We start from the raw sequence: 54,790 nt of genomic DNA, 5'->3' as shown, positions 1-54,790 counted from the left end.
CGGGAGCCGTCCGCGGGGAGGCCGGCGGCGCCGTCGAAGTCGTCGGAGAACGTGACGGCGGCGGCCTCGGCGGCGGGCTGGAGGGCGGCGGTGCCGGCCGGACCGGCGGCGCCGGACGGGCCGAGGGCGCCGGCGGCTCCCGGGGTGCCGGTGGGGCCGAGCGCGGCCGTGGCCAGGGCCAGGGCCAGGGCTGTCACGGCGGTGAACAGCGGGCGCCGGGTGGAGCGGGAGGAGGGCATGACTCTCTCTTCCGTCGGGTGTGGGGGGACGCGCGCGCCCACGGCATGCCATGGGCATGACATGAACGCGCGCACTTCGTCGCCTCCATGATTTAAGAAGTGAAGTAAGGGGGCGTCAAGAGGCGGGAGCTCCCCCGTCCCCGTCCGGTCAGCGGGAGTTGCCGGCGTGGGTGAGGGTCTCCCAGGCGACGAAGAGGTTGTCTGTGCCCGCCGGACGCCTGGCCTGGGTGAGGTTCTGCGTGTTGGTCATCGCGTAACCCATACGGTTGCCGAGCGCGTTGAAGCCCACCTCGGTGACCGGACCCAGGTGATCCTTGAGGGCGCCGCCGCAGAGCCAGCCCGGGACCGCCGTGCCGAGTTCGTACTTGGCGTGCAGGCCGAGGGCGTGCCGCAGCCGGTCGGCGACCTCGGGATAGAGGTCCTGCCCCTGGATGCGGCTGGTCTCCGCGATGTGCGAGATGGCGGAGAGTCCGTACCCGGTGTGGGTGAGGTCGCGGCAGGTCTCCTGGCTGAGGCCGTCGACGAAGGTGGTCTGCCCCTGCCAGTAGCGGACGATCTCGTCCCGGGTGTCGAGGCCGCTGCCGGGCGCGGCCTTCGGCAGGGCGCCGTCGCTCGCGAGGTAGATGTACGCGGGGACGCGGCCGCGGAACTTGGTCACGGCCTTGTCGTAGGCGGCGCGGTCCTCCAGGAAGACGGCGATGCCGATCGCGGCCTCGGTCATGCTGAGCTCCCAGTTGCCGTTGGAGTGGGAGCCGCCCGCGACCTCGGGGAGGTAGACCGTGCGCAGCATGGTCTTGAACCGGTCGATCCTGGCCTGGGGCCAGCCGGTGTAGGTGTAGCGGATGATCTCGGCGGCGCGCGGCCAGGAGGAGCCGGCCCAGCCCGTCTGGAGGGGCGCGTTGGAGTTGGTGTGGTCGGTGATCACAGCGGACCAGGCGTCCATGATCTCGATCGCCTTCTGGGCGTACCGGCTGTCCCGGGTCACGTACCAGGCGAGGGAGAGCGTGTACGCGGCGATGGCGTCCTCGCGCTCGTCGGTGCAGCCGTTGTTCGGGTTGGAGTAGGAGCCGCACTCCACGACCGAGCGGGGCTTGGGGACCCGGGAGAGCGAGGCGTACCTGCTCGCCATCATCTGGTCGTAGGCGCCCTTCCAGGGCTGCGCCCCGGCGTTGACCTGCTCGCGGGTGAAGTCGAGCTGGCCGCGGGAGACCAGCACACCGGGGTGGACGAACGTCGTGGGGGCGGCCTCGGCCCGCCCGCCGGCCGGGCCGGCGACGAGGGTGGCCAGCAGGGCCGCGGCGAGCAGGGGGACCGCGAGCAGTGCGCCCCTCCTTCTCCGCCGGGAATCGGAAGCATCGCGCCATGGGGACATGAGAGTGCCCTTCCTTCACATACATGAACGAGCGATCGCTGTCGAGGGTGGAACCTAAAGGTCTGAACCAGAGGCGTCAAGGCACTGAGTTGGGTGCGGGATGAACGATTCCGGCTACCTGCGCGACCGTCGAGGCCCACCGCCCGTTCACGTTCCTGAACAGCCTTTGAGGATCCCTCTCCCCCACGCCCGCACGGCCTCGCACGAGGGGCCGGGCCGCACGCCGTACGATTCCCCTCGTTGTCATTTACCTCGTCCGAAGGAGAACCCCATGGCCCAGGTCACGCTGAAGGGCAACCCCGTCCAGGTCAACGGCACCCTGCCGACCCCGGGAAGCCAGGCGCCTGACTTCACGCTCGTCGCCGAGGGCCTCGCGGACAAGTCCCTGAAGGACTACGCCGGTCAGCGCAAGGTGCTCAACATCTTCCCGAGCATCGACACCCCGACCTGCGCGTCCTCCGTCCGCGCGTTCAACGAGAAGGCCGGCGACCTGGAGAACACGGTGGTGCTCTGCATCTCCGCCGACCTGCCCTTCGCCCAGGCCCGCTTCTGCGGCGCCGAGGGCCTGGAGAACGTCAAGAACCTCTCCACCCTCCGCGGCCGCGAGTTCCACACCAACTACGGCGTGGAGATCGCGGACGGCCCGCTGGCCGGCCTGACCGCCCGCGCCGTCGTCGTCCTCGACGAGAACGACGCGGTCCTGCACGCCCAGCTCGTCGGCGAGATCGGCGAGGAGCCCGACTACGCCGAGGCGCTCGCCGCCCTGAAGTAACACCGCCTGAAGCGGCACCGCCGCCGGATTCACGGCGCCACGCGGAAGAGCCCCTCCACCGACTCGGTGGAGGGGCTCTTCGCCGTGCCGGGCCCTCAGGCGCAGGCGGGGCAGAGCCCCCGGTAGGTCACGTCGGCCTTCGAGACGGTGAAGCCGAAGCGCTCCCCGTGAGGGAGCACGGCCAGCGGGTCCCCCGTCGGCCGGACGTCGCGGATGATGCCGCAGTTCGAGCAGACCAGGTGCTGGTGCGGCTGGTGCGCGTTCGGGTCGTAGCGCTTGGCCCGGCCGTCGGTGGACAGCTCCACCACCTCGCCCAGGGCGACCAGCTCGCCCAGGGTGTTGTAGACCGTCGCCCGGGCGATCTCCGGCAGCCGCGCCACGGCGCGGGCGTGCACCTCGTCGGCCGTGAGGTGCACGTGCTCGCCGGCGAGGACCTCCGCGACGACACGCCGCTGGGACGTCATCCGCCAGCCACGCGCGCGCAGGCGCTCCAGCAGGTCGCTCATTTTCGGCTCACCTCTTCGGATGGTTGGCGTGGTTCTTGACTTGGACTCTGTCCATCGTAGGATCACTTCCGGCACTAGCCAAGGCACACCACGGCTCCGTTCGGGCGAAACCCACCGGAGCCCGCCCCGGCTGAGCACGCGATCCGCCCCGTCCGGAAGGATTTCCATGTCCGAGAACCACGACGCAATCGTCACCGACCCCGCACCCCAGGAGTCGGGCGGCTGCCCGGTCGCGCACGGCCGTGCCGCGCACCCGACCCAGGGCGGCGGCAACCGCCAGTGGTGGCCGGAGCGGCTCAACCTCAAGATCCTCGCCTCCAACCCGGTCGTGGGAAACCCGCTGGGTGAGGACTTCGACTACGCCGAGGCGTTCAACGCCCTCGACCTGGCGGCCGTCAAGCGCGACATCGCCGAGGTGCTCACCACCTCGCAGGACTGGTGGCCCGCCGACTTCGGCCACTACGGCCCGCTCATGATCCGCATGGCCTGGCACAGCGCCGGCACGTACCGCATCAGCGACGGCCGCGGCGGCGCCGGCGCCGGCCAGCAGCGCTTCGCGCCGCTCAACAGCTGGCCGGACAACGGCAACCTGGACAAGGCCCGCCGTCTGCTGTGGCCGGTGAAGAAGAAGTACGGCCAGAACATCTCCTGGGCCGACCTCATGATCCTCACCGGCAACGTCGCCCTGGAGACGATGGGCTTCAAGACCTTCGGCTTCGCCGGCGGCCGCGCCGACGTCTGGGAGGCCGACGAGGACGTGTACTGGGGCCCCGAGACCACCTGGCTCGGCGACGAGCGCTACACCGGTGACCGCGAGCTGGAGAGCCCGCTCGGCGCGGTCCAGATGGGCCTCATCTACGTCAACCCCGAGGGCCCCAACGGCAACCCGGACCCGGTCGCCGCCGCGCGTGACATCCGGGAGACCTTCCGCCGGATGGCGATGAACGACGAGGAGACCGTCGCCCTCATCGCCGGCGGCCACACCTTCGGCAAGACGCACGGCGCCGGTCCCGCGGACAACGTGGGCGCCGACCCCGAGGCCGCTCCCCTGGAGGCGCAGGGCTTCGGCTGGGCCAACTCGTACGGCACCGGCAAGGGCGCCGACGCGATCACCAGTGGTCTCGAGGTCACGTGGACCACCACGCCCGCGCAGTGGGGTCACGACTTCTTCAAGCACCTCTTCGAGTACGAGTACGAGCTCACGCAGAGCCCGGCCGGTGCGCACCAGTGGGTGGCGAAGAACGCCGAGGCGATCATCCCCGACGCCCACGACGCGTCGAAGAAGCACCTGCCGACGATGCTCACCACCGACCTCTCGCTGCGCTTCGACCCGGCGTACGAGCAGATCTCGCGGCGCTTCTACGAGAACCCCGAGGAGTTCGCGGACGCCTTCGCCCGCGCCTGGTACAAGCTGACGCACCGTGACATGGGTCCGGTCGTCCGCTACCTCGGCCCGGAGGTTCCCTCCGAGGTCCTCCTGTGGCAGGACCCGCTGCCGGCCCGCGAGGGTGAGCTCATCGACGCGGCGGACATCGCCTCCCTCAAGGAGCAGATCCTCGGTTCGGACCTGACGGTCGCGCAGCTGGTCTCGGCCGCCTGGGCCGCCGCCTCCTCCTTCCGCGGCAGCGACAAGCGCGGCGGCGCCAACGGCGGCCGCATCCGCCTGGAGCCGCAGCGCAACTGGGAGGTCAACAACCCGGACGAGCTGGCGCAGGTGCTGCGGACGCTCGAAGGCGTCAAGGCCTCCTTCGACGCCGCGGGCGCCAAGAAGGTCTCGATCGCCGACCTGGTCGTGCTCGGTGGCGTCGCGGCCGTCGAGAAGGCGGCCAAGGACGCCGGCTTCGACGTCGAGGTGCCGTTCACGCCGGGCCGGGTGGACGCCTCCCAGGAGCAGACGGACGTGGAGTCCTTCGCCGCCCTGGAGCCGCAGGCGGACGGCTTCCGCAACTACCTCGGCAAGGGCAACCGCCTCCCGGCCGAGTACCTGCTCGTCGACCGCGCGAACCTGCTGACCCTGAGCGCGCCCGAGCTGACGGTCCTCGTCGGTGGCCTCCGGGTGCTCGGCGCGAACCACCAGCAGTCCGCGCACGGCGTCCTCACCGAGACGCCGGGCCTGCTGACGAACGACTTCTTCGTCAACCTGCTCGACATGGGCACGACGTGGTCGGCGACCTCCGAGGACGCGAACACGTTCGAGGGCCGCGACTCCGCCACGGGCGAGGTCAAGTGGACCGGCACGCGTGCGGACCTGGTCTTCGGCTCGAACTCCGAGCTGCGCGCGCTGGCCGAGGTCTACGCGAGCGACGACGCGAAGGAGAAGTTCGTGACCGACTTCGTCGCCGCGTGGGACCGGGTCATGAACCTGGACCGGTTCGACCTCGTCTGATCCCGCTCAACCCCCGCTGTCCCGGGCCCGGTCGACTCACGTCGGCCGGGCCCGGCTCGTACGGCCGGAAGGACGGGGAGCGGGAGGGGAACCGGGCGATCCACAACCCGCCTCCCGTGTCAGGAACCGAATCAGGGCGTTGGGACTCATGATCCATGGGTACCGGGCCGGGCCGCACGGTCCGGCGTGCCGGTGCCCGCGGCGCACCTCTGCCGTGCGCCGTACCGAACGATTCGGAAGAAGTCGAGGAATCACCGTGCCCCTGTCGTCGCACCGACGCCTGGCCGTGAGCGCCACCCTGATCGCCGCGCTCGCCGCGGGCGTCGTCCCCGCCACCAGCGCGTTCGCCGCTCCCGGTACCCCCGTCTCGCCCACCGCCGCCACGACGCCCGCCGTCCCCGCGCCCGACATGGACGGCGTGGTCGCCGCGCTGAACTCGGCCATGGCCAACGGCGCGCCGGGCGCGATGGCCCGCTTCGTCGGCCCCGACGGGGTCCGCAGCCGGACCGTCGGCGTCCAGGACCGCGTCTCGGGCGCGCGGATGGACATCGACTCGCGCTTCCGGATCGGCAGCGTCAGCAAGACGTTCTCCGCCGTCGTGCTCCTCCAGCTGGTCCAGGAGGGCAAGCTGGGACTCGACGAGCCGGTGAACACCTACCTTCCGGGTCTGCTGCCCGACGACCGCATCACGGTCCGTCACCTGCTGACCCACCGTAGCGGTCTCGCCGACTACACCAACGCGATGTTCGAGCACACCGTCCCCGGCTTCGAGTCGGTGCGCAACCGGGTCTTCAGCTACCAGGAGCTGGTGGACCTCTCGCTGAGCGAGCCGCGGACCACCCAGCCCGGCGTCTCCTACCAGTACTCGAACGCCAACTTCGTGGTGGTCGGCATGCTGATCGAGAAGCTCACGGGCCGGCCCGTGGCCGACGCGTACGAGCGCCGCATCTTCAAGCCGCTGAAGCTCCGCAAGACCTCGTACGTGCACCCCGACGTCCGGATCAAGGGCGGGCACGTCCGCGGCTACCTGCACCCGGACGAGGAGGGCGGCGCGCTCGTGGACTCCACCGAGCAGACGGTGTCCTGGGCGCAGTCCGCCGGTGCGGTCATCTCCAGCCCCGCCGACCTGAACACCTTCACGAGCGCGCTGACGCGCGGCCGGCTGCTGTCCCCGGCGATGATGGAGGCCATGACGACGGTCACGCCGACCGACGCCACGAACACCCGGTTCTACGGTCTTGGCCTGCGCCGCTACAACCTGTCGTGCGGGACGCAGGTGTACGGCCACACCGGCACCGTGCAGGGCTTCTACACGTACGCCTTCTCGACCCGTGACGGGCGGCGCAGCCTCTCGGCCATGGCGAACACCTCGAACCACGGGGCCGCGAACACGGCGCTCGGCGGGACCCTCGAGGCGGCGTTCTGCGGGAAGAAGCCCGCGCCCGCGGCCTCTTCGCGCGCCGCCGCCTCGCCCACGGCACGTGACCTCGGCTCGCTCCCGGCGGAGCGGGACCTGCCCGAGCGCCACTGAGCGGGTGAGACCCCGGGCGATCAGGCCTGGTATTCGGTGAGGTCGATGGCGTAGACCCGCAGGGGTACGCCGAAGGCCGGGTGGGCCGTCTCGCGCTCCTCGGTCATGCCGAGCTTGCCGATGACGTTCTCGGAGGCCTGGTTGCTGATGTGGGTGATGGCGATCACCCGGTCGAGGCCGCGGTCCTGGAGTGCGAACTCCAGGACCGCGTGCGCGGCCTCGGAGGCGTAACCCTGTCCCCAGAAGGGCCGGCCGAGGCGCCAGCCGATCTCCACGTCGGGCATGACCTCGGGCAGGAACTCCGGCAGCGACAGACCGGCGAAACCGATCAGCTCGCCGGAGGCGAGGAGCTCGACGGCGAAGATCCCGAAGCCCTCCTCGTCCCACTCCTCCTCGTACCGCTCGATGTCCTCGGCGGTCTGCTCCAGGTCCCGGACCGAGCCGTCGCCGATCCAGCGCATCACCTCGGGGTCGGCGTTGATCTCGGACAGCGGGACGAGGTCGTCGTCGGTCCAGCGCCGGAGGATGAGACGGGGGGTACGAATTTCGGTCATGCCCCCATCCTGACGCACGCCGCACCCCCTCCACACCACCGGCCGCGCTACACCGTGGCCGCGGTGCGGGTCAGATCCGCGGGGTCCGTGTTGGCACCGCAGAGCACGACACAGACCTTCTCGCCCGGCGCCGGGACGTAGCCGTGGTCCGCGCCCCTCGGGTCCGGGGTCGTGAGGGCGGCCAGGGCGGTGGCGGCCGCGTGCTCGACGGCGAGTCGCCGGTCGTCCCACAGGGCGCGGCGGGCGCGGGTGATCGCGGCGTCGGGGACGAGGACGGTGCGGACCCCGTCCTGCCGGGCGGCCGCGAGGGCCGTGGCGGAGGCCCGGCGGGCGCCGAGCGAGTCGGCGGCGACGGAGTCGACGGTGACGTCGACGGGGTGTCCGGCGCGCACGGCGGCGTCGAGGGCGCGGCAGTTCTCGGGTTCGACGGCGACGGTCCGGATGCCGTGGTGCCGGGCGGCGGTGGCGACGCCCGCGAAGAGACCGCCCCCGCCGACCGCGACGACGACGGTGTCCAGGTCGGGGAGGCGCTCGTGGATCTCGTCGAGCAGGGTGCCGGCCCCGGCGGCGATCAGCGGATGGTCGTACGCGTGGGAGGCGAGCGCCCCCGTCTCGGCCGCGAACGCCTCGCACGCGGCGAGCGCTTCGGCGTACTCCGTGCCGACGAGCCGGACGTCGGCCCCGTACCCGACGAGCTTGTCGGCCTTCACCTTCGGGGCGGTGGTCGGCAGGAAGACGGTGGCAGGGACGCCCTGTCGCCGGGCTGCCCAGGCGCAGGCCAGACCCGCGTTCCCTCCGGAGGCGATGGTGACGCCGGCAGCGGGGAGGGTGCCCGCCTCCCGGTGGGCGAGCAGGAAGTTCTGCGCGCCGCGGGCCTTGAACGAGCCGGTGTGCTGCAGCTGTTCCAGCGCGAGGTGGAGCCGGTACGGCTCGGCGCCCGGGTCGGCCCCCGCGACGGTGACGGGGCGGACGTGGCCGCCGATCCGGTCGGCGGCGGTCTTGATGTCGGCGTAGCTGAGGGGGCTGTGCACTCAGAGCTCCTGGTGGGCGGGGGACGCGGGGACGGGGTGCGGGGCCGGGGCGGCCGTGAGGGCACGGGCGAGCGCGGTGGCGAAGTCGTCGGCGTTGTCCAGCATCAGGTTGTGTCCCGCGCGGGGGATCTCGACCACGGGGACGCCGGCCGCCGCCATCTGCTCGACCTGGGGGTCCGGCAGGCTGAACTCTCCCACCAGGAAGGTCCGGGGGACGGTGAGCGCGGCGAGGAGGTCGCCGGGCTCGGGGGTGCTCCCCTCGACGAGGGCGACCGCGCTGCGGTGGACGGCCAGCGGGTCGGCGAGGCGCAGCCGGGCCGCGTAGTCGGCGCGGTCCGCGCCGGCCACCATCCGGGCGAACCCCTCCGCCACGAACGCGTCCTCCTCCTGCGCGGCCACCGGCGAGCTGAAGGCGCCCCCTCCCCCGTACAGGTTCGGCTCCGCCACCACGAGTCTCGCCACGAGCTCGGGTCGCGCCGCCGCCAGATGGATCGTCACCGCCCCGCCCATCGAGTGACCGACGAGGTCGACGCCGCTGAGCCCGAGGTGGTCGAGGAGGGCGGCCACCGCGGCCGCCTGGGACTCCATGCGGTAGTCGAAGTCCGCGGGCCGGTCGCTCAGCCCGAATCCGAGCAGATCCACCAGCAGCGCCCGGCCTCCGCCGAGCGCGGGGTGGGCGGCGATGTGGGCGAAGTCCGATGCCGAGGTGCACCCGAGACCGTGGACGAACACCCGCACGGGGCCCTCACCCGGAAGGTCGATCCACCGGATGTACGCCCGCTGGTCGGCCAGGAACAATTCCCGCATGCCCGATGCTCTCCCTGTGTCACGCCTGTTCGTCACGTCGGGAACCAGCCTAGGAGCCGGCACCGACAACGCCGGGGCGGGGCAGCCGAGCCGGAACCACCGAAAGGACCCCCATGCCACTCGAAGGTGAGTACGAGCCCAGCCCGACCGCGTGGGTGCGCGACCAGGTCGAGCTGTACGAGTCGTCCGGCGGCACCAAGGGCACCACGATGCGGGGCATGCCCGTCGTCCTGGTCACGAACGTCGGCGTGAAGAGCGGCAAGCTCCGCAAGACCCCGCTGATGCGGGTCGAACACGAGGGGGCGTACGCGCTCGTCGCGTCGAACGGCGGGGCGGTCAAGCACCCCGTCTGGTACCACAACCTCATCGCCCAGCCGCTGGTCGAGGTGCGCGACGGCACCCAGGTGTGGGACATGAAGGCCCGTGTGGTCAGCGGCGACGAGCGCGCGGCCTGGTGGGACCGGGCGGTCGCGGCCTTCCCCGACTACGCCGACTACCAGCGCAAGACCGACCGCGAGATCCCGGTGTTCGTCGTGGAGCGCGTGGAGTAGGACCTCCCGGACGGCCGGCGGACCGGTCGAGGGGACGCCCGGCGGGGACGACGGGCGGGCGCGTGAACCTGGTGGGAAAATGGGGGTGTCCCCCCAACTCCTCCTTCCCATGGTCACTGCCGCGCGGCTGGTGCGTCGACTGCTGATGGCTGTGCTTCTGAGCGTAGCGATCGGCGTGGGGCCGGTCGCCGTCCCGGCCTCGGCGGAACCGACGCCGACGCCGACGACGTCGGAGCCGACGGACACGTCGGAACCGTCACCGCCGACCCCCGAGCCGCCGGGCACTCCGGAGCCGTCACCCCCTACGGTCTCCGAACCGCCACCTGCCGAGGCCTCCCTCACCCTGGGTCCGGACCACGGCTCCATCGGGGACCCGATCGACGTGCGGGGCACCGGCTTCGACGGGTGCCCCGCCGGCACGGTCTACCTCCACGTGGTCGACGGGCCCGAGATCGCGTCCGGGATCCCCGTGGAGGAGGGCGGCGACTTCTCGTACACGGAGGTCATCCCGGCGGACTCGGAACCGGACACGTACACCTTCCGAGCAGAGTGCACCGATGACCCGTCCCTCTACGCGGACGCCGATCTGGTCGTCGAGAGCCCCGGGGAACCGCTCCTCACCCTCGCCGAGGAGACGGGCGCGACGGGGACCGCCGTACAGGCCGAGGGGACGGGCTTCCGGTGCTCGAACGTCGACCTTCTCTGGGACGGCGACGGGCCGCCGCTGGCCACCGCCCCCGTCACGGAGCAGGCCACCTTCGCCACGGAGATCCCCGTACCGAGCGACGCCGAGCCGGGCGCGCACTCGGTGTGGGCGGTCTGCCAGGAGTATCCCGAGCAATACGACGAGGCTTCGTACGAGGTCACGGGCGAGCCGGGTACGAATCCGAATCAGACCGACCCGAACCAGACCGACCCGAACCAGACCGATCCCAACCAGACGGACCCGAACCAGACCGATCCCAACCAGACGGACCCCAACCAGACGGACCCGAATCAGACCGTCCCGCCCGGCACCGCCGGACGCTCCACCCCTGTCGGGTGGGTCGTCGGCCCCGCCTCCCTCGGCGGCGCGCTTGCCCTCGCGGCCGCCGCGGCCGTCTACTTCGGGCGGCTGCACCGGGGCCCCCGCTGGGTGCGCAACCACGTACGGGCCGCCTTGCGGCCGGCCGTCGGCGCCACGGCCCTGATCGACGACCGGGCGTCCGGCGAACCGCCCAGCCACTCCACCCGGCTCGACCCGCACCCGGACCCCGGCCGGCAGACCCTGGAGGAGGACCGATGACCACGACCGCGTCCAGGACCACGACCCCGACGACCGTCCGCTCGTTCCTGCTCGACGACGGGGAGGGCCTCGACGGCCCGCTGCGTGCCCATGGCACCGCCGGGCCGCTGCTCGCACCCGTACGGGGCCGCACGCCCGCCGCCGACCGGGCCGTCGAGCACGAGTTGGCCACGGTCGTGGACGACTTCCTCGGCATGGACGTGCTCGACCTGGCCACCGCCGGCTGGCGCGGCCACTCCGCACTGCGGTCCGCCGCGCGCCGCACCCGGGACCTGCCGGGCAGCGAGGAGGTGGTCGCGCTCGCGACCCACCGGGTCACCTCCGCGCACCGGCCCTACGTCGACGTCTACGTGGACGGCGTCAAGATCGGCACACTGGACGTGCAGCTGAACGTGGTCTTCTGGATCTCCGGGCTGGTCTGTGTGGTCCGTGACGCCTGTCTGACCGGCGTGCGGTCCGGGGAGTGCGCCGTCGATGCGAGCCTGGGGGTACAGGGGGCCGTGATCGCCGAGCGCCGGGGCGGGCGGCTGGACCTCCCCGGCGGATTCGCGCCGCGGGGCCCGGTGCCGCTGCTGCGCGACGAGCCGAACCCGCACGAGGCCCGGACCGTCCCGGGCGCCGGCAGGGCCTAGGCAGGCGACAGGACCGTCAGCAGGTGGGCGACCTCCCGGGCCACGGCCGTGCGTGCCGGGGTGAGGTAGTGGCGGGGGTCGACCGCTTCCGGGTGCTCGGCGAGATGGGTGCGGACGGCGCGGGTGAAGGCCTTGTTGAGGTGGGTGGAGACGTTCACCTTGGTCATGCCCGCGGTGACGGCGGTGGTGAGGTCGTCGTCGGACACGCCCGAGGAGCCGTGGAGCACGAGCGGGGTGTCGACGGCGGCGCGCAGGCGGGCGATGAGGTCGAAGTCGAGGACCGCGTCCCTGGTCAGCATCTGGTGGGAGCTGCCGACCGCGACGGCCAGGGCGTCGACGCCGGTGGCCTCGACGAAGGCGCGGGCCTCGGCAGGGTCCGTTCGGACGCCCGGGGTGTGGGCGCCGCCCTTGCCGCCGACCTCGCCGAGTTCGGCCTCGACCCAGACGCCGTGCTCGTGGCAGTACTCCACGACGTCGCGGGTGGCGGCGACGTTCTCGGCGTAGGGGAGCTTCGAGGCGTCGAACATGACGGAGCCCAGTCCGAGTCCGACGGCCTCGCGGACGAGGTCGGGGTTCTCGGCGTGGTCGAGGTGGACGGCGACGGGGCTCTTGGCGGCGCGGGCGACGGCCAGCGAGGCGAGCGCGACCGGTTCCAGGGCTCCGTGGTAGCGGACGGTGTTCTCGCTGATCTGGAGGACGACGGGGCGGTCGGCGGCCTCGGCTCCGGCCACGATGGCCTGGGCGTGTTCCAGCTGGAGGACGTTGAACGCCCCCACGCCGGTGCCCGCCGCGCGGGCGCGGCGGACGATCTCATCGGTCGGCGTCAACGGCATGGTGCTTCTCCGGGGATGTGGGCGGGCGCGGGGGCGGTCAGGCGGGGGCGTCGGTGAGGATCACCGAGCGGGTGAGGTTGCGGGGGGTGTCCGGGTTCAGGCCCTGCGCCTCGGCGACGGCCACCGCGAGCCGCTGGGCCCTGATCAGGTCCGCGAGCGGGTCGAGGTCGCTCTCGGAGAGGGTGCCGCCGACCTTGCGCACCTCGTCGGCGAGTCCGGCGGGCAGGGCGCCGAAGCCCCAGGTGACGCGGCCGGGTCCGGTGATGCTGATGGGGCCGTGGCGGTACTCCATGGCCGGGTAGGCCTCGGTCCACGCGCCGGCCGCCTCACGCATCTTGAGGCCGGCCTCCAGGGCGAGTCCGTAGGTCCAGCCGCTGCCGAGGAAGGTGATCTGCTCGGCCGTGCGGACGTTCTCGTCGAGGGGTGCGGTGAGGGCCTGTTCGGCGTCGCGGGCGGCCTCCTCGACGGGGGCCACGCCCTCGGGCAGGGCGTCCTCGGATTCCAGGTGGGCGCGGAACAGGGCGAGTGCCGTGGTGGCGAAGCGGGTCTGGACGACGGACTCCTCGTCCGCGAAGTCGAGGACGGCGACCGCGTCGGCGAGGTCCATGACCGGGGTCGTCGGGTCGGCCGTGACGGCGCCGGTGGGGACCGTGCCGCGCAGCCGGGACAGGACGGCCAGCACCTCGCTCGTGGTGCCGGAGCGGGTGATCGCCACGACCCGGTCGTAGCGGCGGCCGTAGGGGAACTCCGAGGCGGCGAAGGCGTCGGTCTCGCCGTGCCCGCCGGACTCGCGCAGCTCGGCGTAGGCGAGGGCCATGAACCAGGAGGTGCCGCAGCCGATCACCGCGACCCGCTCGCCGCGGCGGGGCAGCGCGGAGGTGTGCTGGGGCAGGGTGCGGGCAGCCTGACGCCAGGTCGTGGGCTGGGAGGCGATCTCCACGGCGGTGCGGGTGGTGCTCATGCCGGTCTCCTTGCAAGAAGAGTGCGCAGGAATGATGGAAGATGCTCGAAGTCGATGTCATTCAAGCAGAAACATGCATCCGCTTTCCAGATCCCGCGCACGTCGGCGGATAGAATCGGACGCGCGCACGAGCCCGAGGGAGGGACCCATGTCCAAGCACGAGCGGTGGAACACGCTCCTTGAACTACTGGCGGCCTCGGGGAAGCTGGAGGTCGAGGAGGCGGCGACCGCCCTCGACGTCTCCGCCGCCACGATCCGCCGGGACCTCGACGAGCTCGCCGAGCAGCAGTTGTTGATACGAACCCGGGGCGGGGCCGTCGCGCACGGCGTCTCGTACGAGCTGCCGCTGCGCTACAAGTCGACCCGGCACGCGGCGGAGAAGCGGCGGATCGCGGAGACGGTCGCCGATCTGATCGCGCCGGGCGAGGTCGTGGGGCTCAACGGCGGCACGACGACCACCGAGGTCGCACGGGCCCTCGCCCTGCGGTTCGCCGGTGGCCGCGCCGATACGGCGGGGACGGCCGGGGTGACGGGCGCGGCGTCCGCCGGCCCCGCGCTCACCGTCGTCACGAACGCGCTGAACATCGCGGGCGAGCTCGCGGTGCGCCCGCAGATCAAGATCGTCACCACCGGCGGGGTCGCCCGGCCCCAGACCTACGAGCTGGTGGGCCCCCTGACGGTGGGAGTGCTCAACGAGGTCGTTCTCGACGTGGTGGTGCTCGGGGTGGACGGCGTCGAGCCCGGGCTCGGCGTGATGGCGCATCAGGAGGACGAGGCGAGCATCAGCCGGCTGTTCGCGGAGCGGGCCAGCCGGGTCGTCGTGGTGACCGACTCCTCGAAGATGGGCCGCCGCGCCTTCGCCCGGATCTGTGGTCTGGACCGGATCGACCTGCTCGTGACCGACACGGGCATCGACGCGGAGGCGGTCGCCCAGCTCACCGAGGCCGGGGTGAAGGTCCTCACCGTCTGAACCTTCGAAGCTCATTGGTATGCAGTCGGACCAATCCAGAGCCCCATCTCACGAGGAGACGCCACATCTTGGGTTGTTCAGGCATTGATTACCGCACGGATGTATACCTTTGAGCTCGGCTCCCCCATCATGTCAGCGACGTGCCGCCGGGGCACTGCGTGACAGGAGAGGCGGAGCATGATTCCCATCAGCCGCAGAGGATTCGTCGGCATCGGGGCGGGGCTCGTGGCGGGCGCGGCGCTCCCGACGGCGCCGGCGTCCGCCGCCGCGAAGTCGGCCACCGGCACCCTCACCGACGTCAAGCACGTGGTGATCCTCATGCAGGAGAACCGCAGCTTCGACCACTACTTCGGCACCCTACGCGGAGTGCGCGGTTTCGCCGACCGCGCCGCCGGCAACCTGCCGGGCGGCTGGGGGATGTTCAACCAGCCCAACTGGGGCGGCCGCCACTACCCGTGGAAGCTCAGCGACACCCCGCCCGCCGGCGGGGTCGACGGCGAGACCCTCGCCCAGTGCAACGGCGACCTGCCGCACAGCTGGACCTCGCAGCACGCCGCCTGGAACAAGGGCCGCCTCGACAACTGGGTCACCGGCGTCGGCAACACCCGCACGCTGGGCCACCTCGACCGCGAGGACATCCCCTTCCACCACGCGCTCGCCGACCACTACACGATCTGCGACGCCTACTTCTGTTCGGCGCTGAGCGCGACCGGACCCAACCGCACCTTCCTGTGGAGCGGGAAGATCGACGGCTCCAGCAAGGACGGCGGTGACGAGTCGGGCCTCACCTGGGAGACGTACGCCGAGGCGCTCCAACGCGCCGGGGTGAGCTGGAAGGTCTACCAGAACGCGCAGGACAACTACGGCGACAACGGCCTCGCCTACTTCAAGAAGTTCACCGACGCGCGGCCCGGCGACCCGCTGTACGACCGCGGCATGGGCTCGGTTCCCCAGGTGACCGGGTCGACCCCGGACGACATCGCCGCGGCGATCCGCGCGGACGTCGTCGCGGGCACCCTGCCCCAGGTGTCCTGGGTGGTCGCGAGCGAGGCCTTCTCCGAGCACCCGTACGCACCGCCCGGGGACGGCGCCCACTTCGTGGACCTCGTCTACCGGGCGCTCGCCGCCGACGCCGAGGTCTTCGACTCGACGGTGCTGTTCCTCAACTACGACGAGAACGACGGCTTCTTCGACCACGTGCCGCCGCCGGTCGCGCCGCCGGGAACCCCGGGCGAGTACCTCGACGGCGTACCGATCGGCCTGGGCTTCCGGGTCCCCATGATTGTCATGTCCCCGTGGACCCGGGGCGGCTGGGTGAGCTCCGAGGTCTTCGACCACACCTCCGTGCTGCGCTTCATGGAGACGTGGACGAAGGCCCTCGGCACCCCGGCCACCTGCCCCAACATCAGTGCCTGGCGACGGCAGGTGACGGGCGATCTGACCGGCGTCTTCGATTTCGCCCACCCGGTGTACGGCGTTCCCGCCGGCCTGCCGTCCACGGCGAAGGTCATCGGCCAGTCGACCTGCGGCCCGCTGCCGAACCCCGCCCCGCAGAACAACGCCCTGCCCGCGCAGGAGCCGGGCACCCGCCCGGCGCGAGCCCTGCCGTACCAGGTGAACGGCAACCTCGACCGCTTCGAGTTCGGGGCGGCGGGCAAGATCCTGGCCTGGTTCTCGATGACCAACCAGGGCGCCGAGGCCAAGCGGGCGGCCCACTTCTCGATCCACCCCCACCAGCACCGCGACACGGCCGCGTGGCAGTACACGGTCGACGCGGGCGGCACGGCCACCGACTACTTCAACATCGGCCTCGGGTCCGGGTCCGGGAAGTACGACATCTCGATGATGGGGCCCAACCGCTTCCTGCGCCGGTTCATCGGCGACGCATCGAAGGCGGGCAAGGCCGTCGAGGTGGCGGCCCGCTTCGCGCCCGAGTCGGGGAGCGGCCGGACGGCGCTGTGGTTCCGGATGAGCAACACCTCGGCGGGGCCGGTGACGTTCACCATCCGCTCGAACGCCTACCGCACGGACGGCCCGTGGACGTACACCGTGCCGGCGAACTCGACGCGTGAGGACTTCTTCAACGCGGTGGCGTACAACAACGGCTGGTACGACTTCACGATCGTGGCCGACATCGACGGGACCTGGTCGCGGCGCTACACCGGTCACATCGAGACGGGAGCAGCGAGCATCAGCGGCTGACTCCGCCTGCGGGGCGGGGGCGGGGCCGGCCGTCAGCGGCCGGCCTGCGCGGCGCGCCGGATCGCGGCGTCGAGGAGGGCCACCGCGTCGGCGGCCGTACGGCCCGGGGCCCGGTTCCAGGGTCCGATCAGCTCCTGCCATCCCCGCGACCGGAGCTCGGTCATGATCCAGGCGGCGGCCTCGTTCATCGTCGCCTCGCTGCCGTGGCCCAGCCGGTGCGCGGCGAGCAGTGCCCCGCAGACACACCGGGCCCCCCGCACGTCGCGCAGCTTGTACGGGGCGTTCTGCCAGCCCCACTCCGTCAGGACGAGGCGCGCGTAGCCCAGGTGGACCGAGGGGCGCAGCTCGGTGCTGCCGATGCGGCGCCAGGCGTGCAGCCGGTCGGGCAGTACGGCGGCGAGCCGGCCGGGGAGACGTCTCTCGGCGGGGAGGGGCGGCGGCACTGCGTCGAGCGCGTCGGCCACGAGCCGCTCCACCGGCACCGACAGGAGGTCCCGCCAGCCCTCCGGGTCGGCGGCCTCGGGCACCGGCGGCGCGGTCAGGTCCGCGACGATCCGCTGCCAGGTGGCGCTCTCGTGGAGTGCGGCGGCCTCGCGGTCGAGGGCGTCGGGGGCATCGGGGCTGAGCAGGGAGGCAGGGGACGGCATTCGGGAGGCTCCTCGGTCGGGGTCACTCCATCCTTCAGGACGAATGTCGGTTTTGCGAGTTATGCCCTTGAGTGCCCGTTAGCCCGAACGGGTCTTTATCACCCACTCCCCCATTAACAGAATTACCGTGCATATTCGGACATTGAACACCTGGTGACGCGACTCACTTTCCGCGGCACCCACCGGTGATCGAATTCCACGCGGGCCGTACGGGACAAGGAAGTTCGATGCGCGGTTCCCCCGATCGATCTTGAATTCAATGAATTCGGAGATCTTTTCCCCGGTCACCCGGCACAGATCCTCTTGTTATCCGTCGCATTACTGGCCTACGGTCACCTCCATTCGAGCGGATCGCCGAATCCTGCCACCGCTCGAAATACCTCCCTTTCACCCGACGGCAGGAGCGGGGGACCCACGAATACGCCGGCCCGGATTCCGGAACGGCTCGGGGTGAAGCCGCGTGCGCGCGGCCGGACAGCTCCAGTCCGAACCCGACAGCTCACCCCGAAGGCGCCGGAGAGGAATCCGTCATGCCTGCTCACGGTAAGCACCGCCGCCCCCGCCGCCCCGTCTCGCGCGGACTCGCCCTGGTCGGAACGGGCGGAGCCGCACTCGCCCTCCCGCTGATCGCCCCCGCCGTGGCCGGCGCCGCGCCCGTCTCCGGAGCGACGACCTCGGTCGCCGCCGAGGCCGCGGCCGCACCCGCCGCCCTCTCCGCCGCTCCGGCCGCCGCCAAGGCTCCCGCCGCCCCGGCCGCCGCGCGCACCTACACCGTCGTCAGCGGTGACTCCCTTTCCCTGATCGCCCAGAAGAAGGGAATTCAGGGCGGCTGGAAGGGCCTTTACAAGGCCAACCGCAGCGCCGTGGGTGACAACCCGTCACTCATTCACCCGGGACTGGAACTGACTCTTCGTCGGGATTCCGCGAAGCCCGCCCCCGCGCCGGCCGAGAAGACCGCCAGGAAGCAGGCGAAGAAGGCCTCGACGACCGAGCGCGCGAGCCGCTCCGAGCGCCGTGCGGCCACCCCCGCCGTCGCGACGAACACGGGTTCCTCCGCCGCCGCTCCGGCCGCCGCCGCCGCTCCCGCCCAGGCCGCCCCGGCCGCCGCCACCAACTACGCGGACAACCTCGACGGCTGGATCCAGGAGTCGCTGGCCATCATGGCCCAGCGCGGCATCCCCGGCTCGTACGAGGGGATCCACCGCAACATCATGCGGGAGTCCTCCGGCAACCCCCAGGCCATCAACCTGTGGGACTCCAACGCGATGGCCGGCACCCCCTCGAAGGGCCTGCTCCAGGTCATCGAGCCGACCTTCCTCGCGTACCACGTGCCCGGCACCTCGATGGACCTGTTCGACCCGGTCGCCAACATCACGGCCGCCTGCAACTACGCGGCCGACCGCTACGGCTCCATCGACAACGTCAACGGGGCCTACTGATCCCGGAAGTGCTCGGTGAACCAGGAGGTGGCGAGCTCCGCCACCTCCTCCAGGGCGCCCGGCTCCTCGAACAGGTGCGTGGCGCCCTCCACCTCGGTCAGCCGGCTCTCGCAGCGCAGCAGGGACCGGGCCCGCCGGTTGAGGTCCAGGACCAGCGCGTCCCGGCTCCCGACCACGAGCAGCGTCGGGGCCCGGACCTGGGCCAGGTGGTCGCCCGCGAGGTCCGGTCGGCCACCGCGTGAGACGACGGCGGCCACCGGGGAGCCCGGCTCGCCCGCCGCGGACAGCGCGGCCGCCGCTCCCGTGCTCGCGCCGAAGTACCCCAGCGGAAGCCCTTCCGCCTCCGGCCGGCCCGCCAGCCACTCCGTGGTCCGGGTGAGCCGTTCCGCGAGCAGCGGGGTGTCGAAGACATGCGCCCGGTCGACCGCCTCGGCCTCCGTGAGCAGGTCGAACAGCAGGGTGCCGAGTCTCGCCGCGTTGAGCGCGGACGCGACCTCCCGGTTGCGCGGGCTGTGCCTGCCGCTACCGCTGCCGTGCGCGAACACCACGATGCCGGTGGCACCCTCGGGCACCGCGAGCGTGCCGGCGAGGGTGACGCGCTTCGCGACCGGGATGCGTACGTCCGTGTCCGTCACGACCGGACCGTGCGCTGCCCGGTTCCGGTCGAGGCAGGCCACCACCTCGGCGTCCGGCGTCTGCGAGAAGTCCTGGTAGAACTGGCCGATCGCGTAGAACACCTCCGGCGTGTGGACGCTCACGGTCTCGTCCGCCTCCCCGCCGAGCCGGGCCGTCCAGCCCTGGGGTGCGACCGGTACCGCCAGGACGATCCGCGCGGCGCCCCCGGCCCGTACCACCCGGCAGGCGGCCAGAGCCGTGGCGCCGGTCGCGAGACCGTCGTCGACGACCAGCACCGTCCGGCCTTCGAGCGGCACCGACGGCCTGCTGCCCCGGTATCGGAGGGCCCGCTGATCGAGCTCGATGTGCTCGCGCCGCTCGACCGCGGCGAGGTCACGCGCCTCCACCCCCACCTCGCGGAGCACCCGCTCGTTGACCACGCGCACGCCGCCCTCGCCGAGCGCGCCCATCGCGAGCTCCGGCTGAGCCGGCACGCCGAGCTTCCGCACGAGGCAGATGTCCAGCGGTGCGTCGAGCGCGTCGGCCACCTCCGCCGCCACCGGCACCCCGCCGCGTGGCAGGCCGAGCACCACCACGTCATGGCCCTTGAGGTGGTCGAGCCGGGCGGCCAGCTGCCGACCGGCATCGGTGCGATCGCTGAAGAACATGGTCCGCCGCCCTTCCGCCTCCACGGCTCCGGGCCCGGAGCGGAACGGGGCGCTCCGCCCCCGCCCGTCTCTCCAGGGTAAGACCGCTCCTCCCGCTCAGCGGGACTGCAGGGCGTCCAGGGCGACGGCCTGGGCTATCGCCAGGCGGCGGTCGAGCTCCGGGTCCGCTATGTCGAGCACATAGCGGTCGCGCAGTCCCAGGCGCTTGTCGACGGTCATGACGGTCCGACCCGCCGCGGTGAAGTCGAAGTGGTACGGCACGAAGAAGGGGACGAGGTCGGTGAAGGGCAGGAACTCCCAGACCCGCCGCAGCAGCGCCACCCGCTGGTTCCGCTCCTGACCGGTCGTCTCCCCGGCCGCCCCCTCCCCGCTCAGGTGCCAGGTGCTGCGCAGCAGGGAGGCCCCGAAGTCCTTGCGGAAGCTGCCCAGCCGGGTGCCGGAGGCGCCGTGCACGTCGTACGTCGCGCCCAGGTCGATGACCTGCCGGGCCCGGAAGGTGAAGAGCACCTGGCGCTGGGACTCGTCGGTGTAGAAGGTGACGTGCTCCTTGAGTGCCATGCGCTTCTGGTGCGCGAAGGCCACGAGTTCGGCCTCCTCGCCGTCCGGGCCCATGGTGTGCACCAGGTAGCGGTTGGCCATGGGCGTCACCTTCTGCCGGACGAGGAAGCGGTGCTGCGTCTGCGCGAGGCCCATCGAACGTGCTCCTGCCGATCGTGGACGGTCCGTGGGGCCCGCCCGGTCGAGGTCGTGAGCACGATCATCCGGCGCCGGGGACCCGCCCCGCTGTCCTCGAAAGTCGTCACCTCCGTCGACCTTCGGATCGACTTCCGACAGGCCACGCGGGCACGTGCGGCAACTACGGTGAGCGGGTGACCGAGACTTGGAACACGAATGACCCTGGTGTGCTGCGGCTTCCCTCCGGGCGCCTGGTCCGTGGCCGGGCGCTTCGCCGACCGGTTCCGGCCGGTCCGACGCCTGCCTTCGCCGTCTATCTGCTCGGCAGGCGGCCTCCCGAGGCCCCCTGGGAAGTCAAGTGGCTGCGCTGGCCGGACTTCTGGCTGCCCAGCAGTCACAGCGAGGCCCAAGCCGTCCTGGGTGAGGCATGGGCTCGTGCCGGCGACGAACGCGTCGAGATCGCCTGCGGCGGTGGCCGTGGCCGAACCGGCACGGCCCTGGCCTGTCTCGCCGTCCTGGACGGAGTACCTGCCGCCCAGGCCGTGGACTTCGTGCGCCAGAACTACGACACCCGTGCCGTCGAAACCCCCTGGCAGAAGCGCTACGTCCGCCGCTTCGCCGACTGACGGCGACAACTCGCCGGCGCCGGCGAGGGGGTCACCTCGGTCCAGGTCGCCGCTGCCGTGCGCATGCGGGCTCGGACCGAAAGCTCCTGAGCCGCACTCCGACGGCTCGACAACAGCATCAGGAAGCCAGGAACGCCTCGATGGCCTCGGCGAGGGCCTGCGGGGTCTCCTCGGGCGCGTAGTGGCCGGCGTCCTTCAGGACTTCGAGGCGCGCGTTCGGGTACCAGCGCAGCCAGGTGGCCTCCATCGCGTCGGCGCCGAGCGCCGGGTCGTGGGCGCCGACGACGAGCAGCACGGGGACGGGGTTGTCGCGGACGCGCTCGTGGAAGTCGGTGCGGGACCAGGAGTCCAGATAGGCGCGGAAGGCGGTGGCCGACGAGCGTCCGACGGAGCGGTCGACGAGGCCCTGCAGCCAGGCGTCGCCGTACCGGCCACCGGTGGTGTTGTCGATGATGGCGCGGCGGTGGCCGGGGTCCTCGGCCGCGCCGGCGAAGAGGCCCCAGGTCTCCTCGTCGAGGGGGAAGCCCGCCGCCGACACGGCCGAGATGCCGATGATCGACTCGATCCGCCCGGGGGCGTCGAGGAGCATCAGCTGGGCGGCTTTGCCTCCCATCGAGTGGCCGATGACGGAGAAGGTGTCCCAGCCGAGGTCGTCGGCGACGGCGAGCGCGTCGGCCGCGACCTCCTCCATCGTGTACTCCCCCGGGTGGTCGACGGCCTCGCCGTAGCCCCGGCAGTCGACGAAGGCGTACGAACCGGAGGCGTCGTCGAGATGGGCGCGCAGCGGGGCGAAGCTGGTGCGGTCGCCGAACCAGTTGTGCAGCGCGAGGACCCTCCGGGGTCCGTCGCCGTGTACGTCGTACGGAAGAACTCGGCCCGTCATCGTGCCCCCTGGTCGTGAGGTGGTGGGGCCGCTCGTGCGGCACCGGTCGACGACCGAGTGTGAGGGAGCGGACGCGCTCGGTCAACACCGCCGGGCGGGAGGGGCGACAGGTCCCGGCGCTCGCGGGGTCTCCGGCGGGCGGTTTCGGGTCCGGGATGCGAGGCCTTTCCCGGGAGGCGCATCCTGGCTGTGTGACCTCCCACGGCACGTCCGGCCCCGGCCCGGCGGGCGGTACCGGGCGTCCGTCCGGGACAGGAGCTGCCGACGGGCCTCCTTCGGGTGCGCTGACCTGGACCTTGGCGGAGGCGGCGCTGCGCGCGGTCGAGGAGGTCGGCGGGTATGCGGGCGGGGTCTATCTGCGGTCCGGGACGCCGGGGCTGCTGCGCCTCGCGGTCCTGGTGGGCCTGCCGGGTCCGGTGTTCCGTCCGTGGTGGCGGATGCACACCAACCGTCCGTTCCCGGTGGCCGAGGTGCATCGCTCGGGGCAGTCCGTGCACCTCCCGGACGTCGAGGAGGCCATGCGGCGGTTTCCGCAGCTGGTGGCGAGTCTGCCGTTCCCCTTCGCCTCGCTGTACGCGCCGGTCGTCGCGGGCCGCGAACGCTTCGGTGTGCTCGTGGCGCTGCGGGCACCCACTCCGGGGGTCCCGGTCGGCTCCCAGGACCGGAACCGCATGACACGCGGCGGACTTCACCTCGGCGAGGCGCTGGCCGGCCTGGTCCGGCAGGGCACGACGGTCGAGTGGCCGGACGAACCGGTGTGCGTCCAGCTGTCCACGGCGGGGGCTCCGCCGGTCCGGTTCGGCGCCTTCGACTGGGACCTGGACAGCGGCATGGTCACCATGGACCGCGGACTCGTGGAGATCCTCGGCGCGGAGGTGACCTCGCCGTGCCGGATCGAGGTGCTCACCTCGCTCCTGGACCCGGAGGACGGATACGCCCTGTGGGCGGCCGCCCGGCAGGCCACGGGGCCCGACGGGCGGCCGGTGGTGCGCCGCATCCGCCTGAAGGGCCCGGACGGCGGCCTGCACCTCCTGGAGGTCTCCACGCGGGCGCGCAAGGACGCCCCGCCCCCGGGCGCCGGGGCGAACGGATCGGGCGCCGGACTGCGGCTCACCTGCACCCTCGTCGACCTGGGCACCGGCCTGATCGGCTCCGACGCCACGGACCGGCTTCCACGGGCGATCCTGGCCATCGACCGCCTCGGCCGCGTCACGTACGTCAACGAGCGCACGGAGCGGCTGCTCGGCCGCTCCAGGGGCTCCCTGGCGGGACGGCCGCTGTGGGAGGCCCTGCCGTGGTTCGGCCATCCGTTCCACGAGGAGCAGCTGCGCGCCGCGCTCCTCTCCGGCGACCCGGTGCGTTTCCTTGCCCACCCGGAACCCGGCCGGTGGCTGTCGGTGTCCCTGCATCCCGGCCGGGACGGTCTGACGATGGTGCTGGTCCCCGAGGACGATCCGGCCCGGCTCAAGCCCCGCGCCGGGACCCCGGGGCCCGGCGCCAGGGGCCCGGAGCGGGCGGAGGACAGTCTCTCGCTGCCCGACGACCGGGTCTCGGCCCTGTACCGGCCGGTGGCCCTCGCGATCGCGCTGTCCGAGGCGGTGACGGCCCGCCAGGTGTCGGCTGTGGTGACGGAGGAGCTGCTCCCCGCGTTCGGCGGGCGCCAGCTGGCGATCTATCTGCTGAGCGAACGGCGGTTGTACCTGGCCTGGGAGACGGGTTTCCCGCCGGGCTTCCTGGAACCCTTCGACGGGGTGGCCCTGGACGAGCGGGTGCCGGGGGTCGAGACGCTGACCACGGGCCGGGCGCTGTTCTTCGAGTCGATGGAGCAGCTGGGGCGGACGTATCCGGATCTTCCGCTGGACGCGCACTCGGGGGCGCGGGCGTTCCTGCCGCTGATCGCCTCGGGCCGGCCGGTCGGCTCCTGCATCCTCGGCTTCGACCGGCCGCGCGGGTTCAGCCCTGAGGAGCGGACGGTCCTCACGGCCCTGGCGGGCCTCATCGCGCAGGCGCTCGAGCGGGCGCAGCGGTACGACACGGAGTCGGCGGTGGCACGGGGCCTCCAGGACGCGCTGCTCCCGCACCGGCTGCCGGTGTGGGAGGGCGTGGACACCGTGGGCCGCTATCTGCCGGGCACCCAGGGGATGGACGTCGGCGGGGACTGGTACGACGTGATCGAGACGGGGCAGGGGCACCTCGCCCTGGTGATCGGCGACGTCCAGGGGCACGGGGTGGCGGCCGCGGCCACGATGGGTCAGCTGCGCAGCGCGGTGCGGGCCTTCGCGCTGGCCGGCCATCGGCCGCAGGACGTGATGCGGGGCACGAACCGGCTGCTCATCGACCTGGATCCGGGGCAGTTCGCGAGCTGTTGCTACGTACTGCTCGATCCGGAGTCGGGGGAGCTGCGGGCGGTACGGGCGGGGCATCCGCCGCCGTTGATGCTGCGGCCGGACGGGACGACGGAGCTGGTGCAGCTGGCGGGCGGGATGGTGCTCGGCATCGACGACCGTGCCTCGTACCCGGTGACGCGGCTGCTGCTGCCGCCCGGCGCGGTCCTCGCGCTGTTCACGGATGGTCTGGTGGAGCGGCCGGGGCAGGACATCGACGACGGCATCGCGCTGCTGCGGCAGGCCCTGGCGGCGACGGGTTCGCTGCCGCTCGCGGACGCGGCGGACCGGCTGATCCGGGAGGCCCGGCAGGTCACCTCGCGGCCCGACGACATCGCGCTGCTGCTGGCGGCCCGTCGGCCCGACCACCGCTGAGGTCACCCGGTCGGGCCCGTGGCACTGGTCGGCGGCCGTGGGCGCGGGGAGGCTGGGGATGCCGTGCCGACCGGACCGGACCGGACAGGGTTCGGGCCGGACGAGGCAGGGCGTGAGCCCGAGGAGGACGCGTGCAGCAGGACAAGCAGCCCGAGTACGGCCCGGTGGTCTTCCGCGACCGCACCGCCGGGTACGCCTTTCTGACCCGGTCGACCGCGACCAGCGACCGGACCATCGAGTGGGACGACGGCAACACGTACCCGGTGATCGACGTGGAGATCTCCTCCGAGAGCCACCCGTTCTACACGGGCAAGGCCCGGACGGTGGACTCCGAGGGCCGGGTCGCCAGGTTCGAGCGCCGCTACGGCGAGGAGGGCTGAGCGCGGCGGCCCACCCGGCATCCGGCACCGGCGGCCCGCCCGGCATCTGCGCCGGCGGCCCGCCCGGCATTCGCTCCTAGAACTGGCCAGGAGATGGCCTGTTCTCCTTCCAGGATGAGGTCACGAAGACGGCGGAGCGCCCGCGCTCCGCCCGGAACTCCCTGGAGGGGAACAGCCGTGATCGTGGTGACCGGAGCGACCGGGAACGTCGGACGACCGCTGGTGGAGATGCTGGCCGCGGCCGGGGAGCAGGTGACGGCGGTGAGCCGTCGGCCGGCCTGGGGGCTGCCCGCCGGGGTGGCGCACCGGCAGGGTGACCTGGCCGATGTGGCGGGCCTGAAGGCGCTCTTCGAGGGCGCGGAGGCGGTCTATCTGCTCGTGGCGGGTCTCGGGGACGAGCTGAGTCCCCGGGAGATCGTGGCGGCGGCGGTGGCCGCGGGGGTCCGGCGGATCGTGCTGCAGTCCTCGCAGCTGGTGGGGACGCGGACGGGGTCCGTGTCGCACGAGATCCTGCGGGCGTTCGAGACGGCCGTACGCGGGTCGGGGCTCGAATGGACCGTGCTGCGTCCCGGCGGCTTCGCGTCCAACGCGTTCCTCTGGGCCGAGCGGGTGCGTGCCGCGCGTACGGTGGCGGCCCCGTTCGCCGATGTGGCGCTACCCGTGGTGGACCCGCTGGACATCGCGGGGGTCGCGGCGCGGGCGCTGCGCGAACCGGGGCACGCGGGGCGGACGTACGTCCTGACGGGGCCGGCGGCGGTGTCGCCGCGCGAGCAGGTCCGGGACCTCGCCGGGGTGGTGGGGGCTCCGGTGGCGTTCGTGGCGCTGAGCGCCGCCGAGGCAAGGGCCGAGCTGGTGCGCTTCCTGCCCGAGGAGGCCGTCGAGGGGATGCTGTCGGTGATGGGCGATCCCAGCGCGGAGGAGCAGTCGGTGAGCCCCGATGTGGAGCGCGTCCTCGGCCGGGCGGCGAGCCCGTTCTCGGCGTGGGCGGAGCGGAACGCCCCGGCCTTCGTCTGAGTCACCGCTCGGGGATGGGTCCCGGTGAGGGCGGGGACGCGCGTCACGCGGACGGCGTCCCCCGCCCCCGAAGGGTCCGAGCGAGGGCGCGCCGCGCCCTCGGCTCAGTTCGGAAAGCCGATCAGGCCTTCACGACGCCGGACTCGGAGACCTTGATGGTCGCGCTGGTGGCGCCGGAGCGGGAGCCGAGGCCCTCGATCTTCTTGACCAGGTCCTGGCCCTCGACGACCTCGCCGAAGACGACGTGCTTGCCGTCGAGCCAGTCGGTGACGATCGTGGTGATGAAGAACTGCGAGCCGTTGCTGTTCGGGCCGGCGTTGGCCATCGAGAGCAGGAACGGGCGGTCGTGCTTCAGCTCGAAGTTCTCGTCGGCGAACTTCTCGCCGTAGATGCTCTTGCCGCCGGTGCCGTTGCCACGGGTGAAGTCGCCGCCCTGGAGCATGAACTGCGGGATGACGCGGTGGAACGGGGAGCCGGCGTAGCCGAAGCCGTGCTCGCCGGTGGCGAGCTCGCGGAAGTTCTGGGCGGTCTTCGGGACGACCTCGTCGAACAGCTTGAAGACGATCCGGCCCGCGGGCTCGTCGTTGATGGTGATGTCGAAGTAAACGTTGTCGCTCATGGGTACATCCTGTCATTAGTCACCCACGGCGCGCGCACGGGCCGCCCCTGTGCGGGTCGGGGCGCGTCGGTGCCCCGCGTCCTTCGGGGACGCGGGGCACCGGTCGGCACGTCGGGCACGGTCAGAGGAGGCCGCCGGTCCCGGGGGCCGGGAGGGTGCCTTCGGCACCCTGGACGGTCTCGTCGAGGACGGTCCCGACCCCCTGGTCCTCCTGGAGCAGGCCGGTGGCGCCGCCCAGCGGGTTCTCGGTGGCGCTGGCCTGCGGCGGAGGCGTGACGAGGGCGGTGACGACGCCTGCGGCGAGGGAGGCGATGGCGAGCATGCTGCGCTTCTTCATGACCGGGTCAACTACTGAGCGGGCGAGGAGTTACGGCCGTCGCCGGATCCAGCGGAGCAGCAGCAGGGAGGCGACGGCGGCGAGGGCGCACCAGGTGGAGAGGAACTCGGTGCGCCACAGCAGCGCGCAGAGGGCCGCTCCGGCGCCGGTGACGAGCCCGAGGAGCCGCAGGAGCCGGTCGCGGGCGAGGAGCAGCGCGCCGACGGTGGCGAGGAGGTAGCCGGCCAGGACCAGCGGTGCGTACGGCAGGTCGACGGCGTAGCCGAGGGTGTGGCCGCGGATCTCGGCCGTGACGGGGCGGGTGGCGAGGCGGTACGCGAGGAAGCCGGCGGTCGCGGTTCCGGCGGCGAGCGGGGCGAGCAGGCGCGGCCGGTCGGCGGGGCGGGCGGCGGCGAGGACTCCGGCCGGTACCCACAGGGGCAGCAGGGGCAGGGCGATCACCGCCCAGGCGAGGGTGGCGGGTCCGGTCCCGCCGCCGCCGTGCCAGACGGCGGCCTCGACGATCTGGTGGGCGCCGAGGAGCAGGGGCAGGGCGGCGAGCGGCGCGTCACCGGGGCGGCGTACGGAGGCGAGGGAGGCCACGCCCACGGCGGCGATCCCGAGGCCCGCCCAGAGGTCGGCCGTCGCACTCCAGCACATAGCGCACTTTTACCGCAAACTGGATGGAACCGTACTGTTGCGGTGGATGTCTCTGCCAGTGACACCACTCTCCCCGGAGCAGAAGAACGGGGGACGTCATGCACCACCGACACACCCTCGCGGCCGCCGCCGCAGGCATCCTGTTGACCGCCGGAATCGGCGCCACCCTCCCCGCGGGCGCCGCGAACGCCCCGACCACGAGCGCTTCGACCCCGGCCACGGCCCAGGTCGTCAACGTCCGCTGGGGCGGCCACGCGTCCTTCGACCGGCTCGTGATCGACCTTCGGGGGACCGCGCCCCAGGTCACCGTGCGCCAGGTCGGAGCGCTGCACTACGACGGCTCGGGAGAACGGGTCCCGCTGGCAGGGAAGTACTTCCTGGCCGTCGTGCTCTCCCCCGCGACCGCCCATGACGACGCCGGCCGGTCCGTCTACCAAGGACCCCGTCTGACGAAGATCGACCTGCCCGCGCTCAAGGGGGTCGCCCTGACCGGTGACTTCGAGGGCATGGTCTCCATCGGAGCCGCTTTCGACACCAAACCCGCCTTCAAGACCTTCCTGCTGCACTCGCCCGAACGCGTCGTGGTCGACATCGCCCACCCGGTGGGCTGCCGGGCCTGACGCCCGACCCGGGGGTGGGCACCGGCCCTCCGGCCGGCCTCACCCCCGTACCGCCCCGCTCGGCTACGTCCGGTCCCCGTCGGGGCCGGTCTCCAGATACAGCGGCGTCCCGGTCCTGCGGGCCCGGTCGATGCCCGCGAGCCGGGCGAACTCGCTCGGCTCCATCTCCCGCTCCCACTCGTCCAGGGTGCGCAGGCTGTACTCGCTGTGCTCCTCCGGGTCGAGGACGACGGCGGCGATCTGGTCGTCCGTCAGCTCACCGCCGTCGAAGACGAAGCCGATGTGGTTGGCGGGCCAGTCCTCGCCCCGGTCGGTGACGAAGTGGGTGCCGAGCAGCCGCGGCGCGCCGGTGAAGGTGAGGCCGGTCTCCTCCTGGCACTCCCGCACCGCCGTCTCCCACGGGGTCTCCCCCGGGTCCATGTTCCCGCCCGGCCACTGCCACATCTCGCTGCGGTAGCTGGCCCGCAGCTGGAACGGGCGGCCGCGGGTGTCGGTGAAGTAGAGGCAGGCGTACGCCGTCGCTCTCGGCAGGGTCGCGACGTACTCGACGGGCGGCAGCCAGATGTTCGCCATGGGCGGCTCTCTCTCGACGGGCCGATGGGATCACCTCATCCAAGCGCTCCGGCGGACCGCGCCGGTCCGCTCGGGGGTGGATCACCGGATCGTGTGATCACTTTCCCGCCGGGCGGGCCGGGGCCGCCGCCGGCGTACGCGGCCGTCAGTGCGCCGAGACCAGACCCGCCTCGTACGCGATGATGACCAGCTGCACCCGGTCGCGGGCGTTCAGTTTGGCCAGCAGCCTGGTCACATAGGTCTTGGCGGTGGCGACGCTGATGTGGAGTTCGGCGGCGACCTCCGTGTTGGACAGGCCGCGTCCGACCAGGGTGAGGACCTCGCGCTCGCGGTCGGTGATCCCCTCGGCCCGGCGCCGCGGGACGGCGGGCGCGGTCCGCGGGCGGTCGGTGAACTCCTTGATGAGGCGCCGGGTGACGCCGGGGGCGATGAGGGCGTCGCCCGCGGCCACGACGCGGACGGCGGCGAGGATGTCGTCCAGGGCCATGTCCTTGACCAGGAAACCGGACGCGCCCGCGTGCAGCGCCCCGTACACGTGGTCGTCGTCGTCGAAGGTGGTGAGCACGACGACCCGGGCGCCGGTGGGGCCCTCGGTGATCAGGCGGGTCGCCTCGATGCCGTCCGTGCCGGGCATCCGCAGGTCTATGACGACGACGTCGGCGCCGGTCTCCGCCGCGACGCGGACGGCCTCCGCGCCGTCCGCCGCCTCGCCCACGACGACCAGGTCGGCCGTGTCGCCGATGACCATCCGCAGGGCGGTGCGCACCAGGGGCTGGTCGTCGGCGAGGACGACCCGTACGGGGCGCTCGGTGGTGGTCTCGCTCATCGGGTGGTGGCTCCTGTGGGGAGGGGAAGGCGGGCGGTGACGCGGAAGCCGCCGCCGGGGCGGGGTCCCGCGGTGAACTCTCCGTGCAGCAGGGTGACGCGTTCCCGCATCCCGACGAGGCCGTATCCCGATCCGTCGCCGGGGCGGGGCCGTTCGCGGTCCTGCTCCCGGTCCCGGGCGGGGCCGGAGCGGAGGCCGGCCGTGGTGCCGGGGTCTTCGACGGTGACGACCAGGGCCCGCGGGTCCCGCTGGTCGACGGTGACCGTGCAGGAGTCGGCGGCCGAGTGCCGTACGACGTTGGTGACGGACTCCTGGACGACGCGGAAGGCGGAGAGGTCGACGTCCTGCGGCAGGGCGCGGGGCTCCCCGACGCGGTGGACGGCGACGCGGACGCCGGCGGCCTCGGTGACCTGGGCGAGCCGGTCGAGGACGGCGAGGCCCGGCATCTCGGGGAGCCCGGCGTCCTCGGCGGTACGGGTACCGGGCTCGCCTGACTCGTCGGTGCGCAGCGCCCCGAGCATGCGGCGCAGACCCGCCAGGGTCTCGCGGCTCGCCTTCTCGATCTCGCCGAGGGCCTCCCGGGCCTGCTCGGGCCGCTTGTCCAGGACCCGCCGGGCGGCGCCGGCCTGGAGGGCGACGATGCCGATGCTGTGGGCGACCGAGTCGTGCATCTCGCGGGCGATGCGGAGGCGTTCGGAGGTGACGGCCTGCGCGGCGGTCTGGGCGCGGGTCCGTTCGGCGTGCACCCGGTTCTGCTGCTCCGAGCGGCCGAGCAGCCAGGCCACGGCGGCGGTGAGGCCGACGGCGAGCGTGCTGGTGGTGCCCGCGCTCCAGCCCGCGAGCACCCGGACCAGGAGGAAGGCGGCCAGCAGACCGAGGGCGAGCAGCAGGGCCCGGACCGCTTCACGGGGCGGCCGGGTGGCGGCGATGACGTACAGGGCGACGTCCACGGCGAGATATTGGGCGAAGGGGATCGCGGTGACGCCGAGCGGGAGGCTGGTGAGGACGGCGGCCCCGAGGAGGAAGCGGAGGGCGGCCGCCGGACGGCGCGTCAGGAGGGCGCTGCCGCGCAGGGCGAGGGCGGTGCCGAGGAACATCATCGTGAGGCCGTCCCAGCGCAGGAAGACGACTCCGGCGAGGACGTCGGCCGACTCCTGGCCGGGCAGTCTGACCCGTAGCAGGCCGGTGAAGAGCATGCCCGCGAGCCAGGCGGTGGCGGCCCACCCGCCGGGAGTGAACCTCCTGAGGAACTGTGCTGACGGGGTGACGGACATGCGGTGATCGTAAAGGGGGAGCGGGGCGGCGGTCATCGGACCCGGGGTGTACGACCGGGGGTGACACGCGGCGACGCCCCGACGGGCCGGTCCCCCGGGTCACGCCCCGGTGGCGGGCGTGCGGCGCAGTCGCCGGCCGAGCAGGTGCTCGTGGACGAGGCGGCCGACGAGGGCCCCGCCGTACACGACGAAGCCGACGCCGACCAGCCAGGACTGGAGGACGAGGACCGTGCCGAACTGACCGTACGTCACCGCGTTGGAGGCGATGAGCGGGGAGAACACCAGCTGGGAGAAGACCCGCAGGCCGAGGAGGCCGAGCGCGGTGAGCACGGCCCCGGGGGCGAGGGCGCGCCAGCGGATGCGGCCGCAGAGCAGGAAGCGCTGGGACCACCAGAAGAAGAGGAAGGTGCCGATCAGATCGCCGATGGCGACAAGGCCGGTGATCACGGCCGGGGATTCGGCGGGGGCCGGGGTGGCGACGAAGAGCAGCAGACAGGCGACGAGGACGGCGAGCCAGACGACGTGCCGCCACATGGTGTGCCAGCGGGCCGTGGGGAGGTCCCAGGCCCGCTCGTACCCGGTCTGTACGGCGGATCCGAAGGTGACGCCGAACGCGGCGAGGGCGGCGAGGCCGAAGGCGGTGGTGCGCTGCAGGGCCTGGCCGGGCTGGCCGAAGAGCCGCTCGACCTCCTCCTGGGAGACCTCGGAGACGCCGAGGCCCTGGACGAGCCAGCGGGCGAAGCCCTGGCCGCTGGCGAGGTCGGCCGCGGCGACGACGATGAGGAGCGGCACGAGGGTGAGCAGGCTGAGCGCCGCGAAGCCCATGGCGCGGTGCATGAGTTCCATGGCCCGGCCGCGGTTCCAGGCGAGCCCGACGGGCGAGGCGAGGACGCGGGTGTGGAACCGCTGGAGCCAGTGGCCGTGTTCGGTGGGGGCACCGTCGTGCGGCGGACCGGGTGTGGAGGGCATGCCTCGTGAGGTACCCGGCCGGGCGGCCGGACATCGCAGGAGTAGGGCCGAACGGGTGCCGGGGGCCGTCGTCGGTCACAGGACCGGCGCGGGGCTCAGGACCGGCGCGGGCGGGCGGCAGGGCCGGGGCGGACGGTGACGTCCCGGGCGCCGAGGGTGGCCTGTTCCTCGCCCTCGCACCGGACGACGACGCGGACGGGCGCTCCGCAGTCGGTGTGCCGGATGTCCAGGACCGGGCCCTCGGGTTCTCCGGCGTGGGCGTCGCCCCACTGCTTCAGGGCGAGGAGCACGGGCCAGAGGTCGACGCCCTTGGCGGTGAGCCGGTACTCGTAGCGGGTCCTGGCCCCGGGTTCGCGGTACGGCTCCGCCCGCAGCACGCCGGCCGCGACCAGTTTGCGCAGGCGGTCGGCGAGGACGGCCTCGGACAGGCCCAGGTGCCGTCGGAACTCGTCGTAGCGGCGGACGCCGTTGAAGGCGTCCCGCAGGATCAGCAGGGTCCACTTCTCGCCCACGAGGTCCAGGGCGCGGCCGACCGGGCAGTTCTCCGTGTCCGTCTCCAGCCACTTCATCGTCCCACTGTAGCCACCTGACTGCGTCGTTGACAGTCAGCTTTCACGAGGGCTAGCTTCGCTGTACAGAGCCAGCCGGACATCGGCCGGTCGCGAAGGGCGGAGAGTGGTCATGGGGCGGACGCGGACGATCGAGTGGGAGGACGCCGGAGCCACCGCGCGGGCCGCCGGGACCATGGCGGGCCTGGACTTCCTGCGGGAGATGGTCGCGGGGCGCCTGCCCGGCCCGCCGATCGCCGCGCTGCTGGGCTTCGGGCTCGACGAGGTCGAGGACGGCCGGGCCGTGTTCGTCTTCGAGCCGGGCGAGGAGCACTACAACCCGATCGGCAGCGTCCACGGCGGCGTGTACGCGACCCTGCTCGACTCGGCGGCCGGCTGCGCGGTCCACTCGACGCTCCCGCTGGGCACCGCGTACACCTCGCTCGACCTGTCGACCCGCTTCCTGCGGCCGATCACGATGTCCACGGGCAAGGTCCGGGCGATCGGCACGGTCATCTCGCGCGGACGCCGGACGGCGCTCGCGGAGGCCGGTCTGTACGACGCCGAGGACCGGCTGCTCGCTCACGCGACCAGCACGTGCATGCTCTTCCCCGTCCCGGGCGACGGTTCGGGGAGCACGCGCGCGTAGCGCCGGAAACGGCGGCTGTACGGGTCGGGCTCAGCGGTCCCCGGGAACCGGACGGGTGCGCGTGCAGCCGTCCGGAGCCACATCGGGCGCGCCGCTGGCCTGGAGCGCCGCGCTCACCAGGGTGGCGAGCAGGTCGATGTCCGACCCCATGTCCAGGCGGACCGTGATCCACCCCGATCCGGCCCGCAGCCGAACCGCGCTCGACCCCAGGAGGGCCGGGCGCAGCTTGGCGACCATGGCGCGGGTGAGGTGGACGTCGGCCTCGTGCTCGCTGTGGAAGTGCACGATCTCCTGCGTCGCCGTGCCCAGTCCCACTGCGGCGCCGCAATGGGCGCGGGCGGGGGTCAGCGAAGGCCAGCTCATCAGACGTTCACTGGCATGCCTGGCCGTGTTCATACCGAGGAGCGTGCCGGGCACCGGGGCCGTGCACAAGCGTCCTGCCGGAAGAATCCCGCTCAGGCGCGAAACACGCCCCGGACAGGGGTCGGGTGACCCTGCGTCACGGCGCTGCGTGGAGCGGAGATGACCCGCTGTCACAGGGCCGGGCGGGCGCGGCGCGGATCGCTCGCGGACGGTTGTGCGTCGGTGTCCGATCTGATCAAGTACAGCAGAGGCTACTGGCCAGTATCGAGATCTCGCTCCCCAGGGGGACCGCCATGACGACCGGATTCTTCAGCTCCGTCGACGACGTCGCCGAACGGCTCGCAGCGACCGGCTACCTGGCGTCACCCGCCGTCGCCACCACCGTCTTCCTCGCCGACCGCCTGGGCAAGCCGCTGCTCGTGGAGGGCCCGGCGGGCGTCGGCAAGACGGAGCTCGCCAAGGCCGTCACCGAGGTGACGGGCGCGGACCTGGTCCGGCTCCAGTGCTACGAGGGCGTCGACGAGTCCCGCGCGCTGTACGAGTGGAACCACGCCAAGCAGCTGCTGCGGATCACCGCCGGGCGGGGCGAGTCCTGGGACGAGACGCGGACGGACATCTTCGGCGAGGAGTTCCTGCTCCCCCGCCCGTTGCTCACCGCGATCCGTTCCGAACGGCCGACCGTGCTCCTGATCGACGAGACCGACAAGGCCGACGTCGAGGTGGAGGGCCTGCTCCTGGAGGTCCTCGGCGACTTCCAGATCACCGTGCCCGAGCTCGGCACGATCACCGCCGTCCGGCGGCCGTTCACGGTGCTCACGTCGAACGCGAGCCGCGAGCTCTCCGAGGCGCTGCGCCGCCGCTGCCTCTTCCTGCACATCGGCTTCCCCGAGGAGGAACTGGAGCGGCGGATCGTCACCCTCAAGGTGCCCGGGCTCGACACCGCGCTCGCCACGTCCGTGGTGCGGGTCGTGGGGGCCCTGCGGGCGATGGACCTGCGGAAGGTCCCGTCGGTGTCGGAGACGATCGACTGGGCCCGCACCCTGCTCGCGCTCGGCGCGGACCGGCTCGACGAGCAGGTCGTACGGGAGACCCTGGGCGTGCTCCTCAAGCACCAGGAGGACATCGTGAAGGCCGCCGCCAAGCTCGACCTGGAGGCGGTGTGACCCCCGGGGACTCCGCCCCGGGCGCCGCGATCGCGCCCGCGACGGAACCGGCCGGGGCCGTCGCGCGGCTCACCGGCCTCGTCGCGGCCCTGCGCGACCACGGCTTCGGGATCGGGACCGGCGAGACCGTGGACGCCGGTCGGGCCCTGGAGGCCGTCGGGTTCACGGACCGAGAGCGGGTCCGGGAGGCGCTGGCCGCGACCCTGCTGCACTCCGAGTTGCAGCGCCCGGTGTTCGACCGGGTCTTCGACCTGTACTTCCCGCTGGGCCGCGCCGACGCGCCGGACGAGGCGTACGGGAACACGCCGGCCGCGCTCGCGGCCCTCCGCGAGCGCCTCGCGGAGGCCCTCACCGCGGGCGACGGAGCGGCCCTGGACAGGCTGGCGGCCGAGGCGGTCGCCGGGTTCGGCGGGTTCGGCTCCACCCCGGGCTCGGACGGCTGGTCCTCGTACCAGACGCTGTCCAGGCTGCGCCCCGAGACGCTGCTCGCCCGCGTACGGGAGCGGCTCAGGACGGCTCCCGGGCCCGAGGACCCCGAGTTCACCGAGCGGCTGCTCGACGACGAGATCCGGCGCCGGATCGAGGCCTTCCGCGAGCGGGTGCGGACCGAGGCCCGGCGGCGCGTCGCCGAGCGGCAGGGCCGGGACCGGGTCGCCCGCCGCGCGGTCGCGGGCACGGCGGACTCCGTGGACTTCCTGCTGGCCGGCCGGGCCCAGCTGGACGAGTTGCGGCGTACGGTACGGCCGCTGGCGCGGAAGCTGGCCACCCGGCTCGCGGCCCGGCGGCGCCGGGCGGCACGCGGGGAGATCGATCTGCGGCGGACGCTGCGCCGCTCGCTGTCGACCGGCGGCGTGCCGGTGCGACCGGTGCTGCGGCGGCGCCCGCCACGGCGGCCCGAGCTGGTCCTGCTGTGTGACGTGTCCGGCTCGGTGGCCGGTTTCGCCCAGTTCACGATGTTGCTGGTGCAGGCCCTGCACGACCAGTTCAGCCGGGTGCGGGTGTTCGCCTTCGTCAACCGGGTGGACGAGGTGACGGGGCTGATCGCCCGGGGCGCGGCGGACCCGGCGGGGCTCGGCGATCGCATCCTCGCGGAGGCGGAGCTGACCGGCTGGCACGGGCAGAGCGACTACGGGACGGCGCTCGGGGAGTTCGCCGACCGGTACGCGGAGGCGCTCGGCCCGCGCTCGGTGGTCTTCGTCCTCGGGGACGCCCGCACCAACGGGGCCGACCCGAACCTCGCGGCGCTGAGGCGGATCGCCGGCCGGGCCCGCCGGGTCCACTGGCTGAACCCCGAGCAGCCGTCGCTGTGGGGCACGGGCGATTCGGTGGCGCCGGCGTACGCGGAGCTGGTCGAGATGCGCCCCTGCCGGAACGCCCGGCAGCTGGGCGCGCTGATCGGCCGCCTGCTGCCGGTGTAGGGCTGGGCCTCAGCCGGAGGCCGGTGTAGGGCTGGGCCCGAGCCGGAGGCAGCCGGTGCAGGGCTGAGCCTCAGCCGGAGGTCGAGCCTGAGCCTCACGCTCGACCTGAGGCTGAGACATCGCCTCCGCACGACACGCCCCCGCGCTCCCCCGCGTGGCACGATCGGTGCATGGCGACCACCGGATCCGACCGTCCCGAGACGGAGTTCCCCCGCGCGATCGGCGCGCCCGCAACCCGCGCGCTCGCCGCGGCCGGGTACACCCGGCTCGACCAGCTCGCGGGCGTCCCCGCCGCCGAGCTCGCCGCGCTGCACGGCGTCGGCCCGAAGGCGCTGCGCGTGCTCGGCGAGGTCCTCGCGGAGCGCGGCCAAGCCCTGGGCTGAGCCCCGGCCGGGTCACCGGGCGAGTTCCGGTCCCGGGTGTACGGCGGCCGGGGCCTCGAACTAGCGTGACCCCCATGGAACTTTTGGGAGAGATCACGGCCGACCGGCCCCTGCTCGTCCTCGCGGTCAAGGAGGAGGCGCAGTACCTGGACACGGCGCTTCCGGTGCTGCTGACCGGTATGGGCAAGGTGAACGCGGCGACCTCGCTCGCGACCGTCCTCGGCCGCGGCCCGCGGCCGTCCGGGATCGTCAACCTGGGGACGGCCGGGGCGCTGCGCCCGGGCTGGACCGGGACGCACGTCGTCGGCACCGTGCTCCAGCACGACCTCGACGGCGAGCTGCTCGCCACACTGACGGGCGAGACCTACGGGGCGCCGCTGTCGCTCCCGGACGGCGGTGACGTGGTGCTCGCCACCGGCGACGCGTTCATCTCGGACGAGGCTTCCCGTGCCCGGCTCGCCGAGCGGGCGCCGCTGGTCGACATGGAGGGGTACGCGCTCGCGGCGGCCGCGGAACTCGCCGGGGTGCCGCTGCGCATCGTGAAGCACGTCAGCGACGAGGCCGGCGACGGCGCCGCGCGCACCTGGCGTGACGCGGTCGCCGAGTGCGCGCGGGCCCTTGCCGACTGGGCGGCGGAGAACACCCCGTACCGCTCCTGAGAGGGGCGACGCTCCTGGGCGGCCGCCGTCGGCGAGCGGTCAGCGGTGCTGGAGGTGGACCTCCGGGTTCGCCGACGACGGGCCGTCCAGGATCGGGCGCGGAAGTCCGCGCAGGTGCCGGTCGAAGAAGGCGGTGACGTAGGTCCGGGTGACGGCGACGGCCCGCGCGGCGGGCAGGTCGGGGCCGGGCAGCCCGAACTGGTCCTGGATCACGGGGTAGTCGGAGAAGGAGAGGTGCTCCGCTCCGGCCACGGTCACCCAGCGCTTCCAGCCGTCGAGCCGGGACCACGTCCGGTCCCAGCTGGCGTCGGTGCCGCCGGGCAGGTGCGTGCCGTCGTGGGTGCCGAGCATCATGAACGGGCGGCCGCGCAGGCCTTCCGCCGGGAGCTCCTCCCAGAAGGAGCCGTCCATGTTGACCCCGGCGTCGATGCGCGGGTCGGCCGCCATGGCGGTGGCCGCGCTCGCGCCGCCGATGGAGTGCCCGGCCATCCCCACCCGGCGGGCGTCGATCACGCCGGCGTGGCGCCAGGCCGGGCGCGGCCCGGTCAGCCGGTCCAGGACGAACCGCATGTCGGCGGCGCGGGTGGAGGTGACCAGGCTCCCGGTCGCCCCGCCGTCGTCGAGCGCCGTGCAGGCCACGCAGGTGAGGGTCCGGCCGCCGGGGAAGGCGGCGCCGTACGCCTCGTAGGCGTGGTCGACGGAGGCCACGACGTAGCCGCGTGAGGCGAGTTCCTCGGCGAGGTGCGTGACGGTCCAGCGGGCGCCGCCGAAGCCGGGCGAGAGCAGCACGAGGGGGTGGCGGCCGGGGGCGGGGCGGGCGTCGGTCCGGCTGTGGGTACGCATCCGGGCGAGCGCGTCGGCGGGGACGGCGGCTCCGGTCCCCAGGGACTCGGTCAGCAGCCGCGTCTCCTCGGGGGTGGCGTACGGCGCGGGGCGGCCGCCGCCGTGTCGTGCGGCCGGGTAGTGGAGGGTGACCATCAGTTCGCGTCCGTCGGCGCTCGGGACCCACGGGTCGGTGCGGGACCGGTCGACGAGCGGCAGGACGGTGCTGCCGATGGAGTGGGGTCCGGTGGGCGCGGGAAGCGCGGCCCGGGTGGCGAGCGGCGCCGTGGCGAAGGCGGTGTCGGGGGCGGCCGCGGCCGGCGCGGCCGTGGCGAGGGCGGCGGGTAAGGCGAGGGAGCAGGCGAGGAGGGCGGCCGCTGCCGTCCTGGTGAATCGGATCATGAAAGTACGCTAGGCGGCCGTGGGGGGCCCGGCGTCCGACTCGGGGCCCATGTTCCGTCCACCCAGGGGCTGATGCGCGGTGACGGGACCGCGGGGCCGCACGCCTCGTCCTGGAACGGCCACGGGTGGCACCACGGGTGGGCGGGCACGCGCGCGTGGCGCCGCGTGCCCGCCCCCGTACGGCCTCGGAGGTCAGCCGAGCGGCAGTTCCAGGAAGGACGGTTCGCCCTCGGGTGAGCTGAGGACCGTCTGGGTCCAGGTGACGGAGGCGTCGCCGTACAGCGGGTCCTTGCTGTCGACGACCAGCATCAGCCGGTGGCCGGAGGCGATGTCGTAGGCGGCCGCCTGAAGGTTCCAGCTGACGGTGGTGTCCTGGTCGGGCGTCAGGCCGTAGACGTTGAGCGGCTCGTGGCTGATGATCCGGGCGGTGTCGTCCTCGGCGACGTCCAGGAGGTGGGCGTACAGGCTGGCGGAGGTGGCGGTGGAGCGGACCGTGAGCCGCAGCCGCGGGATGCCCCGGATCCGGCGGCCCGGCGCCGCCTCGCCGTCGGGCGAGACGAGCGGTTCAGTCGTCCACGCGAGCGCGTGCCTGCGGTCGATCTTGCGGGTGTCGTAGATCTTGGGGTTGCCCCACCACTCCGCCTGACCGGTCTTCATGATCGCGTCCATGGCGGTGGCCTCGGTGTCCACGCCCGCGAGGAACGCGCGCCGCCAGCCGCTCTCGCCCGCCTCGGGCGCCCCGCCGCCGACGGGGATGAGCCGGCCGTCGGCGCCGCCCGCGCCGTCGCCGGTGAGGCCGAGTACCTCGGTGCTCCGGGTGACCTCGCTCCAGCCCGCGCTGCTCTCCCGGCGGGCCTCCCTGACGATCCGGTTCTCGCCGGTCGGTTCACCGGTCTCCGGGTCGAGCACGGGCTCGGTGACGTACGTGAACATGACCTGGTTGCAGACCTCCTGCCAGTCCTCCACGCCGTTGCGCTCGCCCTTGAGGTGGTGGTCGAGCCAGGCGTACGCCTCGGCCATGGGCTGGTTGACCTCGCCGCGGACGGTGGGCGGGCCGATGAGGGCCGGGCCCTCGGGCGCGGCGTGGTCTCCGATCCACATGTTGAGCCGCTTGGGCACGTCGAGGCCGTTGAACGTCTCCAGGGTCTGGTTGACCGCGAAGAGGCTCTCGTGCCAGGTGTTGGAGAAGAAGGTGGGCGTGCCGTTCTCGTTGGTCAGGTCGAGGTACGACTCAGGGGCCCGCAGCCGGCCCCACTCGACGACGGCGTCCAGGTTCCGGTCGGCCTGGAAGTCGGCGAGGATCTCCTGGTTGGCCTCGTCGAACTTGGACTCGACCGGCCCGCCGGTGAGGGCGAGGAGGGCCTTCACGGCCGCGAGGTGGCGGGTGTTGTGGTCGTACAGGCTGGTCGCGAGGTTGCCCCAGGTGCTGAGGGCGACGACGGCGGCGACCCGGTCGTCGTGGGCGGCGACGAGCTGGCTGATGCCGGAGCCGTAGGACTCTCCCATGAAGCCGATGACGCTCGGGGCGAAGCGGTCGACGGCGAAGTCGATGACCGCGGAGCCGTCGGCCCAGTCGTGGGGTCCGGCGACGTCGATCCGGCCGCTGGAGGTGGAGGGCAGGCCGGGGATGCCGAGCCCTCGGGGGGTGTAGGCGAGGACGTGGTAGCCCTTGCGGGCGAGGACCAGGTACGACCAGAGGAACAACGGCCAGCCGAAGGGGGTCCAGCCGGCCGGGACGACGACGAGCGGGTGCGGGCCCGGGTCGAGCCGGCGCAGGCTGAAGGCGGAGAGGCGGACGCCCTCCGACGCGCCTTCGATGCGGTGGTACGCGGGCAGCGCAAGGCCGCGCACCTCCTCGACGACCGCGGCGAGTTCCGCCGGGAGCAGCGCCGCGGCGGTGTCGACGCCCTCGGCGGTGCCGGTGCCCGCGGCCCCGTCGCTTCCGTCGGTGGTCGCGCCGAGGAGGGCGTTGGCGAGGGTCTGGCCGAGCCGGACGGCGCCGGGGTCCACCGTGCCGTCGGCGGCCCAGAGGCCGCGGCCGGTGATCCGGGAGGTCTCGGCGGCGGTCAGCGGCGCCGTGACGTCCGGGAAGCCGGGGAAGTGTTCGGACGAGCCGGTGGTGAAGGGGTTCTCCTGGGGCACGTGCACCCGTTCCTCTCGACTGGGCTGGTGGCTGTCCGCGATGCGGACGGTCGCAAGCCTCACGTATGGGCGGCGGAGCGGCCAGAGCGCACGAACGGCGCACGTGTCACGCAACCGGTCGGGAACGACACAAGCCGCCCCGAAGTCGATGTTTGGGGACGGCGGGCCGGGGTGGTGTCGGGGTCAGCGGGGCCCGGGTGGATACACCACGAGCAGGGCGGCGACGTCGTCGTCCAGGCCTCCGGCGCCGTAGCGGGTGAGGTCCTTGTGGAGGAGGTCCGGGAGTTCCGTGTCCGGTTCCCGTGCCCAGCCGCGCAGGCGCAGTTCGAGCGGGTAGAACGTGCCGGCCTTGTCGCGCGTCTCGCTGACCCCGTCGGTGTAGAGGAGCAGCCGGTCCCCCGGGCCGAACGGCACCTCCTCGATGCGGTGGTGGGAGTCGGCGAGGCCCGCGAGGTTGACCGGCAGCGAGGGGTCGGTGAAGGTCACGGGCTCGACCTCGGCCCCGCGTTGGAGCAGCGGGGCGGGGTGGCCGCAGCTGAGGAGGCGGGCGGTGTCCTCGCCGTCGGGGAGTTCCACGAGGACGACGGTGGCGAAGCGTTCGGCGGCGTCGGAGTCCGGGTCCCAGGCGCCGTAGCGGGCGAGGCCCTCGTCGAGCCGGTCGGCGAGCCGGGCCAGGTCGGGGGCGTCGTTGACGGCGGCCCGGAAGGAGCCGAGCAGGACGGACGCGGTCTCGACCGCGCCGAGGCCCTTGCCCTGGACGTCGCCCAGCATGATGCGCACGGCGCCGGGGATGCGTACGGCCTCGTAGAAGTCGCCGCCGATCCTGGCCTTGGCCGCGGCCGCCACGTACAGCAGGTGGAGGTCGTAGCGGCCGAGGCGGTCGGGGAGCGGGCGCAGCACGACCCGCTGGACGACCTCGGCGACGGCGGTGAGTTCGCGCAGGTCCTGGTCGTAGCGGGTGCGGACGTGGCTGACCCAGGCCGCGGCGGCGGTGACCCCGGCGATCACGGTCAGGTTGGCGACGAGTTCGGGAGCGGCGGCGGACTCACCCCGGATGACGCTGAGCAGCAGCCGGGCGCCGATCGCGAGCACTCCGATGCCGATCGTCCCCGGCACGCTCCAGGTGACGGCGGCGAGCGCCGGCGCGGCGACGAGGAGCCGGTCGAAGCGCTCCCGGTCCGGGGTGAGCAGATCGGCGACGAAGGTGAGGGCCAGGACCAGAAACGGCAGCGCACGGCCGATGTTGAGCTGGGTGCGTGCCGGTGTGTCGGGGCGGCCCCGCTGACCTGCTGGCATTTCATGATCGTACGCAGATTCGGCGGGCGGGCCGGGGTGGCGGGGGCCCCGGGCGTGTCCCCCGCCGCTGGGCGGCGCCGGGCAGGGCGAGTGCGGCGGGGAGCGCGAGCGCGGCGATCACGGTGAGGGCCGGGAGCGCCGCGCCGTGTGCCGGGACGAAGCCGCCGCCGGGGACGAGGGCGACCAGCAGCGTCGCGGTGGCGACGCCGAGCGCGGGCCCGATGTTCATCGCGGTCTGCTGGAGGCCGCCGGCGACACCGGCGTGGGCCTCGGGGGCGCGGTGCACGACGACCGAGGTCGCGGTGACCATCAGGGTGACGAAGCCCGCGCCGAGCAGTGCCGCGCTCACCCCGACGGCGAGGGCGCCGGCCGCCGCGTCGAGCCGGGAGAGGAGCAGCACCCCGCCGGTAAGGAGGGCGGCGCCCGCCGTCGCCGTGCGCCGGGGGCCGAAGCGGCGCTGGAGCGGCGGGCAGAACGGCGCGCCGAGCACCATGAGGGCGGCGAGCGGCAGGACCCGCAGGGCGCAGCCCAGGGGGTCGAGTCCCTGGACGTCCTGGAGGAAGTAGGTCGCCACGAAGAGGGTGCCGAACAGGGCGGCGGAGGCGGCGAGGAGCACGGCGAGGCCCGCGACGACGGGCCTGCTGCGGAGCAGTTCCGCGGGCAGCAGGGGGTGCGCGGTCCGGCGCTCGTGCCGGGCGAGGAGCAGCCCCGCGCCGACGGCCGCGGCGCAGGCGAGCAGTCCCGCTTCCGTCCGGCCCGGCCGGGCGGCCTCGACGAGCCCGTGGACGAGCAGTCCGAGCGTGACGGCTAGCAGCAGGGCACCGCCGGGGTCGAGCGCGGCGCGGGCCGCCGAAGGCGCGGGCGGGGTGGACCGGGGGCGGGCGGCGTCACGCGGGTGGGCGGCGCCACGCGGGTGGGACGCGTCACGGGGGCGGGCGGCGCCACGCGGGCGGGCGGCGCCACGCGGGTCGGACGCGTCACCCGGATGGAACGCGTCACGCGGGTGGGCGGCGCCACCCGGATGGTTCGGCTCGCGGGTGGTGAGGGCCAGGAGGCCGATCGCGAGGGCCGGGGGTACGCCGAGGAGGAAGACCGCGCGCCAGCCGTACGCGGAGACGAGCGCGCCGCCGACGAGCGGGCCCGCCGCGGCGGCGAGGCCGATCGCGGCGGTGCGCACGGCGATCGGGGTGCCGAGCCGTTCGGGTGGATAGGCGGTGCGGAGCATGCCGAGGGTGGCGGGCTGGAGGAGCGCCCCGCACACCCCCTGGAGCACCCGGAGGGCGATGACCGCGCCGATGCCGGGAGCAAGCGCGATGCCGGTGGAGGCGGCGGCGAAGCCGAGGGCGCCGACGGCGAAGACCCGGCGGTGGCCGTAGCGGTCGCCGAGGCGGCCCGCGAAGACCAGGAGGCTCGCGACGGCGATGAGGTAGCCGGTGCTGGTCCACTGGACCTGGCCGACCGCCGCGTGCAGGTCGTGTTGGAGGGCGGGCTGGGCGACGGTGAGGACGGTGCCGTCCAGGGCGACGACGGCGGCGCCGACGACGCTGCATGCCAGGACGGGGGCGCGGCGCGGGGTCACCTGCCCGGCTCCGCCGGGCCGAGGTGGGCGTCGAGGGCGGCCGCGAGGAGGGGCGCCGGGTCGTCACCGCCGGTGGCGAGCGGGAGGCTGCCCCAGTGCCAGAGCTGGGCGATGCCGTGGAGGTTGGCCCAGAGCGCGCCGGCCAGGACGGCGGGCTCGGGGGTGTCGGGGCGTGCGCGGGCGACGAGTTCGGTGAGCCGGCCGAAGAGCGGCAGGCTCGTCTCGCGGAGTCCGAGCCGGCCGCTCTCCAGCAGGTCGTGCCGGAACATCAGCTCGTACATGCCGCGTCGGTCCGTCGCGTAGTCGAGGTAGACGCGGGCGAGGAGGGCGATGCGTTCCCTCGGTGCGGCGGTGCCGGGGTCCGCCTCGGCGACCCGGGCGGCCAGTTCGGCGAAGCCCTGGCGGGCGATAGCGGAGAGGAGGTCGAGGTGGGTCGGGAAGTGGCGGCGGGGTGCTCCGTGGGAGACGCCGGTGCGGCGGGCGATCTCGCGCAGCGAGAGGGCCTGGGCGCCTTCGGTGTTCACGAGCTCGACGCCGGCCCGGACGAGCCGGCCGCGCAGGCCGTCGTCGTCCGCGCCGGGCTGATGATCTTCGGGTCCGTCGTTCATGGACACTGTCTACCAAGATCGAGTAGACACTGTCTACCGATCGCCGTAGACAACGTCTACTCACTCTCGCGCCCCCGTCCGCTACACTGAGGGACTGCGAAGGGGAGTAGCCCTGCGAATCGGTCGTCGACATACTGGAGCCCTCGGGTTCCCGGTGACCGGGTCCGCGTGACGCGGACGGGCGAGACCTTCGGCCAGGCATCAACCGCGTCCGCGCTTCCGTGGGCGTGGTCCGTCATGCCGGGCCGAGTGGTCCTCCCGTCGCCCACCGAGGCGCCGTGCCGAGTCCACGGGCCCGGACCGAGCAGAGAGCCCCGGTATGCACCTCGACCCCTTGGCGATCCTCACCGCCTTCGGGCTGATCTTCCTCGCCGAGCTTCCCGACAAGACGATGTTCGCGTCCCTCGCCATGGGCACGCGGATGCGTCCCCTCTATGTCTGGATCGGCACCTCGACCGCCTTCCTGGCCCATGTCGCCATCGCCGTGGGAGCCGGCAGCCTGCTCGGGCTGCTCCCCGGCTGGTCCGTGAAGCTGGTCTCGGCCCTGTTGTTCGGCTTCGGCGCGTTCATGCTGCTGCGCGGCGGGGGCGACGACGACGAGGCCGACGAGGGCGGCAAGACCGTCACGGGCTTCCTGCCCGTCTTCTCGACCGCCTTCATGGCCGTCTTCATCAGCGAGTGGGGCGACCTCACCCAGATCACCACCGCCAACCTGGCCGCCACGAACGGCACCTGGTCGACGGCGATCGGCTCGCTCGCGGCCCTGATGAGCGTCTCCGCGCTCGCCCTGGTCGCCGGCCGGTTCATCGCGAAGCGCGTTCCGCTCAAGACCGTGCAGCGCATCGGCGGCATCTGCATGGCGGGACTCGCGATCTGGTCCCTGACCGAGGTCTTCACCGGCTGACGCCGCTCGCAGGCCGAAACGGCTCCGGCCCCCACCCGAGAGGGTGGGGGCCGGAGCCGTTCCCGGCGGGTACGCCGTCGCGCGACCCCGGCGCCGAGCCCGCGCGGTGGTCCGCCGGCATCTGAACGGTGTGGACACGGTGCCGGGTTGGGCTCCGGATGGCAGCCTGGCGGGATGGACACTGAGGCGATCCACGAGGAACTGGACAAGCGGGCGGCCGAGGTGGCGGATCAGGTGGTGGCCTGGCGGCACCACCTGCACCAGCACCCGGAGCTCTCCAACCGCGAGGTGAACACGGCCCGCCTGGTGGCCGACCAGCTGCGCGCCCTGGGCCTCGACGAGGTCCGTACGGGCATCGCCGGGCACGGCGTCGTGGGCGTCCTGCGCGGCGGGGCGCCCGGGGAACGGGTCGTGGCGCTGCGGGCGGACATGGACGCGCTGCCGGTCCGCGACGCGTGCGGCGCGGACTTCGCCTCCGCGGTGGTCGACGCCGACTATCCGGGCGGCCCGTTCCCGGTGTCGCACGCCTGCGGACACGACTGCCACACGGCGGCGCTGCTCGGCGCGGCGACGGTCCTCGCCGGGGTGCGCGACCGGTTGCCGGGCACGGTGCTGTTCGTGTTCCAGCCGGCCGAGGAGGGCCCCCCGGTGACCGAGCAGGGCGGGGCGCGGGCGATGGTGGAGGCGGGCGCCTTCGACGATCCGGTGCCGACGATGGCCTTCGGGCTGCACGTCACGCCGCATCCGAAGGGGTACGTGGGCTACCGGGTCGGCAACCAGTACGGTGCCTCGACCCTCGTCCGCATCGTCGTCACCGGCAAGCAGACCCATGGCTCGACGCCCTGGGAGGGCGTCGACCCGATGCCGGCGGTGGGGGCGGTCCTGACGGGCATCGGCCAGCTGTACCGGCAGGTCTCGGCCTTCGACCCGGTCACCGTGTCCATCGGGCACGTCGAGGACGTCGGCCGCTTCAACATCGTCGGGCAGACGGTGACGCTGTGGGGGACGGTCCGCTGTGCCGTGGAGTCCGACATGGTGCGGGTGCAGCAGCGCCTGACGACGCTCGCCGAGCATTCGGCCGCCGCCTTCGGGGCGACGGCCACGGTCGAGTACCTGCAGCCGGTTCCTCCGGTGCACAACTCCGGGCCGTGGGTCGAGGCGGGGCTGCCGACCTTCCGCCGGGTGGTCGGCCCGGAGCGGGTGGTGGAGACGGGGGCGACCCTCGGGTACGACGACGTGTCCGAGCTGGTCGGCCGGTTCGGCGGCCTGTACGTGATGCTCGGCGTCCAGGACGCGACCCTGGACGCCTCGGGGCGGCCGGTCCCCGTGCCGGGCGGGCGGGGTCTGGTGACTAACCACAACCCGCACTTCTACGCGGACGACGGCACCCTGGTCACCGGCGTCCGGCTGCACGCGCACGTGGCGTACGACCACCTGGCGGGGACGCTGGTCCCGTCCGACGCGGCCTGAGCTGCGAAGGCCTCCCCCGGCCCCCTACGCCGTGCCGATCGCCGCCACGAAGGCCCTGAGCAGGGCGGAGTCGGCGGCGGTGGGCCAGACCAGGCCGTACTCCAGGGGCGGGACGCCGTGCAGCGGGACGTAGGCGATGCCGGGGCGCGGGTGGTACCTGGCTCCCCGGGCGGCGCCGGGCGCGGCGCCGCGGCCCGCGGTGACGTGGGAGAGCACCTCCTGCCAGGTGGCCGCGACCGGGCCGCGCCCGACGACCGCCCCGGAGGGAGTGCGCCGGGGGTAGTGGTGGTCGATCCAGTGGCGGGGGTTGGCGCCCTCGGTGGTGATCAGCGGCAGGCCCGCGAGGTCCTCGGGGCCGAGGGAGGCGCGGGCGGCGAGCGGGTGCGCGGCGGGCAGCAGCAGGACCCGCGCGTCGCGGAGGACGACGGGGCCGGTGGTGAGGTCCGGCTCGCGCACGGGGAACGCGGTGAGCTGGAGGTCCAGTGAGCCGTCCTGGAGGAGCCGGACGCCGCCGTCGAGCGGGACCTCCCGGACGGTGATCTCGCAGCCGGGGTGGCGGGCGGTCAGGGTGTCGGCGGCGGCCGTGAGCAGTTCGCCGCCCCAGGGGGTGCCGAAGCCGGTGCGCAGCCGGCCGTGGATGCCGCGGCCGGCCTCGGTGGCGCGCTCCAGGGCGGCCCGCATGAGCTCGTAGGCGGGCAGGAGGTCCTCGTGGAGGCGCCGGCCCACGGGGGTGAGGGCGACCCTGCGGCTGGTCCGGACGAAGAGCGGGGTGCCGAAGCGGCGTTCCAGTTTCTTGACGGTCTGGCTGACCCGGCCGGTGGAGACGCCGAGGCGCTCGCCCGTGCGTCCGAAGTGGAGTTCCTCGGCGAGGGTGAGGAACGTCTCCAGCTCGTACCGTTCGAGCACCGGCCCCCTCCTCCGTGATGCCGATCGTTGAGCGTGGCTCAACGCCGGTTTCATGATGCCACCTTGTTCCGCGGGGGCGGCGGCGGGGAGCCTTGGGGCGTTCCCCTCCCCCGTACGGAAGAGACTCCGTGGCCCTGCCGTCCCCTGCCTCCGCCGCCTCCCCCGCCGGTGATCCGGCCTCCGACCGGCCCGTGAACGTGCTGCTCTTCGCCGTCGCGGGTGCCGTCGCCGTCGCCAACATCTACTTCCCGCAGCCGCTCCTCGCCGCCGTCGCCCAGAGCCTCGACGTCTCGGAGCGGACGGCGGGGCTGATCGCCTCCGCCGCGCAGCTCGGGTACGCGCTCGGCATCCTGACGCTCGTGCCGCTGGCCGACACCGCGCGGCTGCGCCGCCTCACCTCGGTGCTGCTGGTCCTCACCTGCGCGGCGCTGCTCGTCGGGGCCGCCGCCCCCGGCGTGGTGACGCTGACGCTCGCGACGCTCGCGCTCTCCACGACCACGGTGCTGCCGCAGATCCTCACGCCGGTGGCCGCGGTGCTGGCGGGCCCCGGACGGCGGGGCCGGACCGTGGGGCTCGTGGGGCTCGGGCTCACGCTCGGCTCGACCCTGTCCCGTACGGTCTCGGGCGCCGTGGCCGATGCGAGCGGCAGCTGGCGGGTGGCCTATCTGGTGGCCGCCGCGGCCACCGCGGCCCTGCTGTGCGTGCTGCCCCGGCGGCTCCCCGAGCGGCTGGGGGTGCGCGGCCCGACCTCGTACGCCGGGCTCCTGGCCGGGTTGCCCGGGCTCCTGGTGGCCCATCGCGCGCTGCGGACGTCGGCGCTGCTCGGTGCCTGTGTCTTCGCCGCGTTCAGCGTCTTCTGGGCGGTGCTCGCCTTCCATCTGGCGTCCCCGCCTCTGGGGTACGGGCCGGGGGCCGCCGGCCTCTTCGGGGTGCTGACGCTGCCCGGCGCGCTGCTCTCCGCGTCGGCGGGATCCCTCACCGACCGGTACGGGCCGCGGGTCGTGAGCACCGCCGGGTTGGTCCTCGCGGGGCTCGGTCTCGGCGCTGCGGGCCTTGCCCCGTACTCCCCCGTGGCCCTGGTGGCCGGGGCGAATCTGCTGGTGGTGGGGGTCAGCTCCAGCCAGGTGGCCAACCAGGCGAGGATCTTCGGGATCGGCACGGCGGTGGCGGCCCGGGTCAACACGGTCTTCATGCTGGCCACGTTCGGCGGTGGCGCGCTCGGCTCCCTGGTCGGCACCTGGCTGTACGCCGAGCACGGCTGGCCGGCCGCGCTGCTCGCGGCCGGGACGTTCGTCGCGGCCGGCGGGGTGGTGGTGGCGCGCTCGGCACGACCGGCGGCCCCGACTTGCGTCCCGGACGCCACACGGAAGGCTGGAGGTGTCCGCCCGCGCACCCCGCAGGGAGAGTCATGAAGCTGGACCTCACCGCCCTCGCCGACGAGCACATGGCCGCGGCCCGCACCTCGCCGCACGGGCGCAGTGCCCAACTGATCGTGCACGACGGCGTGCTCCGGCAGTCCGTCATCGCACTGACGGCGGGCACGTCCCTGGACGAGCACAACTCGCCGCCGGCGGCGAGCCTCCAGGTGCTGCGCGGCCGGGTGAACCTGACGGTGGCCGGCCGGGCGGAGGAGCTGCCGACGGGCACGCTGCGGATGCTCACGGAACGGCACGGGGTCACCGCCCTGGACGACGCCGTGGTGCTGCTGACGGCGGTGAACGACTGACTCCAGAATACCCTCGGGGGTATTTGACTTCCCTTCGCGGGTCGGCCTACGGTCGAGCCCGTAAATACCCGCGGGGGTATTGAAGGGAATCTCGTGATCTTCCACCAGTACTACCTCGACTGCCTCTCCCAGGCGTCGTACCTGATCGCCGACGAGAAGACCGGCCGGGCGGTGGTCGTCGATCCGCGGCGGGACGTCGCCGAGTACCTCGCCGACGCCACCGCCCGCGACCTGACGGTGGTGGGCGTGATCAACACGCACTTCCACGCGGACTTCGTCGCAGGGCACCTGGAGCTGGCCGATCAGACCGGCGCCTGGATCGGCTACGGCCGCCGGGCCGAGACCGAGTACCCGATCCGCCCGCTCGCCGAGGGCGAGCGGATCCCCCTCGGCGACGTCACCCTGCGGATCATGGAGACCCCGGGGCACACGCCCGAGTCGATCAGCGTCCTCGTGTACGAGCACCCCGACGACACCGTCCCGTACGGCGTCCTCACCGGCGACGCGCTGTTCATCGGTGACGTCGGCCGCCCCGACCTGCTCGCCTCCGTCGGCGTCGGCGCCGAGGAGCTCGGCGCGATGCTCCACGACAGCGTCCAGAACAAGCTGATGCGCCTCCCCGACGCCGTCCGCGTCTTCCCCGCGCACGGCGCCGGGTCGGCCTGCGGCAAGAACCTCTCCACCGCGAAGCGCTCCACCATCGGCGAGCAGCGCGCCACCAACTACGCCTGCGCGCCCATGGGCCGCGCGGAGTTCGTCGCGCTCGTCACCGCCGGACAGACCGCCGCGCCCGGCTACTTCGCCTACGACGCCGCACTGAACCGCAGGGACCGCGCCCGCTACGACGCCACGGCGGCCCCCCGGCCGCTGACGCTCGCCGAGTTCACCGCGCTGCGTGCCGCCCGAGCGGTCGTGGTGGACACCCGCGACCCGCGGGAGTTCGCCGCCGGGCATCTGCGGGGCGCCGTGAACGTTCCCGCCGACGGACGGTTCGCCGAGCAGGCCGGTACCGTCCTGGACCCGGCCGCCGAACTGGTCGTCCTGGCCGCGCAGAACCGCGAGGAGGAGGTCGTCACCCGGCTGGCCCGGATCGGCTTCGACCGGGTCGCGGGCTATCTGCGCAACCCCGAGGACGCCCTGGAGACGCTCGCCGACGAGGTCTCCCCGGCGAGCCGGGTGACCGCCGCGTGGCTGCGCGCGGCCCTCGGCGGCGACAACCCGCCCGTCGTCGTGGACGTCCGCACCCTCGGCGAGCGCGAGGCGACCGGCCTCATCGAGGCCGCCCTGCACATCCCCCTGAGCGAACTGCCCGCGCGCAGCGGCGAGCTGCCCGGCGACCGGCCCCTCGTCCTGCACTGCGCCGGCGGCCACCGCTCCTCCGTCGCAGCGAGCCTGCTGCGGAGCCGCGGCTTCACCGACGTCTCCGACGTCCTCGGCGGATACGCCGCCTGGGCGCTGTCCGCGGAGCCAGCGAGCGCCTGACCGGCGTCGCCGCGCTCCCCTCCCGCGCGGCACCCCGCACACCCCCTCTCCCCACCGCTCTCGACACCCCTCCCGAACCGTGAACCCCTCGGGCCCCACCAGCTCCCGCAGATACCCCCCGGGGTAAAGGCGGGCGATCGCAAGGAACGCCATGAGCACCACCCCCGCGCCCATTCCCGCACCCACCCCCGCGCACATCCCCGCACCCAGCCACGGCCTCACCCCCGCCGCCCTGCACCAGCTCGTCCAGGAGGGAAAGGCGCCCCGCCTGCTCGACGTCCGCACGCCCGCCGAATTCCGGACGTCGCACATACCCGGCTCGTACAACGTGCCCCTGGACACCCTGCGCGAGTACCGCGCCGAACTCGTCGCCCACCTCGACGAGGACGTCGTGCTCGTCTGCCGCTCCGGGCAGCGTGCCGCGCAGGCCGAGCGGGCCCTGGCCGGCACCGGACTGCCGAACCTCCGCGTCCTTCAGGGCGGGATCGTCGCCTGGGAGGCGACCGGCGCGCCGGTGAACCGGGGCCCCGAGCGATGGGACATGGAGCGCCAGGTCCGGCTCGTCGCCGGCTCGATCGTCCTCACCACCGGCCTCGTCGGGGTGTTCGTTCCCGGCGCGCACCTGATCGGCACCGCGGTCGGCGCCGGACTGACCTACGCGGCGCTCAGCAACTCCTGCGCCATGGGCGTCCTGCTGTCCCGGCTGCCGTACAACCGAGGGCCGCGCCCCGACCTCCGCACTGTGATCGCGGAGCTGCGGAGCACGCGGTGACAGCCCTGGTCGTCGCCGCCTCCGTGGTCGTCGGCATGAGCCTCGGCGTCCTCGGCGGCGGCGGGTCGATCCTGACCGTGCCGATCCTGGTCTACCTCGCCGGCCAGGACACCAAGGAGGCCGTCGCCACCTCGCTGTTCGTGGTGGGCGTCACCAGTCTGGCCGCCCTGGTCCCGCACGCGCGGGCGCTGCGGGTGCGCTGGCGGACCGGTCTGCTCTTCGGAGCCTTCAGCATGGCCGGCGCCTACGGCGGCGGGCGCCTCGCCGAGTACGTCCCGGGCACCGCCCTGCTCGTGGCCTTCGCCCTGATGATGCTGGCGACGGCGGTGGCGATGCTCCGCCGGCCACGGGACGGCGGAGAGGCGGCGCGGCCCGCGGAGCGTGATCTGCCGCTGCGGCACATCGCCGCGGAGGGGCTCGCGGTCGGCGCGGTGACGGGGCTGGTCGGGTCCGGCGGCGGCTTCCTCCTCGTCCCCGCCCTCGCCGTCCTCGGCGGGTTCCCGATGGGCATCGCGGTCGGCACGTCGCTCCTCGTCATCGCGATGAACTCGTTCGCCGGTCTGGCCGGGCACCTCTCCGGCGTCGGGATCGACTGGCGGCTCGCCCTCACCGTGACCGCCGCGGCGGTGGCCGGGGGCCTGGTCGGCGGGCGGCTCGCCGGCCGCGTCCCGCAGGACGCGCTGCGCTCGGCGTTCGGCTGGTTCGTCGTCGCCGTGGGCGTCTTCGTCCTCGCCCAGCAGCTCGGCACCGCCGCCCTGTCCCACCCGGCCGTCCTGTCGGGGCTCGGCGTCGCCGTGGCCTCCGTGATCGCCGTCGGGCTGCGGCGGACCCGGCGCGCACCGCGTGAACCCGGCCCGGCCGAGTCCTGATCTCTCCCCCTCGGGGCCTCGCCGGGGTCGCGGGAGGACTCCGTGACCGGTTCCGGTCGGCCGGCGGTCACTCGACCGCGTCGAGGTCCTCGGCATAGTGCTCGATGGCTCTCCGGTAGCTCCGCACGGACGGGTCGTCGCTGGTGGCCGCGAGCAGCCGCAGCAGCAGACGGGTCGACTCGTGGTGCCGGCCGGTGTTGTAGAGGGCCATCGCGAGGAAGGTCCGCAGCGAGCCGTCCTCCGGGAACTCCTCGACGCCGCCGGTCAGGAGGGCGACGGACTCCTCGTACCGGCCGAGGACCCGGAGGGTGCTGCCGAGACCGAGGAACGCCCCTCGCCGGTCCTCGGCGTCGAGCCCGCTGCCCGCGAGGGCGCGCTCGTAGTACGGCACGGCCGCCGCCTCCAGACCGAGGACGTCGTGCGCCCAGGCCGTCTGGTACGCGATCTCCGCGTCGTCCGGGTACTCGGCGGCGAGGGCGACGAGCCGCTCGCGGGCCTCCTCCCGCTCGCCCTTCTCGCGCAGCGCGACCGCCTCGGCCAGTCGGCCGTCCTTCTCCTCATGGTGCTCCATGGCCACATCCTCGCAGCTCGCGCCGGATGCCCCCTCGGCGGCTGCCAGGTGACGGGCCGCCATACCGGAGTGGCCGGATTGTGGCGTCCTCGCCCATGGAGGAGGGCCGCCGGACGCCCATAGCCTCCCGGCCGACCCTCCGTCAGGTACGAGCCGCCCGGGAGACCCCATGCGTTCACCCCGTCCCACCCGCCCCCGCGGGCCACGCCGCATCGCCGCGTTGCTGCTGTGCGTCGCCGCGACCCTGTTCCCCACCGCGAGCCCCGCCGGGGCCGCCGCTCCCCCGCCGGTGCCCGGCACGCTCCAGGGCTACGACATCGGTTCCGTCTTCAGCGCCGGTGTGTCCTCCGGCGGATACATGGCCACGCAGCTGCACGTGGCGTACTCGGGGACGTTCGAGGGTTCCGCGGTGTTCGCGTCGGGGCCGTACGACTGCGCCCGGGGCGTGCTCGCGACGGCGCTCAACGCCTGCATGGACACCACACAGGACCTCCAGCTCGGCGCCCTGGAGCAGGCCACCCGCGACCGGTCGGCGCAGGGGCAGGTCGATCCGGTGGCGAATCTGGCCGGTGACCCGGTGTACGTGTTCGGCGGCTCGGGCGACTCGACGGTCAAACGGCCGGTGGTGGACGCGCTCGCCGACTACTACGGACGCTTCGGCGCCCGGGTGCAGTACAACCGGTCGACGGCGGCGGGGCACGCCTGGATCACTCCGCTCGGCCCCAACTCCTGCACGGTGACGCAGACCCCGTTCCTCAACAACTGCGGCATCGACGCCGAGGGGGCGCTGCTCGGGCACCTGTTCGGCTCGGTCGCGGCGCCCGGTTCCGGCACGGGCGGTTCGCTGATCCGCTTCGACCAGAACGCCTACGCGCCGGGCGGCTCGGCGGCCGCCCTGTCCATGGGCGCCGAGGGCTTCGCGTACGTCCCGGCCTCCTGCGCCCAGGGGGCGCGCTGCAAGCTGCTCGTGGCGCTGCACGGCTGCAAGCAGGGATACGCGTACCAGGGGTTCGGGACCCGGTTCGTGGAGAACGCGTACCTCAACGAGTACGCCGACACCAACGACATGATCGTGCTGTATCCGCAGGCGGCGCCCACCGCGACCCTGGAGAACCCGAACGGCTGCTGGAACTGGTGGGGTTACCTCGGTGACACGGCGTACGCCCGGCACGGCGGGAAGCAGATCGAGGCGATCATGGGCATGGTGCGGGCGCTGCGCGGCGCGGGCACGCCGCCGCCCGCCTCCGGGCGTACGGTCCTGTCCAGTACGGACGCCGAGGACGGGTACGTGAAGGCGGCGGCGGACGGTTCGGGGGCCGCGGTGGGCACCCTGGAGGACCTGTACGGGCTCGCGCTCGGTCGGGGGACGGACGGCAAGGTGAACCGCTCGGTTGTCTCCTTCGACACCTCGCGCGTGCCGGCGGGCAAGGAGATCACCCGGGCCTGGCTGACCGTCACCAGGTCCAGCGGCTCCGGTGATCCGTGGGCGTCCCCCGCGGGCAACCGGCTCCAGGTGGACCTGCGCACCGGCTGCTTCGGCGGCTGCGCGGTCGAGGCGGCGGACTGGGCGGCCCCGGCCACGGTTCCGGGTGCGGCACGGATCGACGCGTTCCCGTCGGGGAGCGCGGTGTCCACGGACCTGTCGGCGGAGGCGCTCGCGGCGCTGAACCGGGGCGGGGTCACGCAGTTCCGGCTCGGGTTCGCGTCGGCGCCGGCCGGGACGGCGTACCTCTTCGTGAACCAGGCGTCGCCGGTGACGCTCACGGTCGAGTACCGGTAGGAGCCGACGCGCGGGGGCGGGTCGTCGGAGACGTGCGGCCCGGCCCCGCGCGTCGGCCGGACGGGCCGGGGCGGTGGTCGACG

The 54,790-nt window shown here is 73.4% G+C and carries 55 protein-coding genes and 1 riboswitch (1 of these 56 cut by a window edge); of the genes, 27 read left to right on the top strand and 28 right to left on the bottom strand.

Translation table 11 applies throughout. The features are described from left to right. Together DEJ43_RS36695 and DEJ43_RS36690 are read right to left on the bottom strand one after the other, a co-directional pair. A protein-coding gene (locus tag DEJ43_RS36695; RefSeq protein ID WP_041663301.1) for a glycoside hydrolase family 16 protein crosses the window boundary here: on the bottom strand, positions 1-239 show its 5' portion. Its footprint begins 1,072 nt before the window's first position; 239 of the gene's 1,311 nt are visible here — the first part of the coding sequence; its start codon is at positions 237-239; its stop codon lies beyond the left edge, outside the window. A gap of 148 nt (positions 240-387) precedes the next feature. Then, the gene (locus tag DEJ43_RS36690) at positions 388-1,611 is read right to left on the bottom strand and encodes an alginate lyase family protein (protein ID WP_015038521.1); all 1,224 of its coding nucleotides are present in this window, start codon (positions 1,609-1,611) and stop codon (positions 388-390) included. Positions 1,612-1,882: 271 nt separating this feature from the next. Between DEJ43_RS36690 and tpx the strand changes: the two genes are divergently transcribed. Continuing rightward, on the top strand, positions 1,883-2,383 hold the full coding sequence (gene tpx / locus DEJ43_RS36685) for a thiol peroxidase (RefSeq protein WP_015038520.1): 501 nt from the start codon (positions 1,883-1,885) through the stop codon (positions 2,381-2,383). 95 nt (positions 2,384-2,478) lie between these two features. Here tpx and DEJ43_RS36680 read toward each other — a convergent pair whose 3' ends face one another. After that, entirely contained in the window at positions 2,479-2,889 is a 411-nt protein-coding gene (locus DEJ43_RS36680; RefSeq protein ID WP_015038519.1) for a Fur family transcriptional regulator, read from the bottom strand. 166 nt (positions 2,890-3,055) lie between these two features. Between DEJ43_RS36680 and katG the strand changes: the two genes are divergently transcribed. Both katG and DEJ43_RS36670 read left to right on the top strand, forming a co-directional pair. Then, positions 3,056-5,275 (top strand): catalase/peroxidase HPI, encoded by a 2,220-nt coding sequence (gene katG / locus DEJ43_RS36675; protein ID WP_015038518.1) that lies wholly within the window; start codon positions 3,056-3,058, stop codon positions 5,273-5,275. A gap of 256 nt (positions 5,276-5,531) precedes the next feature. Next, entirely contained in the window at positions 5,532-6,806 is a 1,275-nt protein-coding gene (locus tag DEJ43_RS36670) for a serine hydrolase domain-containing protein (RefSeq protein WP_015038517.1), read from the top strand. A gap of 20 nt (positions 6,807-6,826) precedes the next feature. Here the strand turns inward: DEJ43_RS36670 and DEJ43_RS36665 are convergent, their stop codons facing one another. From DEJ43_RS36665 to DEJ43_RS36655, 3 genes are read right to left on the bottom strand one after another with little or no spacing between them, the layout of a single operon-like run. Beyond that, positions 6,827-7,360, bottom strand: a complete 534-nt coding sequence (locus DEJ43_RS36665; protein ID WP_041663300.1) for a GNAT family N-acetyltransferase — start codon at positions 7,358-7,360, stop codon at positions 6,827-6,829. A gap of 47 nt (positions 7,361-7,407) precedes the next feature. Beyond that, complete coding sequence (locus DEJ43_RS36660; protein WP_015038515.1) at positions 7,408-8,391, bottom strand: serine/threonine dehydratase; 984 nt, start codon at positions 8,389-8,391, stop codon at positions 7,408-7,410. Then, a complete protein-coding gene (locus DEJ43_RS36655) occupies positions 8,392-9,198 on the bottom strand; it encodes an alpha/beta fold hydrolase (RefSeq protein WP_015038514.1) in 807 nt (268 codons plus the stop codon). Between the two features lie 113 nt (positions 9,199-9,311). Here DEJ43_RS36655 and DEJ43_RS36650 point away from each other — a divergent pair, with 113 nt between their 5' ends. The 3 genes from DEJ43_RS36650 (at position 9,312) to DEJ43_RS36645 (ending at position 11,666) form a co-directional block, all read left to right on the top strand. Continuing rightward, positions 9,312-9,749, top strand: a complete 438-nt coding sequence (locus tag DEJ43_RS36650) for a nitroreductase family deazaflavin-dependent oxidoreductase (RefSeq protein ID WP_015038513.1) — start codon at positions 9,312-9,314, stop codon at positions 9,747-9,749. 151 nt (positions 9,750-9,900) lie between these two features. Then, on the top strand, positions 9,901-11,034 hold the full coding sequence (locus tag DEJ43_RS37710) for a hypothetical protein (RefSeq protein ID WP_158506281.1): 1,134 nt from the start codon (positions 9,901-9,903) through the stop codon (positions 11,032-11,034). Further along, a complete protein-coding gene (locus DEJ43_RS36645; protein WP_015038511.1) occupies positions 11,031-11,666 on the top strand; it encodes a hypothetical protein in 636 nt (211 codons plus the stop codon). Before DEJ43_RS37710 ends, DEJ43_RS36645 begins: the two co-directional genes overlap by 4 nt. Here the strand turns inward: DEJ43_RS36645 and DEJ43_RS36640 are convergent. Together DEJ43_RS36640 and DEJ43_RS36635 are read right to left on the bottom strand one after the other, a co-directional pair. Then, the gene (locus DEJ43_RS36640) at positions 11,663-12,499 is read right to left on the bottom strand and encodes a class II fructose-bisphosphate aldolase (RefSeq protein ID WP_015038510.1); all 837 of its coding nucleotides are present in this window, start codon (positions 12,497-12,499) and stop codon (positions 11,663-11,665) included. The two genes, DEJ43_RS36645 and DEJ43_RS36640, sit on opposite strands and share 4 nt — an antisense overlap. 37 nt (positions 12,500-12,536) lie before the next feature. Next, positions 12,537-13,460, bottom strand: coding sequence for an SIS domain-containing protein (locus DEJ43_RS36635; protein ID WP_015038509.1), 924 nt, complete (start codon positions 13,458-13,460; stop codon positions 12,537-12,539). A gap of 148 nt (positions 13,461-13,608) precedes the next feature. On the opposite strand from DEJ43_RS36635, the gene DEJ43_RS36630 reads away from it, so the two are divergent. Both DEJ43_RS36630 and DEJ43_RS36625 read left to right on the top strand, forming a co-directional pair. Continuing rightward, positions 13,609-14,430 (top strand): DeoR/GlpR family DNA-binding transcription regulator, encoded by an 822-nt coding sequence (locus DEJ43_RS36630; RefSeq protein ID WP_015038508.1) that lies wholly within the window; start codon positions 13,609-13,611, stop codon positions 14,428-14,430. Positions 14,431-14,607: 177 nt separating this feature from the next. Next, positions 14,608-16,632 (top strand): phosphocholine-specific phospholipase C, encoded by a 2,025-nt coding sequence (locus tag DEJ43_RS36625; RefSeq protein WP_015038507.1) that lies wholly within the window; start codon positions 14,608-14,610, stop codon positions 16,630-16,632. A gap of 32 nt (positions 16,633-16,664) precedes the next feature. On the opposite strand, the gene DEJ43_RS36620 is transcribed toward DEJ43_RS36625, so the two are convergent. Next, positions 16,665-17,279, bottom strand: coding sequence for a DUF6197 family protein (locus tag DEJ43_RS36620; protein ID WP_015038506.1), 615 nt, complete (start codon positions 17,277-17,279; stop codon positions 16,665-16,667). Between the two features lie 342 nt (positions 17,280-17,621). Further along, positions 17,622-17,805, top strand: a riboswitch (cyclic di-AMP (ydaO/yuaA leader). 4 nt (positions 17,806-17,809) lie between these two features. On the opposite strand from DEJ43_RS36620, the gene DEJ43_RS36615 reads away from it, so the two are divergent. After that, positions 17,810-18,718: a LysM peptidoglycan-binding domain-containing protein gene (locus DEJ43_RS36615; RefSeq protein WP_015038505.1), complete on the top strand. Its 909-nt coding sequence runs from the start codon at positions 17,810-17,812 to the stop codon at positions 18,716-18,718. Here the strand turns inward: DEJ43_RS36615 and DEJ43_RS36610 are convergent. Further along, the gene (locus DEJ43_RS36610; RefSeq protein WP_041663297.1) at positions 18,712-20,001 is read right to left on the bottom strand and encodes an alpha/beta family hydrolase; all 1,290 of its coding nucleotides are present in this window, start codon (positions 19,999-20,001) and stop codon (positions 18,712-18,714) included. The genes DEJ43_RS36615 and DEJ43_RS36610 overlap by 7 nt on opposite strands. 96 nt (positions 20,002-20,097) lie before the next feature. After that, a complete protein-coding gene (locus DEJ43_RS36605; protein ID WP_015038503.1) occupies positions 20,098-20,694 on the bottom strand; it encodes an LURP-one-related family protein in 597 nt (198 codons plus the stop codon). Positions 20,695-20,870: 176 nt separating this feature from the next. On the opposite strand from DEJ43_RS36605, the gene DEJ43_RS36600 reads away from it, so the two are divergent. Then, positions 20,871-21,302, top strand: coding sequence for a protein-tyrosine phosphatase family protein (locus DEJ43_RS36600; RefSeq protein WP_015038502.1), 432 nt, complete (start codon positions 20,871-20,873; stop codon positions 21,300-21,302). A 118-nt stretch (positions 21,303-21,420) separates the two neighbouring features. Here DEJ43_RS36600 and DEJ43_RS36595 read toward each other — a convergent pair whose 3' ends face one another. Beyond that, positions 21,421-22,185, bottom strand: a complete 765-nt coding sequence (locus DEJ43_RS36595; RefSeq protein ID WP_015038501.1) for an alpha/beta fold hydrolase — start codon at positions 22,183-22,185, stop codon at positions 21,421-21,423. A gap of 191 nt (positions 22,186-22,376) precedes the next feature. Between DEJ43_RS36595 and DEJ43_RS36590 the strand changes: the two genes are divergently transcribed. From DEJ43_RS36590 to DEJ43_RS36580, 3 genes are all read left to right on the top strand, one after another. After that, positions 22,377-24,944 carry a SpoIIE family protein phosphatase gene (locus tag DEJ43_RS36590; protein ID WP_015038500.1) on the top strand — a complete coding sequence of 856 codons (2,568 nt, stop codon included), beginning with the start codon at positions 22,377-22,379 and terminating at the stop codon, positions 24,942-24,944. Positions 24,945-25,075: 131 nt separating this feature from the next. Then, on the top strand, positions 25,076-25,324 hold the full coding sequence (locus tag DEJ43_RS36585) for a type B 50S ribosomal protein L31 (RefSeq protein ID WP_015038499.1): 249 nt from the start codon (positions 25,076-25,078) through the stop codon (positions 25,322-25,324). 177 nt (positions 25,325-25,501) lie between these two features. Continuing rightward, on the top strand, positions 25,502-26,338 hold the full coding sequence (locus tag DEJ43_RS36580) for an SDR family oxidoreductase (RefSeq protein ID WP_041663296.1): 837 nt from the start codon (positions 25,502-25,504) through the stop codon (positions 26,336-26,338). A 121-nt stretch (positions 26,339-26,459) separates the two neighbouring features. Here the strand turns inward: DEJ43_RS36580 and DEJ43_RS36575 are convergent, their stop codons facing one another. From DEJ43_RS36575 to DEJ43_RS36565, 3 genes are all read right to left on the bottom strand, one after another. After that, the gene (locus DEJ43_RS36575; RefSeq protein WP_015038497.1) at positions 26,460-26,957 is read right to left on the bottom strand and encodes a peptidylprolyl isomerase; all 498 of its coding nucleotides are present in this window, start codon (positions 26,955-26,957) and stop codon (positions 26,460-26,462) included. Between the two features lie 121 nt (positions 26,958-27,078). Further along, entirely contained in the window at positions 27,079-27,294 is a 216-nt protein-coding gene (locus DEJ43_RS36570; RefSeq protein ID WP_167537149.1) for a hypothetical protein, read from the bottom strand. A 30-nt stretch (positions 27,295-27,324) separates the two neighbouring features. After that, on the bottom strand, positions 27,325-27,933 hold the full coding sequence (locus DEJ43_RS36565; protein ID WP_015038495.1) for a DUF6629 family protein: 609 nt from the start codon (positions 27,931-27,933) through the stop codon (positions 27,325-27,327). 98 nt (positions 27,934-28,031) lie between these two features. Here DEJ43_RS36565 and DEJ43_RS36560 point away from each other — a divergent pair, with 98 nt between their 5' ends. Then, entirely contained in the window at positions 28,032-28,553 is a 522-nt protein-coding gene (locus DEJ43_RS36560; protein ID WP_015038494.1) for an AMIN-like domain-containing (lipo)protein, read from the top strand. A 63-nt stretch (positions 28,554-28,616) separates the two neighbouring features. Here DEJ43_RS36560 and DEJ43_RS36555 read toward each other — a convergent pair whose 3' ends face one another. The 5 genes from DEJ43_RS36555 to DEJ43_RS36535 form a co-directional block, all read right to left on the bottom strand. Further along, positions 28,617-29,126 (bottom strand): NUDIX domain-containing protein, encoded by a 510-nt coding sequence (locus tag DEJ43_RS36555; protein WP_015038493.1) that lies wholly within the window; start codon positions 29,124-29,126, stop codon positions 28,617-28,619. Between the two features lie 145 nt (positions 29,127-29,271). Beyond that, the gene (locus DEJ43_RS36550; RefSeq protein WP_015038492.1) at positions 29,272-29,952 is read right to left on the bottom strand and encodes a response regulator; all 681 of its coding nucleotides are present in this window, start codon (positions 29,950-29,952) and stop codon (positions 29,272-29,274) included. Then, on the bottom strand, positions 29,949-31,226 hold the full coding sequence (locus tag DEJ43_RS36545) for a sensor histidine kinase (protein WP_041663295.1): 1,278 nt from the start codon (positions 31,224-31,226) through the stop codon (positions 29,949-29,951). The genes DEJ43_RS36550 and DEJ43_RS36545 overlap by 4 nt, the downstream gene beginning before the upstream one ends. 99 nt (positions 31,227-31,325) lie before the next feature. Beyond that, positions 31,326-32,195 (bottom strand): YhjD/YihY/BrkB family envelope integrity protein, encoded by an 870-nt coding sequence (locus DEJ43_RS36540; protein WP_015038490.1) that lies wholly within the window; start codon positions 32,193-32,195, stop codon positions 31,326-31,328. A gap of 95 nt (positions 32,196-32,290) precedes the next feature. Beyond that, positions 32,291-32,764: a winged helix-turn-helix transcriptional regulator gene (locus tag DEJ43_RS36535; RefSeq protein WP_015038489.1), complete on the bottom strand. Its 474-nt coding sequence runs from the start codon at positions 32,762-32,764 to the stop codon at positions 32,291-32,293. 112 nt (positions 32,765-32,876) lie between these two features. Here DEJ43_RS36535 and DEJ43_RS36530 point away from each other — a divergent pair, with 112 nt between their 5' ends. Beyond that, positions 32,877-33,392, top strand: a complete 516-nt coding sequence (locus DEJ43_RS36530) for a PaaI family thioesterase (protein WP_015038488.1) — start codon at positions 32,877-32,879, stop codon at positions 33,390-33,392. Between the two features lie 30 nt (positions 33,393-33,422). On the opposite strand, the gene DEJ43_RS36525 is transcribed toward DEJ43_RS36530, so the two are convergent. Beyond that, the gene (locus tag DEJ43_RS36525; protein WP_051025990.1) at positions 33,423-33,755 is read right to left on the bottom strand and encodes a luciferase domain-containing protein; all 333 of its coding nucleotides are present in this window, start codon (positions 33,753-33,755) and stop codon (positions 33,423-33,425) included. A 293-nt stretch (positions 33,756-34,048) separates the two neighbouring features. On the opposite strand from DEJ43_RS36525, the gene DEJ43_RS36520 reads away from it, so the two are divergent. From DEJ43_RS36520 to DEJ43_RS36505, 4 genes are all read left to right on the top strand, one after another. Then, positions 34,049-34,918 (top strand): AAA family ATPase, encoded by an 870-nt coding sequence (locus tag DEJ43_RS36520; RefSeq protein ID WP_015038486.1) that lies wholly within the window; start codon positions 34,049-34,051, stop codon positions 34,916-34,918. 29 nt (positions 34,919-34,947) lie between these two features. Beyond that, a complete protein-coding gene (locus DEJ43_RS36515) occupies positions 34,948-36,336 on the top strand; it encodes a VWA domain-containing protein (protein ID WP_041664586.1) in 1,389 nt (462 codons plus the stop codon). Positions 36,337-36,506: 170 nt separating this feature from the next. Then, positions 36,507-36,719 carry a DNA-binding protein gene (locus DEJ43_RS36510; protein WP_015038484.1) on the top strand — a complete coding sequence of 71 codons (213 nt, stop codon included), beginning with the start codon at positions 36,507-36,509 and terminating at the stop codon, positions 36,717-36,719. 74 nt (positions 36,720-36,793) lie between these two features. After that, a complete protein-coding gene (locus tag DEJ43_RS36505; protein ID WP_150500116.1) occupies positions 36,794-37,378 on the top strand; it encodes a nucleosidase in 585 nt (194 codons plus the stop codon). A gap of 39 nt (positions 37,379-37,417) precedes the next feature. Here the strand turns inward: DEJ43_RS36505 and DEJ43_RS36500 are convergent, their stop codons facing one another. The 5 genes from DEJ43_RS36500 to DEJ43_RS36480 form a co-directional block, all read right to left on the bottom strand. Continuing rightward, positions 37,418-38,602 (bottom strand): alpha/beta hydrolase family protein, encoded by a 1,185-nt coding sequence (locus DEJ43_RS36500; protein ID WP_015038482.1) that lies wholly within the window; start codon positions 38,600-38,602, stop codon positions 37,418-37,420. 192 nt (positions 38,603-38,794) lie between these two features. Next, positions 38,795-40,744, bottom strand: a complete 1,950-nt coding sequence (locus DEJ43_RS36495) for a CocE/NonD family hydrolase (protein ID WP_233448034.1) — start codon at positions 40,742-40,744, stop codon at positions 38,795-38,797. Positions 40,745-40,927: 183 nt separating this feature from the next. After that, a complete protein-coding gene (locus DEJ43_RS36490) occupies positions 40,928-42,040 on the bottom strand; it encodes a PP2C family protein-serine/threonine phosphatase (RefSeq protein ID WP_015038480.1) in 1,113 nt (370 codons plus the stop codon). 1 nt (position 42,041) lies between these two features. Continuing rightward, positions 42,042-43,619, bottom strand: a complete 1,578-nt coding sequence (locus tag DEJ43_RS36485; protein ID WP_015038479.1) for an MFS transporter — start codon at positions 43,617-43,619, stop codon at positions 42,042-42,044. Further along, entirely contained in the window at positions 43,616-44,227 is a 612-nt protein-coding gene (locus DEJ43_RS36480) for a TetR/AcrR family transcriptional regulator (RefSeq protein ID WP_015038478.1), read from the bottom strand. The genes DEJ43_RS36485 and DEJ43_RS36480 overlap by 4 nt, the downstream gene beginning before the upstream one ends. Positions 44,228-44,546: 319 nt before the next feature. Here DEJ43_RS36480 and DEJ43_RS36475 point away from each other — a divergent pair, with 319 nt between their 5' ends. After that, complete coding sequence (locus DEJ43_RS36475; RefSeq protein WP_015038477.1) at positions 44,547-45,131, top strand: TMEM165/GDT1 family protein; 585 nt, start codon at positions 44,547-44,549, stop codon at positions 45,129-45,131. A gap of 174 nt (positions 45,132-45,305) precedes the next feature. Beyond that, positions 45,306-46,601: a M20 metallopeptidase family protein gene (locus tag DEJ43_RS36470; protein ID WP_015038476.1), complete on the top strand. Its 1,296-nt coding sequence runs from the start codon at positions 45,306-45,308 to the stop codon at positions 46,599-46,601. A 24-nt stretch (positions 46,602-46,625) separates the two neighbouring features. Here DEJ43_RS36470 and DEJ43_RS36465 read toward each other — a convergent pair whose 3' ends face one another. Further along, on the bottom strand, positions 46,626-47,507 hold the full coding sequence (locus tag DEJ43_RS36465) for a LysR family transcriptional regulator (protein WP_041663294.1): 882 nt from the start codon (positions 47,505-47,507) through the stop codon (positions 46,626-46,628). Positions 47,508-47,635: 128 nt separating this feature from the next. Between DEJ43_RS36465 and DEJ43_RS36460 the strand changes: the two genes are divergently transcribed. The 5 genes from DEJ43_RS36460 to DEJ43_RS36440 all read left to right on the top strand — a co-directional run bounded on the left by DEJ43_RS36460 (position 47,636) and on the right by DEJ43_RS36440 (position 52,356). Further along, positions 47,636-48,919, top strand: a complete 1,284-nt coding sequence (locus DEJ43_RS36460) for an MFS transporter (RefSeq protein ID WP_015038474.1) — start codon at positions 47,636-47,638, stop codon at positions 48,917-48,919. Then, complete coding sequence (locus DEJ43_RS36455; protein ID WP_015038473.1) at positions 48,916-49,233, top strand: cupin domain-containing protein; 318 nt, start codon at positions 48,916-48,918, stop codon at positions 49,231-49,233. The genes DEJ43_RS36460 and DEJ43_RS36455 overlap by 4 nt, the downstream gene beginning before the upstream one ends. Before the next feature lie 93 nt (positions 49,234-49,326). Further along, positions 49,327-50,715 (top strand): MBL fold metallo-hydrolase, encoded by a 1,389-nt coding sequence (locus DEJ43_RS36450; protein ID WP_015038472.1) that lies wholly within the window; start codon positions 49,327-49,329, stop codon positions 50,713-50,715. 151 nt (positions 50,716-50,866) lie between these two features. Further along, positions 50,867-51,487 (top strand): rhodanese-like domain-containing protein, encoded by a 621-nt coding sequence (locus DEJ43_RS36445; RefSeq protein WP_015038471.1) that lies wholly within the window; start codon positions 50,867-50,869, stop codon positions 51,485-51,487. After that, positions 51,484-52,356, top strand: coding sequence for a sulfite exporter TauE/SafE family protein (locus DEJ43_RS36440; RefSeq protein ID WP_015038470.1), 873 nt, complete (start codon positions 51,484-51,486; stop codon positions 52,354-52,356). Before DEJ43_RS36445 ends, DEJ43_RS36440 begins: the two co-directional genes overlap by 4 nt. A gap of 67 nt (positions 52,357-52,423) precedes the next feature. Here the strand turns inward: DEJ43_RS36440 and DEJ43_RS36435 are convergent, their stop codons facing one another. After that, on the bottom strand, positions 52,424-52,927 hold the full coding sequence (locus DEJ43_RS36435; protein ID WP_015038469.1) for a tetratricopeptide repeat protein: 504 nt from the start codon (positions 52,925-52,927) through the stop codon (positions 52,424-52,426). 169 nt (positions 52,928-53,096) lie between these two features. Between DEJ43_RS36435 and DEJ43_RS36430 the strand changes: the two genes are divergently transcribed. After that, positions 53,097-54,707 carry an extracellular catalytic domain type 2 short-chain-length polyhydroxyalkanoate depolymerase gene (locus tag DEJ43_RS36430; protein ID WP_015038468.1) on the top strand — a complete coding sequence of 537 codons (1,611 nt, stop codon included), beginning with the start codon at positions 53,097-53,099 and terminating at the stop codon, positions 54,705-54,707. The last annotated feature ends 83 nt before the right edge of the window (positions 54,708-54,790 follow it).

The sequence above is a fragment of the Streptomyces venezuelae ATCC 10712 genome (assembly GCF_008639165.1).
Lineage (GTDB): Bacteria > Actinomycetota > Actinomycetes > Streptomycetales > Streptomycetaceae > Streptomyces > Streptomyces venezuelae.
This window is presented reverse-complemented; position numbering and strand designations above follow the sequence as displayed.

Excerpts from the sequence above, each read along its gene's own strand:
- DEJ43_RS36690 (WP_015038521.1), bottom strand. The coding sequence starts at position 1,611 with ATGTCCCCATGGCGCGATGCTTCCGATTCCCGGCGGAGAAGGAGGGGC.
- tpx (WP_015038520.1), top strand. The coding sequence starts at position 1,883 with ATGGCCCAGGTCACGCTGAAGGGCAACCCCGTCCAGGTCAACGGCACC.
- DEJ43_RS36680 (WP_015038519.1), bottom strand. The coding sequence starts at position 2,889 with ATGAGCGACCTGCTGGAGCGCCTGCGCGCGCGTGGCTGGCGGATGACG.
- katG (WP_015038518.1), top strand. The coding sequence starts at position 3,056 with ATGTCCGAGAACCACGACGCAATCGTCACCGACCCCGCACCCCAGGAG.
- DEJ43_RS36665 (WP_041663300.1), bottom strand. The coding sequence starts at position 7,360 with ATGACCGAAATTCGTACCCCCCGTCTCATCCTCCGGCGCTGGACCGAC.
- DEJ43_RS36655 (WP_015038514.1), bottom strand. The coding sequence starts at position 9,198 with ATGCGGGAATTGTTCCTGGCCGACCAGCGGGCGTACATCCGGTGGATC.
- DEJ43_RS36650 (WP_015038513.1), top strand. The coding sequence starts at position 9,312 with ATGCCACTCGAAGGTGAGTACGAGCCCAGCCCGACCGCGTGGGTGCGC.
- DEJ43_RS36645 (WP_015038511.1), top strand. The coding sequence starts at position 11,031 with ATGACCACGACCGCGTCCAGGACCACGACCCCGACGACCGTCCGCTCG.
- DEJ43_RS36640 (WP_015038510.1), bottom strand. The coding sequence starts at position 12,499 with ATGCCGTTGACGCCGACCGATGAGATCGTCCGCCGCGCCCGCGCGGCG.
- DEJ43_RS36635 (WP_015038509.1), bottom strand. The coding sequence starts at position 13,460 with ATGAGCACCACCCGCACCGCCGTGGAGATCGCCTCCCAGCCCACGACC.
- DEJ43_RS36630 (WP_015038508.1), top strand. The coding sequence starts at position 13,609 with ATGTCCAAGCACGAGCGGTGGAACACGCTCCTTGAACTACTGGCGGCC.
- DEJ43_RS36625 (WP_015038507.1), top strand. The coding sequence starts at position 14,608 with ATGATTCCCATCAGCCGCAGAGGATTCGTCGGCATCGGGGCGGGGCTC.
- DEJ43_RS36620 (WP_015038506.1), bottom strand. The coding sequence starts at position 17,279 with ATGCCGTCCCCTGCCTCCCTGCTCAGCCCCGATGCCCCCGACGCCCTC.
- DEJ43_RS36615 (WP_015038505.1), top strand. The coding sequence starts at position 17,810 with ATGCCTGCTCACGGTAAGCACCGCCGCCCCCGCCGCCCCGTCTCGCGC.
- DEJ43_RS36610 (WP_041663297.1), bottom strand. The coding sequence starts at position 20,001 with ATGTTCTTCAGCGATCGCACCGATGCCGGTCGGCAGCTGGCCGCCCGG.
- DEJ43_RS36605 (WP_015038503.1), bottom strand. The coding sequence starts at position 20,694 with ATGGGCCTCGCGCAGACGCAGCACCGCTTCCTCGTCCGGCAGAAGGTG.
- DEJ43_RS36595 (WP_015038501.1), bottom strand. The coding sequence starts at position 22,185 with ATGACGGGCCGAGTTCTTCCGTACGACGTACACGGCGACGGACCCCGG.
- DEJ43_RS36575 (WP_015038497.1), bottom strand. The coding sequence starts at position 26,957 with ATGAGCGACAACGTTTACTTCGACATCACCATCAACGACGAGCCCGCG.
- DEJ43_RS36570 (WP_167537149.1), bottom strand. The coding sequence starts at position 27,294 with ATGAAGAAGCGCAGCATGCTCGCCATCGCCTCCCTCGCCGCAGGCGTC.
- DEJ43_RS36565 (WP_015038495.1), bottom strand. The coding sequence starts at position 27,933 with ATGTGCTGGAGTGCGACGGCCGACCTCTGGGCGGGCCTCGGGATCGCC.
- DEJ43_RS36560 (WP_015038494.1), top strand. The coding sequence starts at position 28,032 with ATGCACCACCGACACACCCTCGCGGCCGCCGCCGCAGGCATCCTGTTG.
- DEJ43_RS36555 (WP_015038493.1), bottom strand. The coding sequence starts at position 29,126 with ATGGCGAACATCTGGCTGCCGCCCGTCGAGTACGTCGCGACCCTGCCG.
- DEJ43_RS36550 (WP_015038492.1), bottom strand. The coding sequence starts at position 29,952 with ATGAGCGAGACCACCACCGAGCGCCCCGTACGGGTCGTCCTCGCCGAC.
- DEJ43_RS36545 (WP_041663295.1), bottom strand. The coding sequence starts at position 31,226 with ATGTCCGTCACCCCGTCAGCACAGTTCCTCAGGAGGTTCACTCCCGGC.
- DEJ43_RS36540 (WP_015038490.1), bottom strand. The coding sequence starts at position 32,195 with ATGCCCTCCACACCCGGTCCGCCGCACGACGGTGCCCCCACCGAACAC.
- DEJ43_RS36535 (WP_015038489.1), bottom strand. The coding sequence starts at position 32,764 with ATGAAGTGGCTGGAGACGGACACGGAGAACTGCCCGGTCGGCCGCGCC.
- DEJ43_RS36530 (WP_015038488.1), top strand. The coding sequence starts at position 32,877 with ATGGGGCGGACGCGGACGATCGAGTGGGAGGACGCCGGAGCCACCGCG.
- DEJ43_RS36525 (WP_051025990.1), bottom strand. The coding sequence starts at position 33,755 with ATGAGCTGGCCTTCGCTGACCCCCGCCCGCGCCCATTGCGGCGCCGCA.
- DEJ43_RS36520 (WP_015038486.1), top strand. The coding sequence starts at position 34,049 with ATGACGACCGGATTCTTCAGCTCCGTCGACGACGTCGCCGAACGGCTC.
- DEJ43_RS36510 (WP_015038484.1), top strand. The coding sequence starts at position 36,507 with ATGGCGACCACCGGATCCGACCGTCCCGAGACGGAGTTCCCCCGCGCG.
- DEJ43_RS36505 (WP_150500116.1), top strand. The coding sequence starts at position 36,794 with ATGGAACTTTTGGGAGAGATCACGGCCGACCGGCCCCTGCTCGTCCTC.
- DEJ43_RS36500 (WP_015038482.1), bottom strand. The coding sequence starts at position 38,602 with ATGATCCGATTCACCAGGACGGCAGCGGCCGCCCTCCTCGCCTGCTCC.
- DEJ43_RS36490 (WP_015038480.1), bottom strand. The coding sequence starts at position 42,040 with ATGCCAGCAGGTCAGCGGGGCCGCCCCGACACACCGGCACGCACCCAG.
- DEJ43_RS36480 (WP_015038478.1), bottom strand. The coding sequence starts at position 44,227 with ATGAACGACGGACCCGAAGATCATCAGCCCGGCGCGGACGACGACGGC.
- DEJ43_RS36475 (WP_015038477.1), top strand. The coding sequence starts at position 44,547 with ATGCACCTCGACCCCTTGGCGATCCTCACCGCCTTCGGGCTGATCTTC.
- DEJ43_RS36470 (WP_015038476.1), top strand. The coding sequence starts at position 45,306 with ATGGACACTGAGGCGATCCACGAGGAACTGGACAAGCGGGCGGCCGAG.
- DEJ43_RS36455 (WP_015038473.1), top strand. The coding sequence starts at position 48,916 with ATGAAGCTGGACCTCACCGCCCTCGCCGACGAGCACATGGCCGCGGCC.
- DEJ43_RS36445 (WP_015038471.1), top strand. The coding sequence starts at position 50,867 with ATGAGCACCACCCCCGCGCCCATTCCCGCACCCACCCCCGCGCACATC.
- DEJ43_RS36435 (WP_015038469.1), bottom strand. The coding sequence starts at position 52,927 with ATGGAGCACCATGAGGAGAAGGACGGCCGACTGGCCGAGGCGGTCGCG.
- DEJ43_RS36430 (WP_015038468.1), top strand. The coding sequence starts at position 53,097 with ATGCGTTCACCCCGTCCCACCCGCCCCCGCGGGCCACGCCGCATCGCC.